Origin of the sequence: Paraburkholderia sediminicola (assembly GCF_046026895.1) — a bacterium.
Classification (GTDB): Bacteria; Pseudomonadota; Gammaproteobacteria; order Burkholderiales; family Burkholderiaceae; genus Paraburkholderia; species Paraburkholderia sediminicola_C.
This window is the reverse complement of the sequence record NZ_JAQQEU010000012.1, coordinates 1-56,190: the sequence shown is the minus strand read 5'-3', so window position 1 is coordinate 56,190 and position 56,190 is coordinate 1. Positions and strand designations below refer to the sequence as shown.

General features: G+C 64.5%; 50 protein-coding genes, 2 pseudogenes and 1 riboswitch (1 of these 53 only partly in view). Of the genes and pseudogenes, 31 read left to right on the top strand and 21 right to left on the bottom strand.

Going from position 1 to position 56,190, the window contains the following annotated elements:
* From tolR to ydfG, 4 genes are all read right to left on the bottom strand, one after another.
* Positions 1 to 361: the 5' portion of a protein TolR gene (gene tolR, locus PQR02_RS11255; RefSeq protein WP_149672952.1), read on the bottom strand. The gene continues 86 nt to the left of window position 1, outside the view; the window shows 361 of its 447 coding nt (coding positions 1–361); the start codon lies at positions 359 to 361; its stop codon lies beyond the left edge, outside the window.
* Between the two features lie 10 nt (positions 362 to 371).
* A complete protein-coding gene (gene tolQ, locus PQR02_RS11250; protein ID WP_012431821.1) occupies positions 372 to 1,049 on the bottom strand; it encodes a protein TolQ in 678 nt (225 codons plus the stop codon).
* A gap of 189 nt (positions 1,050 to 1,238) precedes the next feature.
* Positions 1,239 to 1,685, bottom strand: coding sequence for a tol-pal system-associated acyl-CoA thioesterase (gene ybgC / locus PQR02_RS11245; RefSeq protein ID WP_408230060.1), 447 nt, complete (start codon positions 1,683 to 1,685; stop codon positions 1,239 to 1,241).
* A 58-nt stretch (positions 1,686 to 1,743) separates the two neighbouring features.
* Entirely contained in the window at positions 1,744 to 2,490 is a 747-nt protein-coding gene (gene ydfG / locus PQR02_RS11240) for a bifunctional NADP-dependent 3-hydroxy acid dehydrogenase/3-hydroxypropionate dehydrogenase YdfG (protein ID WP_408229804.1), read from the bottom strand.
* Between the two features lie 247 nt (positions 2,491 to 2,737).
* A riboswitch (ZMP/ZTP riboswitch) is annotated at positions 2,738 to 2,846 on the top strand.
* 166 nt (positions 2,847 to 3,012) lie between these two features.
* On the opposite strand from ydfG, the gene glyA reads away from it, so the two are divergent.
* From glyA to PQR02_RS11205, 7 genes are all read left to right on the top strand, one after another.
* On the top strand, positions 3,013 to 4,260 hold the full coding sequence (gene glyA, locus PQR02_RS11235) for a serine hydroxymethyltransferase (RefSeq protein WP_408229801.1): 1,248 nt from the start codon (positions 3,013 to 3,015) through the stop codon (positions 4,258 to 4,260).
* A gap of 6 nt (positions 4,261 to 4,266) precedes the next feature.
* A complete protein-coding gene (nrdR, locus tag PQR02_RS11230; protein ID WP_091796645.1) occupies positions 4,267 to 4,749 on the top strand; it encodes a transcriptional regulator NrdR in 483 nt (160 codons plus the stop codon).
* Between the two features lie 197 nt (positions 4,750 to 4,946).
* Complete coding sequence (locus tag PQR02_RS11225; protein WP_408229798.1) at positions 4,947 to 5,513, top strand: GspH/FimT family pseudopilin; 567 nt, start codon at positions 4,947 to 4,949, stop codon at positions 5,511 to 5,513.
* Positions 5,510 to 5,956 (top strand): type IV pilus modification PilV family protein, encoded by a 447-nt coding sequence (locus PQR02_RS11220; RefSeq protein WP_408229795.1) that lies wholly within the window; start codon positions 5,510 to 5,512, stop codon positions 5,954 to 5,956. Before PQR02_RS11225 ends, PQR02_RS11220 begins: the two co-directional genes overlap by 4 nt.
* Entirely contained in the window at positions 5,956 to 6,762 is an 807-nt protein-coding gene (locus tag PQR02_RS11215; protein WP_408230057.1) for a PilW family protein, read from the top strand. The genes PQR02_RS11220 and PQR02_RS11215 overlap by 1 nt, the downstream gene beginning before the upstream one ends.
* Positions 6,762 to 7,307 carry a pilus assembly PilX family protein gene (locus tag PQR02_RS11210; RefSeq protein WP_408229792.1) on the top strand — a complete coding sequence of 182 codons (546 nt, stop codon included), beginning with the start codon at positions 6,762 to 6,764 and terminating at the stop codon, positions 7,305 to 7,307. The genes PQR02_RS11215 and PQR02_RS11210 overlap by 1 nt, the downstream gene beginning before the upstream one ends.
* Positions 7,308 to 7,317: 10 nt before the next feature.
* Positions 7,318 to 7,749, top strand: a complete 432-nt coding sequence (locus tag PQR02_RS11205) for a type IV pilin protein (protein WP_408229789.1) — start codon at positions 7,318 to 7,320, stop codon at positions 7,747 to 7,749.
* 91 nt (positions 7,750 to 7,840) lie between these two features.
* On the opposite strand, the gene PQR02_RS11200 is transcribed toward PQR02_RS11205, so the two are convergent.
* The 3 genes from PQR02_RS11200 to PQR02_RS11190 all read right to left on the bottom strand — a co-directional run bounded on the left by PQR02_RS11200 (position 7,841) and on the right by PQR02_RS11190 (position 9,313).
* Positions 7,841 to 8,314 carry a DUF3318 domain-containing protein gene (locus tag PQR02_RS11200; RefSeq protein ID WP_408229786.1) on the bottom strand — a complete coding sequence of 158 codons (474 nt, stop codon included), beginning with the start codon at positions 8,312 to 8,314 and terminating at the stop codon, positions 7,841 to 7,843.
* A 180-nt stretch (positions 8,315 to 8,494) separates the two neighbouring features.
* A complete protein-coding gene (locus tag PQR02_RS11195) occupies positions 8,495 to 8,881 on the bottom strand; it encodes a phage holin family protein (protein WP_408229783.1) in 387 nt (128 codons plus the stop codon).
* A gap of 129 nt (positions 8,882 to 9,010) precedes the next feature.
* Positions 9,011 to 9,313 (bottom strand): ElaB/YgaM/YqjD family protein, encoded by a 303-nt coding sequence (locus tag PQR02_RS11190; RefSeq protein WP_028198798.1) that lies wholly within the window; start codon positions 9,311 to 9,313, stop codon positions 9,011 to 9,013.
* Positions 9,314 to 9,639: 326 nt separating this feature from the next.
* On the opposite strand from PQR02_RS11190, the gene PQR02_RS11185 reads away from it, so the two are divergent.
* The gene (locus PQR02_RS11185) at positions 9,640 to 10,278 is read left to right on the top strand and encodes a peroxiredoxin (protein WP_408229779.1); all 639 of its coding nucleotides are present in this window, start codon (positions 9,640 to 9,642) and stop codon (positions 10,276 to 10,278) included.
* A gap of 172 nt (positions 10,279 to 10,450) precedes the next feature.
* Here PQR02_RS11185 and PQR02_RS11180 read toward each other — a convergent pair whose 3' ends face one another.
* Positions 10,451 to 11,641, bottom strand: a complete 1,191-nt coding sequence (locus PQR02_RS11180) for an acyl-CoA dehydrogenase (protein ID WP_408229776.1) — start codon at positions 11,639 to 11,641, stop codon at positions 10,451 to 10,453.
* Between the two features lie 93 nt (positions 11,642 to 11,734).
* On the opposite strand from PQR02_RS11180, the gene PQR02_RS11175 reads away from it, so the two are divergent.
* Positions 11,735 to 12,520 carry an IclR family transcriptional regulator gene (locus PQR02_RS11175; protein ID WP_408229773.1) on the top strand — a complete coding sequence of 262 codons (786 nt, stop codon included), beginning with the start codon at positions 11,735 to 11,737 and terminating at the stop codon, positions 12,518 to 12,520.
* Positions 12,521 to 12,538: 18 nt separating this feature from the next.
* Here the strand turns inward: PQR02_RS11175 and PQR02_RS11170 are convergent, their stop codons facing one another.
* Entirely contained in the window at positions 12,539 to 13,372 is an 834-nt protein-coding gene (locus tag PQR02_RS11170) for an EAL domain-containing protein (protein WP_408229770.1), read from the bottom strand.
* A 348-nt stretch (positions 13,373 to 13,720) separates the two neighbouring features.
* Between PQR02_RS11170 and hmgA the strand changes: the two genes are divergently transcribed.
* The gene (gene hmgA, locus PQR02_RS11165) at positions 13,721 to 15,067 is read left to right on the top strand and encodes a homogentisate 1,2-dioxygenase (protein ID WP_408229767.1); all 1,347 of its coding nucleotides are present in this window, start codon (positions 13,721 to 13,723) and stop codon (positions 15,065 to 15,067) included.
* Positions 15,064 to 16,365, top strand: coding sequence for a fumarylacetoacetase (gene fahA, locus PQR02_RS11160; RefSeq protein WP_408229764.1), 1,302 nt, complete (start codon positions 15,064 to 15,066; stop codon positions 16,363 to 16,365). The genes hmgA and fahA overlap by 4 nt, the downstream gene beginning before the upstream one ends.
* 187 nt (positions 16,366 to 16,552) lie before the next feature.
* Here the strand turns inward: fahA and PQR02_RS11155 are convergent, their stop codons facing one another.
* From PQR02_RS11155 to PQR02_RS11140, 4 genes are all read right to left on the bottom strand, one after another.
* The gene (locus PQR02_RS11155) at positions 16,553 to 18,358 is read right to left on the bottom strand and encodes a pyrrolo-quinoline quinone (protein ID WP_408229761.1); all 1,806 of its coding nucleotides are present in this window, start codon (positions 18,356 to 18,358) and stop codon (positions 16,553 to 16,555) included.
* Between the two features lie 122 nt (positions 18,359 to 18,480).
* A complete protein-coding gene (locus PQR02_RS11150) occupies positions 18,481 to 19,641 on the bottom strand; it encodes an MFS transporter (protein ID WP_408229758.1) in 1,161 nt (386 codons plus the stop codon).
* Between the two features lie 110 nt (positions 19,642 to 19,751).
* Positions 19,752 to 20,918 carry an MFS transporter gene (locus tag PQR02_RS11145; protein WP_408229755.1) on the bottom strand — a complete coding sequence of 389 codons (1,167 nt, stop codon included), beginning with the start codon at positions 20,916 to 20,918 and terminating at the stop codon, positions 19,752 to 19,754.
* Positions 20,919 to 21,157: 239 nt separating this feature from the next.
* Positions 21,158 to 21,988 (bottom strand): crotonase/enoyl-CoA hydratase family protein, encoded by an 831-nt coding sequence (locus tag PQR02_RS11140; RefSeq protein ID WP_408229752.1) that lies wholly within the window; start codon positions 21,986 to 21,988, stop codon positions 21,158 to 21,160.
* A gap of 115 nt (positions 21,989 to 22,103) precedes the next feature.
* Here PQR02_RS11140 and PQR02_RS11135 point away from each other — a divergent pair, with 115 nt between their 5' ends.
* Positions 22,104 to 22,748 carry a plasmid fertility inhibition factor family protein gene (locus tag PQR02_RS11135; RefSeq protein ID WP_408229749.1) on the top strand — a complete coding sequence of 215 codons (645 nt, stop codon included), beginning with the start codon at positions 22,104 to 22,106 and terminating at the stop codon, positions 22,746 to 22,748.
* Between the two features lie 33 nt (positions 22,749 to 22,781).
* Here the strand turns inward: PQR02_RS11135 and PQR02_RS11130 are convergent, their stop codons facing one another.
* A complete protein-coding gene (locus PQR02_RS11130) occupies positions 22,782 to 23,786 on the bottom strand; it encodes a 2-hydroxyacid dehydrogenase (RefSeq protein WP_408229746.1) in 1,005 nt (334 codons plus the stop codon).
* A 105-nt stretch (positions 23,787 to 23,891) separates the two neighbouring features.
* Between PQR02_RS11130 and PQR02_RS11125 the strand changes: the two are divergent.
* The 7 genes and pseudogenes from PQR02_RS11125 to PQR02_RS11095 form a co-directional block, all read left to right on the top strand.
* A pseudogene (locus PQR02_RS11125) lies at positions 23,892 to 24,890 on the top strand (aspartate-alanine antiporter-like transporter); the annotation flags it as partial.
* Positions 24,886 to 25,232, top strand: a pseudogene (locus PQR02_RS11120) (bifunctional aspartate transaminase/aspartate 4-decarboxylase); the annotation flags it as partial. The pseudogenes PQR02_RS11125 and PQR02_RS11120, both read left to right, overlap by 5 nt.
* A 227-nt stretch (positions 25,233 to 25,459) precedes the next feature.
* Positions 25,460 to 26,683, top strand: coding sequence for a pyridoxal-phosphate-dependent aminotransferase family protein (locus PQR02_RS11115; RefSeq protein ID WP_408229743.1), 1,224 nt, complete (start codon positions 25,460 to 25,462; stop codon positions 26,681 to 26,683).
* Positions 26,684 to 27,200: 517 nt separating this feature from the next.
* A complete protein-coding gene (locus PQR02_RS11110; RefSeq protein ID WP_408229740.1) occupies positions 27,201 to 28,391 on the top strand; it encodes a carboxylate--amine ligase in 1,191 nt (396 codons plus the stop codon).
* A gap of 93 nt (positions 28,392 to 28,484) precedes the next feature.
* A complete protein-coding gene (locus PQR02_RS11105) occupies positions 28,485 to 29,738 on the top strand; it encodes an NAD(P)-binding domain-containing protein (protein WP_408229737.1) in 1,254 nt (417 codons plus the stop codon).
* Positions 29,739 to 29,869: 131 nt separating this feature from the next.
* Complete coding sequence (locus PQR02_RS11100; protein ID WP_408229734.1) at positions 29,870 to 30,754, top strand: polysaccharide deacetylase family protein; 885 nt, start codon at positions 29,870 to 29,872, stop codon at positions 30,752 to 30,754.
* A 159-nt stretch (positions 30,755 to 30,913) separates the two neighbouring features.
* Positions 30,914 to 32,155 carry a glycosyltransferase gene (locus tag PQR02_RS11095; RefSeq protein WP_408229731.1) on the top strand — a complete coding sequence of 414 codons (1,242 nt, stop codon included), beginning with the start codon at positions 30,914 to 30,916 and terminating at the stop codon, positions 32,153 to 32,155.
* A gap of 431 nt (positions 32,156 to 32,586) precedes the next feature.
* Here PQR02_RS11095 and PQR02_RS11090 read toward each other — a convergent pair whose 3' ends face one another.
* Entirely contained in the window at positions 32,587 to 32,985 is a 399-nt protein-coding gene (locus PQR02_RS11090; RefSeq protein ID WP_408229728.1) for a hypothetical protein, read from the bottom strand.
* Positions 32,986 to 33,422: 437 nt separating this feature from the next.
* Between PQR02_RS11090 and PQR02_RS11085 the strand changes: the two genes are divergently transcribed.
* The 6 genes from PQR02_RS11085 (at position 33,423) to PQR02_RS11060 (ending at position 42,335) form a co-directional block, all read left to right on the top strand.
* Positions 33,423 to 35,639, top strand: a complete 2,217-nt coding sequence (locus PQR02_RS11085; protein WP_408229725.1) for a GNVR domain-containing protein — start codon at positions 33,423 to 33,425, stop codon at positions 35,637 to 35,639.
* Between the two features lie 132 nt (positions 35,640 to 35,771).
* Entirely contained in the window at positions 35,772 to 36,872 is a 1,101-nt protein-coding gene (locus PQR02_RS11080; protein ID WP_408229722.1) for a glycosyltransferase, read from the top strand.
* Positions 36,873 to 36,947: 75 nt separating this feature from the next.
* Positions 36,948 to 38,084, top strand: a complete 1,137-nt coding sequence (locus PQR02_RS11075; RefSeq protein WP_408229719.1) for an O-antigen ligase family protein — start codon at positions 36,948 to 36,950, stop codon at positions 38,082 to 38,084.
* A gap of 138 nt (positions 38,085 to 38,222) precedes the next feature.
* On the top strand, positions 38,223 to 39,119 hold the full coding sequence (locus PQR02_RS11070) for a glycosyltransferase family 2 protein (RefSeq protein ID WP_408229716.1): 897 nt from the start codon (positions 38,223 to 38,225) through the stop codon (positions 39,117 to 39,119).
* Between the two features lie 34 nt (positions 39,120 to 39,153).
* Positions 39,154 to 40,950: a hypothetical protein gene (locus PQR02_RS11065; RefSeq protein ID WP_408229713.1), complete on the top strand. Its 1,797-nt coding sequence runs from the start codon at positions 39,154 to 39,156 to the stop codon at positions 40,948 to 40,950.
* Positions 40,951 to 41,030: 80 nt separating this feature from the next.
* A complete protein-coding gene (locus PQR02_RS11060; RefSeq protein WP_408229710.1) occupies positions 41,031 to 42,335 on the top strand; it encodes an oligosaccharide flippase family protein in 1,305 nt (434 codons plus the stop codon).
* Between the two features lie 73 nt (positions 42,336 to 42,408).
* Here PQR02_RS11060 and PQR02_RS11055 read toward each other — a convergent pair whose 3' ends face one another.
* Positions 42,409 to 43,620 (bottom strand): MFS transporter, encoded by a 1,212-nt coding sequence (locus PQR02_RS11055; RefSeq protein ID WP_408229707.1) that lies wholly within the window; start codon positions 43,618 to 43,620, stop codon positions 42,409 to 42,411.
* A 388-nt stretch (positions 43,621 to 44,008) separates the two neighbouring features.
* On the opposite strand from PQR02_RS11055, the gene xdhA reads away from it, so the two are divergent.
* The 3 genes from xdhA (at position 44,009) to xdhC (ending at position 48,592) form a co-directional block, all read left to right on the top strand.
* Complete coding sequence (xdhA, locus tag PQR02_RS11050; protein ID WP_408229704.1) at positions 44,009 to 45,538, top strand: xanthine dehydrogenase small subunit; 1,530 nt, start codon at positions 44,009 to 44,011, stop codon at positions 45,536 to 45,538.
* Positions 45,539 to 45,576: 38 nt separating this feature from the next.
* A complete protein-coding gene (gene xdhB, locus PQR02_RS11045; RefSeq protein WP_408229701.1) occupies positions 45,577 to 47,943 on the top strand; it encodes a xanthine dehydrogenase molybdopterin binding subunit in 2,367 nt (788 codons plus the stop codon).
* 82 nt (positions 47,944 to 48,025) lie between these two features.
* Complete coding sequence (gene xdhC, locus PQR02_RS11040) at positions 48,026 to 48,592, top strand: xanthine dehydrogenase accessory protein XdhC (protein ID WP_408229698.1); 567 nt, start codon at positions 48,026 to 48,028, stop codon at positions 48,590 to 48,592.
* A 90-nt stretch (positions 48,593 to 48,682) separates the two neighbouring features.
* Here the strand turns inward: xdhC and PQR02_RS11035 are convergent, their stop codons facing one another.
* The 3 genes from PQR02_RS11035 to PQR02_RS11025 all read right to left on the bottom strand — a co-directional run bounded on the left by PQR02_RS11035 (position 48,683) and on the right by PQR02_RS11025 (position 52,262).
* Positions 48,683 to 49,663, bottom strand: a complete 981-nt coding sequence (locus PQR02_RS11035) for a LysR substrate-binding domain-containing protein (protein WP_408229695.1) — start codon at positions 49,661 to 49,663, stop codon at positions 48,683 to 48,685.
* 254 nt (positions 49,664 to 49,917) lie between these two features.
* Positions 49,918 to 50,574 (bottom strand): 2-hydroxychromene-2-carboxylate isomerase, encoded by a 657-nt coding sequence (locus tag PQR02_RS11030; RefSeq protein ID WP_408229692.1) that lies wholly within the window; start codon positions 50,572 to 50,574, stop codon positions 49,918 to 49,920.
* Positions 50,575 to 50,738: 164 nt separating this feature from the next.
* Positions 50,739 to 52,262 carry a TAXI family TRAP transporter solute-binding subunit gene (locus PQR02_RS11025; RefSeq protein WP_408229689.1) on the bottom strand — a complete coding sequence of 508 codons (1,524 nt, stop codon included), beginning with the start codon at positions 52,260 to 52,262 and terminating at the stop codon, positions 50,739 to 50,741.
* A gap of 642 nt (positions 52,263 to 52,904) precedes the next feature.
* Here PQR02_RS11025 and PQR02_RS11020 point away from each other — a divergent pair.
* Together PQR02_RS11020 and PQR02_RS11015 are read left to right on the top strand one after the other, a co-directional pair.
* Positions 52,905 to 53,255, top strand: a complete 351-nt coding sequence (locus PQR02_RS11020; RefSeq protein WP_408229686.1) for a BON domain-containing protein — start codon at positions 52,905 to 52,907, stop codon at positions 53,253 to 53,255.
* Between the two features lie 311 nt (positions 53,256 to 53,566).
* The gene (locus PQR02_RS11015; protein ID WP_408229683.1) at positions 53,567 to 53,815 is read left to right on the top strand and encodes a hypothetical protein; all 249 of its coding nucleotides are present in this window, start codon (positions 53,567 to 53,569) and stop codon (positions 53,813 to 53,815) included.
* A gap of 103 nt (positions 53,816 to 53,918) precedes the next feature.
* Here PQR02_RS11015 and PQR02_RS11010 read toward each other — a convergent pair whose 3' ends face one another.
* Together PQR02_RS11010 and PQR02_RS11005 are read right to left on the bottom strand one after the other, a co-directional pair.
* Positions 53,919 to 54,707, bottom strand: coding sequence for a sulfite exporter TauE/SafE family protein (locus tag PQR02_RS11010; RefSeq protein WP_408229680.1), 789 nt, complete (start codon positions 54,705 to 54,707; stop codon positions 53,919 to 53,921).
* Between the two features lie 217 nt (positions 54,708 to 54,924).
* Positions 54,925 to 55,566: a LysE family translocator gene (locus tag PQR02_RS11005; protein WP_408229677.1), complete on the bottom strand. Its 642-nt coding sequence runs from the start codon at positions 55,564 to 55,566 to the stop codon at positions 54,925 to 54,927.
* Between the two features lie 302 nt (positions 55,567 to 55,868).
* On the opposite strand from PQR02_RS11005, the gene PQR02_RS11000 reads away from it, so the two are divergent.
* Positions 55,869 to 56,063, top strand: coding sequence for a hypothetical protein (locus PQR02_RS11000; RefSeq protein WP_408229674.1), 195 nt, complete (start codon positions 55,869 to 55,871; stop codon positions 56,061 to 56,063).
* The last annotated feature ends 127 nt before the right edge of the window (positions 56,064 to 56,190 follow it).

Genomic DNA, 56,190 nt, shown 5'->3' with positions numbered 1-56,190 from the left:
CGGTTTTGTCGGCGGCGATCACGACGGGCTGGTCAGGATGCGATTGCGCCCGGTCGGCGATGAAACCGTTCAGGCCGGCCTTCGTCATGTTTTCCTGCTGCTGCGCGCCGGAATCGTCCTTGTACTTGACGCTCATGTTGCCGTCCGCGCGAATATTCACGATGACGGGCGGTGTTTGCTGCTGCGGCGCGGCGCCGCCGACGGTCGGCAGATTGACGATCGACGGAGCGACGAGCGGCGCGGTCACCATGAAGATCACGAGCAGCACGAGCATCACGTCGATGTACGGCACGACGTTGATGTCGGCCATCGCGCGGCGCGAGCGCGAGCCGCGCATACTGGAGGAGCGGGAGCCTGCCATCGTGGCCTCCTTACTGTGCCTGGCGCTGCAGGATGTTCGAAAACTCTTCGATGAAGGTTTCGAAGCGGATCGCCAGACGGTCGATGTCGTGCGCGTAGCGGTTGTAGGCGACCACCGCCGGAATCGCGGCGAACAGGCCGATCGCCGTGGCCGTCAGCGCTTCGGCGATGCCCGGCGCGACGTTCGCCAGCGTGGCCTGCTGGACGTTGGCGAGGCCGCGGAACGCGTTCATGATCCCCCACACCGTGCCGAACAGACCGATATACGGGCTGACCGAACCGACCGACGCGAGAAATGCCAGATTGGCTTCGAGCACATCCATTTCACGCTGGAATGCGGCTCGCATGGCGCGCCGCGCGCCGTCGAGAATCGCGCCCGAATCGTTCAGGCGTTTTTCCTTGCCCTTCAGGAATTCGCGCATGCCGGACTCGAAAATCCGCTCGAGAGCGCCGATCGTATGGCGGTTGTTCGCGGCGCTTTGATAGAGCGCCTGCAGGTCGCCGCCCGACCAGAAATCCCGTTCGAAGCGTTCAGTTTGCGCGCGCGCTCGGCGGATCGCAAACCACTTGCGGAAGATGAAAGTCCATGACAGCAGCGACAGCAACAGCAGGAGGGCCATGACGGCCTGTGCCAGCAGGCTCGCGTTGAGTACTAGTGAAACGATCGACAGATCTTGTGTAGTGTTCATAAAGATTCTTGTAACGTCCCGGGACGGGGGCGTCCGACTGCAAGGTCGTTCGAGGCTTTCCGTTGGCAAAACGGAAGCATCGGCGATTATCGCAAGCCGAACGATGCTTTGTGCTGCTTGATCGGTATGAGTTCACTGGCCCCCGTAACAACGGGGTTCAGACTTCGTTCGTTGACATGCCGTCGTGGTTTACCCCGGACCGCCCCGCAAAGCGGCCAGAACCGGCGGCGGAATCGCGGCCGGCCGCAGCGCAACGCGGTCGACGCAGCCAATCCGGATCGAACCGGTAGCAAGCAGCGTGCCTTCACGCCACGCTTCCTGGGCGAAGTCTACCGAAGCCCTGCCAAGACGCTCGATCCGGCTGACGATTTTGACGACGTCGTCAAGCCGGGCGGGTGCCCGATAGTCGAGTGCTGTGCTGCGCACGATGAAAATCACACCCGTTTCGTCCGCGAGACGGCGCTGATCGACGCCGCACGCGCGCAGCCATTCAGTGCGCGCCCGCTCGAAAAATTTCAGGTAGTTGGCGTAAAACACGATGCCCCCGGCATCGGTGTCTTCGTAGTACACGCGGATCGGCCACGTGTAGCCGATTTCCGTGGCAGGCCGGCTGGTCGACATATTCATGCGGCGCATTTTACCGGAACGCACACCCGGGGGTCTGTTTCAAAGTGTGCGCCTTGTCTGGCGGGCGTTAGCCGCGATGAATCGTCAATCCGGCGAACGATTGGGCGACCGGCATCAGCTCGATCGTGTTGATGTTGACGTGCGCCGGGCGGGTGGCGATCCAGTAGATCGAATCCGCGATGTCTTCGGCCGTCAGCGGCTGGACGTTTTCGTACACCTTGCCGGCTTTTTCATCGTCGCCGCGAAAGCGCACGTTCGAGAATTCGGTGCCGCCGCACAGGCCCGGCTCGATGTCGGTGACGCGCAGTGCGGTGCCGGCCAGGTCGGCCCGCAGATTCAGACTGAACTGGCGCACGAATGCCTTGGTCGCGCCGTACACGTTGCCGCCCGCGTACGGCCAGCGGCCGGCCACGGAGCCCAGATTGAAGATATGCCCGCGATTGCGCTCGACCATGCCGGGCAGCAGCGCGTGCGTGACCTGCACGAGACCCGTGCAGTTGGTCTCGATCATCGTGTTCCATTCGTCGAGGTTCGCCTTTTGCGCCGGCTCGACGCCGAGCGCGAGGCCCGCGTTGTTGACCAGCACGTCGATCGCGGCGAACTCGGCCGGCAGCGCGGCGGGCGCCGCTGCGACGGCGGCGCGGTCGCGCACGTCGAGTTCGTACGGCAGCAGCGCGTCGCCGAGTTCGTCGGCGAGTGCCTGCAGGCGGTCTTTACGGCGCGCGGTGGCGACGACGCGATGGCCGCCTTTGACGAAGGCGCGAGCGATAGCGGCGCCGAATCCCGCGGACGCTCCGGTGACGAACACAATCATTGCAGTTTCCTGGTCGGTAAGAGAGAAAGGCCCCAAGCCTACTTCCAATGCGGCGCTGCGGCAAGGATGGACCAGCCGTATCAGCGGCTGCGGCAGTGGCGCGCTGCGGATGCCCGGTGCATTGCCGGCGGGCGTTTCTACCACGCGCGGGGTGGCGTGGCGGCAGGTTGCACCAGTCTGGCCGGCGCGCGCCGGGGCGCCGGCAAGCCGGTTGCCTATTCGACCCTCTTCCAATAAACTAACGCGCTCGACCCTGCGTGACTGGCGATAGAACCGATTCTTCCCATCGGGTTCAAGGTGGAACAACCCACCGTGAAGCGCAGGGTGCCGTTTTGCCGTTCGCCTGGGCAGCCGTGATCCGCGCGCGTTTATCTGCGCTGACGGTGGCTGTCCTGCCTCGCGTGTGCGGCGACTCTCCGTTCGCCACGTCAGGGCTGGCTCAGCCGCCAGCAGCGCTGCGTACCCTCTACGCAAGATTTGGCGCAAGATCCGGTCAACCTGAACACACTCAACGGAATCCGTATGTTTGACAGAGCCCAAAGCACCATCGCCAACGTCGATCCTGAACTCTGGAAGGTCATCGAGCAGGAAAACCGCCGTCAGGAAGAGCACATCGAACTGATCGCGTCGGAAAACTACACGAGCCCGGCCGTGATGGCTGCGCAAGGCTCGCAACTCACCAACAAGTACGCCGAAGGGTATCCGGGCAAGCGCTACTACGGCGGTTGTGAATACGTCGACGTGGCCGAGCAGCTGGCGATCGACCGCGTGAAGCAACTGTTCGGCGCCGAAGCCGCCAACGTGCAGCCGAATTCCGGCTCGCAGGCGAACCAGGGCGTGTTCTTCGCGATGCTCAAGCCGGGCGACACGATCATGGGCATGAGCCTCGCGCACGGCGGCCACCTGACCCACGGCTCGCCGGTCAACATGTCCGGCAAGTGGTTCAACGTGGTGAGCTACGGCCTGAACGAAGCCGAAGACATCGACTATGACGCCGCTGAGAAGCTGGCTCAGGAACACAAGCCGAAGCTGATCGTGGCGGGTGCATCGGCATTCGCGCTGCGCATCGATTTCGAACGCATGTCGAAGATCGCCAAGTCGGTCGGCGCGTACTTCATGGTCGACATGGCGCACTACGCCGGCCTGATCGCCGCGGGCGTCTACCCGAACCCGGTGCCGCACGCCGACTTCGTCACCACCACCACCCACAAGAGCCTGCGCGGCCCGCGCGGCGGCGTGATCCTGATGAAGGCGGAGTTCGAAAAGCAGATCAACTCGGCCATCTTCCCGGGCATCCAGGGCGGTCCGCTGATGCACGTGATCGCCGGCAAGGCTGTCGCGTTCAAGGAAGCACTGTCGCCGGAATTCAAGGCATATCAGCAGCAAGTCGTCGAAAACGCGCGCGTGCTGGCCGAAACGCTGGTCAAGCGCGGTCTGCGTATCGTCTCGGGCCGCACGGAAAGCCACGTGATGCTGGTCGACCTGCGCGCGAAGAAGATCACCGGCAAGGCTGCGGAAGCGGCGCTCGGCGCGGCGCACATCACGGTCAACAAGAACGCGATTCCGAACGATCCGGAAAAGCCGTTCGTGACGAGCGGCGTGCGTCTGGGCTCGCCGGCCATGACCACGCGCGGCTTCGGTATCAAGGAAGCCGAGCTGGTGGGTAACCTGATTGCCGACGTGCTGGACAACCCGGAAGACACCGGCACGATCGACCGTGTGCGCGCGCAGGTCGCCGAGTTGACCCAACGCTTCCCGGTTTACCGCTAAGCCGTCATGCATTGCCCCTTCTGCCGCCACGCCGATACGCAGGTCGTCGACTCGCGCGTATCCGAAGACGGCGCGACGATTCGCCGGCGGCGCCGCTGCCCGGCCTGCGACAAACGTTTCACGACGTATGAGCGGGTCGAGCTGGCGTTGCCGTCGGTCGTCAAGAAGGATGGCAGCCGCACGGAATTCGACCGCCGCAAGATCGTCGCGAGCATGCAACTTGCGCTGCGCAAGCGCCCGGTGGCAGCGGACGCGATCGACGCGGCGGTTGCCCGCATCGAGTATCAGTTGCTCGGCAGCGGTGAGCGCGAGGTCCGCAGCGAGCGGCTCGGCGAACTCGTAATGAACGAGTTGCGTGCGCTCGACACCATTGCCTATGTTCGTTTCGCCTCCGTCTACCGGCGCTTCGAAGACGTCTCCGAATTTGAAGACGTGATCGAAGAATTTCGCCGCGCTTCTTCTCCGCCCAAGCCTCCACGTAAGCGCTGACCGCAGTGCCGCCGCGGGTTGCTTTTTTATCTCCGCTGCTCCCCACATTGTTTCTCGCATCAATATCTCCTGCTCGATGATGGTTCGTCGCGTGCATTCTTACGCGGGATAGCGTCCGGGTGCCACCTGGCCATCCGGCCGATTGTCGGGCCGTTTTCAAGCCGCTAGATTGACTGCATTCTTCGAAATGATCAGGGATGCAGATGAAATTCGATATGGTCTACCGGCCACCGGGCAGCGGCTTCACGCTTGTCGAAACGCTGGCCGTGGTCGCGCTGCTGGCGGTGATCGCGGTGCTGGCGACACCGTCGTTCGTGGCGTGGCGCGTGCGCGATCAGGTCGACGCGCGTGCGACGGCGCTGGTGTCGACGCTCGCCTATGCCCGCAGCGAGGCGCTGCGGCGTGGCGCACGCGTCACCGTGTGCCGCATCGATGCGGCGCGAGCGTGCCTTGCCGCGGGACAGCCGTGCGCCAAAGGCGTCGCCGACTGGTCCTGCGGCTGGGCCGTGCTGGCCGACCGTGGCGGTACGTTCTCGCTGCTTCGCGCGCAGCCGCTGCTGGCGGCGGTGAGCATCACCGGCGTGCAGACGAATCTCACGTTCACACCGCCGGCGGGGCAATTGATCGGTACGTTTCGCAGTTTCGATGTCGCGCCGCGTGCACCCACTCAGGCGACCCAAGGAAGCAAATGGCGACGCTGCATCCGTATTGCGGCGGGCGGACGTGCGCGGATTTCCGAGGGTGCGTGCGGAGCGGCGTCATGATGCGGAGTTCGTCGAAGCTGCCCAGGCCTCGCTGCGCACTGAAGTGTCGCGGCAGTTCGCTGATCGAAGTGATGCTTGCCGTCGCGTTGATGGCGGTGACAGCGCTCGGGTTGATTGCCGGTCAGCTGTGGATCGCGCGCGAAGCCCGCGCGATGTCGATGCGCGAACACGCGACGTGGATCGCCGACTCGGTGGCGGAAGCCACGTATGCGCCGGCCACCGTCGATGCCGCAACGAGGCAGTGGAACGCCCGTGCAAGCGTCCTCTTGCCGCAAGGCGAAGCTTCGGTGACAGGGAGCGCGGGCGTGGGCGCTGCGCTCGTGACATGGACTTCCGTGCGCGACATGCCGTCTGCCGATGATGTGATCGACAAGCCGAAGTCTTGTGGCACAGCGGAGGTTCCCGCCGGCTCCTCGTGCGTCGCGCTGGCGTTCGCCCCATGATGTGGCGCCGGCATTTTGCTCGTGCTCATACGCTGCTCGAGCTGGTGATCGCGATGGCGCTGGGACTGGTGGTGACGGTGGGCGCCGTGTCGCTCTATACGACCCAGCGACGCGCGTTCGAGTACGCGAGCAATGCGATGCGAATCCGCGACGCGGGTTTGACCGCGCTCACGCTGATCGGTCAGCAACTGCAAATGGCCGGCTTTACGCCCGCCGACATCGTGCACTACGACGGTCCGCCGCCACTGTTCGGCTGTTCGGGCGGCCGCCCGAAGGGCGCCGACGACAGCCTTGCGTGCACAAAGTTGTCGAGCGGCTCCGACGGCGTCGTGGTGCGCTACGTGGGAGATGGCGTGTCCACATGGCAATCAGCCAGTGGGCAGGCAACCGATTGCCTTGGACAAACCGTGACAGACACCGCCGCCGTGCCCGCCGACCAGGGCGTGCTGATCGTCAACCGGTATTTCGCCAGCGTCAGTGGATCGACCGGCGAGCCGGAGCTTTACTGCGAAGGCAATGGCCACGCGGGATCCGCGCAGCCGCTCGTCGAAGGTGTCGAGAGCGTGCGGATCAGATACTGGCTGGCCGGCGCTCCGGATGCGATACCAGCGTCGGCGGTGCCTGCCGGTCAGTGGGCGCAGATCGTCGCCGTCGATCTCTGCGTGCTCGTGCGCGGTGCGCCACAGGCACAGCATTCGCGCTATGTCGATTGCGACGGAATGAGCGTGCTCGGGGCAGACTTGCGGCCGCGGCAGGCGTTCTCGCGGCGAGTGGCGTTGCGCAATCAGGCGGAGGTTTCTTTGTGATGCCGCCATACTCACGGTGCCTCAGTCGCGCGGGTCATGCTTCACGTGCTCGCCATCGCGGCGTTGTTCTGCCGATCGTGCTGCTGATGTCGGCAATGATGCTGGCGACCTCGGCAGTCTGGTTCGAAACATCGCTTGCGGCGACGCGTGCGGCGGCCAACGTGCGCGACTATTTGCAGGCTTTCCACGCCGCGGATTCGGCGCTGACCTTGTGCGCGCGCAGTGTCGTCGCGGCCGGGGCTCACGCCGACGCTTCGGCAGCGACGCAGCCTGCGTCCGGCGAACCGGTTCAGTGGAAACTGGAAGCCGCCTTTGACGCAGGTGCGATCACGCCGGTCGCGCAATGGCCTGGATCGTTCCGCGCCCCGCAATGCCTGACCGAGGCCTGGCGTTTGGCGACCCGTGCCGATGCCCGGGCGTACTTGCTAACGTCACGCGGCTTCGGCCGGACGAGCGATTCCCAGGTATGGCTGCAGATGGAACTGGTGATCGACGGTGAGACGATCGAACATCATTGGCGGCGTGTCGTCGCCAAGCCATTTTGACGGGAGGCGCATGACGAGGCTGTACACATCCGCGTTCACGCTGCTCGAACTGATGATCGCGTTGGCGATAGCGGCCACGCTGGCCGCATTTGCGGTGCCGTCCTATCGCAACCACGTAGCGCGAACCCATCGTATCGACGCGGCATCCGCGCTGTATCGGGCGGCGCAATTCGTCGAGGGAGCGGCAAGCGACGGCGTGCCTGCGTTGCCGCCGGGGCTGGACCAGGCGCCGCAATTCGGCAGCGCGATATATCGCTTGCGCGTACTGCCGCCTGACGACGCGAACGGCGGCTATTCGATAGAGGCGACGCCGGGTGAGTCCGGCCCAATGCACTATGATCCGTGCGGCACATTTACACTCGATGCGACAGGGCAGCGGGGCAACAGAAGCGATGTGAATGGCGTGACGCCGGCAAGCAGCGAATGCTGGAATACGACTTAGCGACTTAGCGACTTAGACTTGGCGGCTTGGCGGCTTGGCACGATCCTGCGACCAGCCGACTCCACCGGCCCGCAGCCGCCCATGCAACCGCTCAATACCCGTTATTCGTCGATTCAGCCTGCGCGCGAGCAGCGGCATCGCGCTTCATTTGCTGCCAGATCCGATACGCTTCCCAGGCGGCAAGCCCAAGGCTGCCCCATTTGAGGGCTGGCTTTGCACCCGCTACGACGGTCGCGCGCAACGGCTCGGCGAGCAGCATGGACGCGATCGAACTGATGAACGGGTACTGTTTGAGCAGGGCGCCGATGGTCCCCGCATTGATGACGCTCGCCTTCGACCCTTTCCCTACGCGCATACCGCCGAAGCCCGGGAGGATGAATTTCAGCCAGCTGAAGTGCGTGACGGCCCGCCGCAATTCGAAAGTCGCCTGAACGAGTTCCATGCGTTCAACGTCTGCTCGTACCAGCAGCAATTCCTTGCGTAGCGCTCGCAAGTGCGGTGCGCTCAGATCTTTGCTCTGGTGGCGCTTGTTACGGAATGCGGTATCGGAGTGGCTCTGGCTCATGGCATGTCGGCGGCGGTTGAGGTGGGACGGCTAGTGAGACGCTGCAAACAGACGCTGTGAAAACGGACGCTACAAAAACGGACGCTGCGAAAAGGCCCTGCAAATCGCCTGAGACCTTCCCCCGACGAAGTCAACAAACCAGGCGCCGGCGCCGAACGCACGCCCCATGCATCCGCTGTCTCAAGGCTTGCGAAACGCGTCGCGGTCTTTTTCGAACTCGGCGATGGTGGCGTCGAACACCGCCGGCGCATTGCGCAACCCGCTGCGGGCCTTCAGCGCACAGGCGAGCCCGGCAATCGCATAGACCGTTGTAATGCCCGCGAGCGCCTGCCATCGGTAGGTGTCCCAGAACGCGATGGCAATCAACGCGGTGAGGGCGATCAGCGCCATGGTGGCAAGCATCATCGCGGCAAGGCCGAGGAACAGCACACCGAGCAGACGGTCTTTCTCTTCGGCGAGTTCAATGCCGACCAGTTCAAGCCGCGTCTGCAAAATGGCAAACACGGAACCGATAATGCGGCGCAAAGGACTATGTTCGCCGTGCTGCGAGTGTGTTTCGATCGTCATGGCTGTGGGCATTGCGCGTAGAGGCGCGTGCAAACATGCGCGCCAAGAGAAGCAGACCGGCCACGCATGCGCCGGTCAACTCGGTTCACTGATGCGCCGGACCTGATTCGTCCGGCCACCGCAGCAGCGTTACTTGCGGTTGATCAGCAGGCCCAGCAGCACGCCGGCGCCGGCAGCGATGCCGATGGACGCCCATGGATGCTCATGAACGTAATCATCGGTGGCGCGGGCAGCCTTCTTGCCTTTTTCGACCACCACGACCTGCACGTCGGCCGCCTTTTCCTTAGCCTGCTTCAGACGCGTAAGCGCCGTTTCGCGCAGTTCCGAAGCGCGCTCGCCGGTGGCGCTCGCGGCCTGTTTCAGCAGGTCTTCAGCGTCCGCGAGGACGGTTTTGATATCCGACATCAATCTCTCCTTGTTGACTTCCGACATTGACAGCTCCCCTTCGTCTCACGCCACGCGTGAATCGTAACCAAAGAAACGGCCGCTGGCGAGCGCAGTGCCCGGTTGAACCCAACAATCGCACGAACCGTTCCCGATTGCACCGGGCATGGAATCCTCCCTTCAGAGGCAATCCAGCCACAGTTTGCTTAAGATGGAGTTGATCTGTCCCGCAAAGTTTCCACCCAACAGGTGAAAATTACAAAAACTCATAAGGTAGTGATGCGATGTTCGTTCGGGAATGCGGCTGTTGCCGTATGCTTCGAATTTTTAAAGTTGTGGGCAAACGCTCGCGAAGACCATAAGGAGATGCACTGATGAGTTTACGTCTTGGCGATATCGCGCCGGATTTCGAGCAGGAGTCGAGTGTCGGCCGGATCAGGTTCCATGAATGGCTGGGCGACAGTTGGGGTGTGCTGTTCTCGCATCCCGCCGACTTCACGCCGGTGTGCACGACCGAGCTCGGCTTGACCGCCAGGCTCGCCGGCGAGTTCGACAAGCGCAATGTGAAGACGATCGCGTTGTCGGTCGACAGCGCGGAGTCGCACAAGGAGTGGATCAAGGACATTAACGAGACGCAGGCCGCCAATGTCGGCTTCCCGATTCTCGCGGACGGCGATCGCAAGGTGGCCGAGCTGTACGACATGATTCATCCGAACGCGAACGAGACGCTCACGGTCCGCTCGCTGTTCGTCATCGATCCGAAGAAGAAGGTGCGCCTGATCATTACGTACCCGGCCAGCACCGGCCGCAACTTCGACGAAGTGCTGCGCGTAATCGACTCGCTGCAACTGACCGACAACCACTCGGTCGCGACGCCGGGCAACTGGAAGCAGGGTGATGACGTGGTGATCGTCCCGTCGCTGAAGGACGAGGAAGTCATCAGGCAGAAATTCCCGAAAGGCTACAAGGCGCTGCGTCCGTACCTGCGCATGACGCCGCAGCCGAACAGGTAAGCGGCTGCCGGGCCGCGAAGCGGGTGGTTGATTGCAACGTGCATCGCGGCGGCTCGATGTGAGAAAGGCCGGTTCGGAATTGAACCGGCCTTTCTTTTCCATGCTGCGCTCGAGCGGCGAGCATGCGCCTCGTGCGCCGCAACCCGCGCATCAGCGATGCATCAGCCGGGCATCAGAAGAACGCCTGGATGCCCGTTTGCGCGCGCCCGAGAATCAGCGCATGAATATCGTGCGTGCCTTCATAGGTGTTCACCACTTCCAGGTTCACCAGATGACGGGCGACCCCGAACTCGTCGGAGATGCCGTTGCCGCCGAGCATGTCGCGCGCAAGCCGTGCAATGTCCAGCGCCTTGCCGCATGAATTGCGCTTCATGATCGACGTGATTTCGACGGCCGCCGTGCCTTCGTCCTTCATGCGGCCGAGGCGCAGCACGCCTTGCAGGCCCAGGGTGATTTCGGTCTGCATGTCGGCGAGCTTCTTCTGAATCAACTGGTTCGCGGCGAGCGGCCGGCCGAATTGCTTGCGATCCAGCACGTACTGACGCGCGGTGTGCCAGCACGCTTCGGCGGCGCCGAGCGCACCCCAGGCGATCCCATAGCGCGCCGAGTTCAGGCACGTGAACGGACCGCGCAGGCCGCCGACGTTCGGCAAGCGGTTCTCTTCCGGCACGAACACTTCGTCGAGCACGATCTCACCGGTGATCGAAGCGCGCAGACCGACCTTGCTATGGATGGTCGGCGCCGACAACCCCTTCCAGCCCTTCTCGAGAATGAAGCCGCGAATCGAATCCTTGCCGTCTTCTTCGAGCTTCGCCCACACGACGAACACGTCGGCGATCGGCGAATTGGTGATCCACATTTTCGAGCCCGACAGCGAATAGCCGCCGTCGACTTTCTTCGCCCGCGTGACCATGCTGCCCGGATCGGAACCGTGGTTCGGTTCGGTCAGGCCGAAGCAACCGATCCATTCGCCGGTGGCGAGCTTCGGCAGGTATTTCTGCTTCTGCGCGTCGGAGCCGAATTCGTTTATCGGCACCATCACCAGCGACGACTGCACCGACATCATCGACCGGTAGCCGGAATCGACGCGCTCCACTTCACGCGCGATCAGCCCGTACGCAACATAGTTCAGACCGGGACCGCCGTATTGCTCGGGAATCGTCGGGCCGAGCAGGCCGAGTTCGCCCATCTCGCGAAAAATCTCGATGTCGGTTTTCTCGTGACGGAACGCTTCGAGCACGCGCGGCTGCAGCTTGTCCTGCGCGTAGGCCGCAGCGGCGTCGCGCACCATGCGTTCGTCTTCGGTGAGCTGCTGATCCAGCAGCAACGGGTCTTCCCAGTGAAACTGCGCGGCCTCGGCCATGACTATCTCCTGATTTCTTGCTCGATCCAAGCTTGACTTAAGTTCCGCTGTGCGAAACAATGTTTTGCAAACGACACCCGAGTGTACCACCCGATGACGCATCCCTCCACTTTCTTGGAACCGCTCGACGAGCGCAAATTCGTCGCCGCTCTCGCGCGCGGGCTGGATTTGCTGCGCGCGTTCAAGCCTGGCGAAACCATGCTCGGCAATCGCGACTTCGTCGAGCGCACCGGCTTGCCGAAGGCGACCGTGAACCGTCTCGCCTACACGCTGACCGTGCTCGGTTATCTGCGGCTGGACGAATCGCTCGGCAAATATGCGCTCGACGCCGGCGTGCTGTCACTCGGTTTCGCGCTGCTGTCGGGCACCGACACGCTCGAACTCGCGCGTCCGCATCTGCGCGCGTTCGCGCGCGAGGTGGGTGCGGCGGTTTCGCTGGGTTGCCGCGACGGGCTCGACATGATCTATCTGGAGACGATTCGCAGCGAGACCGCGCTGACGCTCGGCCTCGCATCCGGTTCGAAACTGTCGATGCTGACGAGCTCGATGGGGCGCGCCTACCTGGCCGTGCAGCCGACTGATGCGCGCGCCGCGTTGCTGGCCGAACTCAGGAAGGCAGCGGGGAAAGCAGGCGCGGCGCTGGTGGCCGACGCCGAAGCGGAGATCGCCGCGTTCGCCACCGAGCGCTGCTGCTATTCGTTTCGCGCGTGGCACGACGACGTGAACGCGGTCGCGGTGCCGTTTCGCGAGCCGCGCGACGGGCGCTGGCTGGTGCTCAGTTGCAGCGGGCCGGCGTCGTCGATGGGAGAGGAGGTGTTTCGCGAGAACGTCGCGCCGCGTCTGAAGACACTCGCGCGGCGGCTGGGCGAACCGGGTTGAAGCGGGGCGCGTGCTCTGTCAAAGCGCCCGGTCGTGATAGTGCGCGTTGAATAGAGGCCCTTGCACGAAGCGCACGTCGTACTGTTGCAGCGCGACGAACTGCGGTTCATCCATCACGCGATTGAAAATCAGCGGAATCCGCAGCCGGCTCGCATAGCCGACGAGCGCCTTCACCATCGATTCGCGCAACGCCACGGCGGCATCCATCTTGATGAAGTCGAGCCGCGCCGTTTCCGACACCGACAGAATCTGCCCCGCGTTGGACAGGTTGCCCGCCACCTTGAATCCGTAGTGCTGATAGCTCTTGGTCAGATAGCCGAGGAAGGTCTTGTGGGCGACCGCCGCCGCCGGCAACTCGATCACCACTCGCGACGGGTTCAAGCCGAACGACATCAGCACGCTGGAGAAATGCCGGCCGTGGTCGTACTTCACGCTTTTGAGCAGACGCTCGTGCACGCGCAGAAACAGCAGCCCATGCCGCTGCGCGCCGAAGAAATTGATCGCGTGCAGCGCGCGCGACATGCGGTCCAGCGCGACCAGTTCCTGATCTGCGCCGCAGCGGTCGAACGGATCGAACACTTCGAAGGGCGCCGCGCCCAGTTGATGCGTGACGGCCTGAAACCCGAGTTCATCGCCGAAGCGGTCCACGCCCTCGGCCCCCGAAGACAACGACTGCGCCAGCGCATGCACGCTGATGTCGAAGATCGGCTCGTAGGCGCTCGCGAGTTCCATCCCGTCGAATTGCGCGAGCGCGATGTCGCTGTGCACGCCTTGTCCCATCACCAGATGTTCGCCTAGAAACGGATGGGCGGCGGCGCGGGCAATGAGGTCGGGGATGGTCGGCGGAATCATGAAGGCGAATGAATGGCGACAGGGAGGGCGCAGCCGGCACCCGGCAACGCGGCGGGATGCCGCATGCTTCGATGGTAGCAGTCCGCAATCCGCGCACATGAACAAAATGCTCATAACGTTATCGGACGAACGATGATGGGGCGGGGCGGCGGGCGGTTTACGGTCCGAGTCCGGGTATACGTTAATTTCACTATACGTAATTCGTTTTACTATACGTAAATTGCAATGCAGGTACGGGAGCGCCGTTGCGCCCGTGACGCTGCCCGCCGGCGCCACGCGGCCACGCATCGGTGCGGATGCGCGGCCCCGCGCGAATCGAAAGATCGAGTCCCAATGGAGAACCTTTGCATGGATATCCCAACCCGTACGCCGGCCCCCGCCAGCTCGCGGCTCGAAATCGAGCCGGGCTATCAATCGGGCTTCGCGAACGAATTCGCGACTGAGGCGCTGCCCGGCGCGCTGCCGGAAGGCCGCAACTCGCCGCAACGCGCGGCCTATGGTCTGTATGCCGAACAGTTGTCGGGCACCGCGTTCACCGCGCCGCGCGGCCACAATCGCCGCTCGTGGCTGTACCGGATTCGTCCGGCGGCCGTGCACAAGCCGTTCACGCCGCTGCCTTCCGGGCGGCTCGTCGCCAGTTTCGCCGAGGTGCCGCCCACCCCGCCGAACCAGTTGCGCTGGGACGCGCTGCCGATGCCGGGCGAGCCGACCGATTTCATCGACGGCTGGGTGACGATGGCCGGCAATGGCGCGGCCGAAGCGATGAACGGCTGCGCGATTCATCTGTACACGGCGAACCGCTCGATGCAGGACCGCTTCTTCTATAGTGCCGACGGCGAATTGCTGATCGTCCCGCAGGAAGGCCGCCTCGACATCGCGACCGAAATGGGCCGCCTCGAAATCGGGCCGTTCGAGATTGCGGTGATCCCGCGCGGCGTGCGCTTTGCAGTCAGCCTGCCGGACGGCGCGGCGCGCGGCTACATCTGCGAGAACTTCGGGGCGCTGCTGCGTTTGCCGGATCTCGGGCCGATCGGCTCGAATGGCCTCGCCAATCCGCGCGATTTCCTCACGCCGCATGCGGCCTATGAAGACCGTGAAGGCGACTTCGAACTCGTCGCGAAGCTGAACGGCAATCTGTGGCGCGCGGACATCGGCCATTCGCCGCTCGACGTGGTCGCATGGCATGGCAACTACGCGCCGTACAAGTACGACTTGCGGCGCTTCAACACGATCGGCTCGATCAGCTTCGACCATCCGGACCCGTCGATCTTTCTGGTGCTGCAATCGCAAAGCGACACGCCGGGCGTCGATTCGATCGACTTCGTGATCTTCCCGCCGCGCTGGCTCGCCGCCGAAGATACGTTCCGTCCGCCGTGGTTCCATCGCAACGTCGCGAGCGAGTTGATGGGCCTCGTGCACGGTGTGTACGACGCGAAGGCCGAGGGCTTCGTGCCGGGCGGCGCGAGTCTGCATAACTGCATGTCGGGTCACGGTCCGGACGCCGACACGTTCGAGAAAGCCTCGCACGGCGATACGTCGACGCCGAAGAAAGTCGGCGACACGATGGCCTTCATGTTCGAGACGCGCACGCTGATCAAGCCTACTCGTTTCGCGCTCGAAACCGCGCAATTGCAGGCGCATTACTACGAGTGCTGGCAAGGTCTCAAGAAACACTTCAACCCGGAGCAACGATGAGCGCATTGAGCGATCTCCAGGCGACGCTCGATCCGTCGCGCAAGAGCTGGGTCGAGTCGGCGAACGATTCGGCCAGCGATTTTTCGATCCAGAATCTGCCGTTCGGCATTTTCAGCGACCGGCATAACGACGCGCGCCGCGTGGGCGTGGCGATCGGCGACCAGATCGTCGACCTCGCCGCGTTGCAGGTGGCGGGTTTGCTGAAGGTGGCCGCGAAGACCGATGTTTTCGCGCGCGACACCCTGAACGATTTCATCGCGCTCGGCCGTGACGCCTGGCGCAGCGTGCGCATCCAGTTGAGCGAGCTGCTGGCACGCGACACCCCGACGTTGCGCGACGATGCCGCCTTGCGCGCCAGCACCCTGGTGCGCCAGGCCGACGCGCAATTGCATCTGCCGGTGCAGATTCCCGGCTATACCGACTTCTATTCGTCGAAGGAACACGCGACCAATGTCGGCGCGATGTTTCGTGATCCGAAGAATGCGCTCCTGCCGAACTGGCTGGAGATTCCGATCGGTTACAACGGACGCGCGTCGTCGGTGGTGGTGAGCGGCACGCCGGTGCGCCGTCCCAACGGTCAGTTGAAGCCGCCGGATCAGGAACGTCCGGTGTTCGGCGCGTGCCGCAAGCTGGATATCGAGCTGGAAACGGGCTTCGTGATCGGCGCGGGCAATGCGCTGGGCGAGCCGATTGCGTGTGCGCACGCCGAAGCGCACATCTTCGGCATGGTGCTGCTGAACGACTGGAGCGCGCGCGACATCCAGCAATGGGAGTACGTGCCGCTCGGCCCGTTCAACGCAAAGACCTTTGCGACCACGATCTCGCCGTGGATCGTCACGCTCGACGCACTCGAACCGTTTCGCGTCGCGCAGCCGGTGCAGGAGCCGCAGCCGCTCGCGTACCTGCGCCACGACGGCGCGCATGCGTTCGACATCCACCTCGAAGTGACGCTGCGCCCGCATGAGGCGAAGCAGGCGAGCACGATCTCGCGGACCAACTTCAAGCACATGTACTGGACGATGGCGCAGCAACTCGCGCATCACACGGTGTCGGGCTGCAATACGAGAGTGGGCGACCTGATGGGTTCCGGCACGATCAGCGGTCCCACCGACGATTCATACGGCAGCCTGCTGGAACTGACGTGGAACGGCAAGAAGCCGTTGGAATTGAGCGAAGGGGGCACCCGCACGTTCATCGAGGACGGCGACGAGCTCACGCTTGCGGGCTGGTGCCAGGGCGATGGGTATCGCGTGGGCTTCGGCGTGTGCGTGGGTGAGATTCTGCCGGCGCAGCGCTAGGCCGTGAATGAGGAGGACGACCGGCGCATGTGCCGGCCGTTTTCATTCAAGGCGGCCGGCGGCCAGTGCGTCGGGCGCTCGTGTTGTCCAATGGACCGAAGACCGCCGCCGCGCCCGATCGGCGGCACAGCCTTGCGCGCGTCGTCCATGGCTGCGCGTGCTGTACGGGCCAGGAGCGTCGGACCACTCACCCCTTCAGCAAGCCAAACACGGCCACCCCGTTCGTCGTCCCGACATACACCCTGCCGTTGGCGACCATTGGCGTGATGAACTTGTTGCCCGCGCCGAACTGATCGCGGGTTCCCATCTGATTGCTGTTGTACAGCTCGGCGAGACTGACCGGATCGAATGCGTGCAGCGCCGCCGTGCCGCCATTCTCCGCGGCCCACACGATGCCGTTTGTCGTGCCGTTGGCGGAGATGCTGGGTGTCGTGCCGGGATAGGCGAACGTCATCGTGGTCTGCGCGGTCGGCGTGGTCGACAGCATTGCGTTGGTCACCGTAAACGCCTTCAGATTGTCGCCCACCGAGCCGAAATAGACGCGCCCGTTGAAGTATGCGGGCATGCCGAACTCTCCGCCGCGCATCGTCTCCTGAATCTCCTGATAGATGTTGTTGCCCGTGGCATTGAATTTGCCCATCGAGTCGCGGTTCAGCACGTAGATGATGTCGTCCTTGCCCGTGCCGAGCGTGAGGTGCTGGACGACCCCGTTCGCATCGGTGAGATCGGGCAGCACGAGCGCGCCGCCGGAACCGAGGTCTTCGTCGGCATTGGACTCCTGAACGGTGTTCGACATCGCGAAGTAATCCGCGACGGCGAGTCCGCCTGTCGTGCCCAGCTTCACGAATGAATTGCCGAAGTTGCCTTGCGCGGGAAAGCTGTTGGAGTTCAACGTGGTGTCGAACGTGCCGTTGCCGCCCAGCAGATAGATCGACGTGCCGTCCGACGCGGGCCCGGCTCCGCTCATCCAGATTGCGCCGCCGGAACCGTTCGGCGTGAGGTTGAGCACGCTGGTCTGCTGCAAGGTGTCGGCGCTATAGGCCATCACCCAGCCCGTATAGGCGCCGGCGTCGCAATGCGAGGTCCAGGTCGTGTAGATCGTGCCGCCGAGCTGCAGCAAGCCGGCGCGTTCCGCATACGTCGCCGGTGCGAATACGACGCGGCCGTTGGAACTGTTCGCACCGGTGCCCGGATAGGACGCGCTCACTTCCGTCGGTCCGTGAAGCAGTTCCGCGCCGGTCGCGAGGTCGAGCGCGTGCACGCGCTGATGGTAGCCGCCGCTCGCGCCTTTCGACATCGCTACGACATAGATCGTGCCGTGCGCACCGCGCGTGCGGTCGATGACCGGCGTCGACGTGATGCCGATCTCCTTCGTGATCTGCCCGCAACCGAGGTCGTCGCTGGGCGTTTCGTTCGTGCCGAGCGTGCTGACCTGCCAGAGCTGCGCGCCGCTGTCGGCGTCGAGCGCGTACACGCTGTCGTGTTCGGTCACGACGTACAGCACGTTATGCGTGCCACCCGCGATCGCCAGCGATTCGACGAAGAGTGGTTGCGCATCGACCTTGCCGTCGGCGGCGAAAAAGCCGACCTTGCCGAATGTCGTCGAGTTGACGTTGGCGGGCGTGAGGATGGATTCGTTGAGACTCTGCCCGGTGCGGGCGATGTCGTTGTGATACGTGAGGACGTCGTGCGTGATGGCCATTGCCGTGCCGCCCGACGAGGTGCCCGTGCCGCTCGTGCCTGAGCTCGTTCCGCCGCTGCTGCCGGTGCTACCTGTGCTGCCGGGTGTGCCGGTCGTGCTGCCCGTCGAGCCGCTGCCGCCGGTCGTCGCGCCTGTTCCCGATGCGCCGCCGCTGCTCGCCGCGCCGCTCGATGCGCCGCTTCCGCCACCACCGCCTCCACCACCACCTCCGCAATCTGCGAACAACACGGCGGACAGCAGGATGAACGCACTCAGGAGGTACAGGCGGCGCGGGCTGTGCTGAGTTTGCATGGCGGACTCCCGATTGCGGACGGCGCCATCAAGCATGGTCCATGCAGCGAAGTGCCGTGCAATGTGGCGTCAAGATTAGCACCAGCCGCAGCGTTTGCGGAGCCCGTATTGAGCGCTTGGCCTCAGTCCGTTGCAGCCAGCGGCGCGCGGCGTTTTTCCCACCAGACGGCGGCGAGAAACGCCAGCGCGGCGAAGAGCAGCACCCCGACCATCGCGTCGTTACCGACGCCTTTCATCAGTGCACCGGCGACCAGCGGTCCGCCGAAACTCGCTGCGCTCCACGACGCGCCCACCAGCGAACTCGCCGACACCAGCGCGACGCCGCGAAAGCGCTCACCGCACGCGACCAGCGACAACGTGTAGATCGCACCCGCAGCCGCGCCGAGCACATACAGCAGCGGCCAGTACAACCACGGCGTGTTGATCACCCACGGCAGGAACGGCAGCAGTGCCACGACGACCACCCCGCAGCCGATATGCACGCGCTCGTGGCCGAGCCGGTCGGCGAGCCAGCCGATCGGAAACTGCATCGTCGTGTCGCCGCGCAGCAGCGCGGAGGCGAACAGCACCGCCGTCTCGCTCGCGATGCCGTGCGCCATCGCGAACAGCGGCAAGAGCGACAGTGCGATCGTGTCGAACAGCGCGAAGAAGCCCGTGCCGATCACGAGCGCGGGCATCTGCGGCAATACACGACGCCAGCTGCCATGCTCGGCGTGTTCATCTGCTGAAGCGTGCGGCGTGCCGCGGATGCTCGCGAGCATCGGCAACGCCAGCAGGAAAATCGCGCCGCAGAGCGGGAAGCGCCACTGCGTGAAGCCGGCGATCTGGCTCACCAGCGCCGGGCCCGACATCTGGAACAGCGTGAAGTGGGTCGCGTAGATTGCGATCACGCGGCCGCGCGACGCGTCATCGGCCAACTGGTTGACCCACGCTTCGCCGATCGTGAACAGCAGCATCAACGCCGCGCCGCACAGCACGCGCAACAGCGCCCACAGCCACAGGTTCAACGTGAGCTGCATCAGCGCGGTGGCGAACGCGACCACCAGCACCGCGCCGACGATCACCTGCCGGCCGCCGAAGCGCGTCGCGATCCAGCCGGCCAGCGGCACGACGACGAGACCGCCGCCCGCTTGCGCGGCGCTCAGCAGGCCGACCACGTCGGTGCCATAACCGGCTTGTGTCAGCGCGAGGGAAGTTAGGGGCAGCGTGGCGCCGCTGCCGAGTCCGACGACGGCGACGCTAAGGATCAGCGCGACGAAATCGCGGGTGAGGATGACTTTCATCGGCCGAGATGCTACTACGGCAGACGAGGCGTTGGCACTGCGCGGAGGCTGATTGACGCGCTAACGGGCGCCTCGCAAAGGGGCGCGGCGAGTTCCCGATGTGAGGGACTTCAGCCCGCCGCCACCATCCTCTGCGCGCGCCGATCGATCGATACCGACCACAGCGTCAGCATCAACGCGCCGAGCGAAGTCGCCACGCCGACCCACGGCAGCGTCGTGAGCGGCGCGCCCGCGCCGATCGCCATCCCGCCGAGCCACGCGCCGCTCGCATTGCCAAGATTGAACGCCCCCTGGTTCAACGTCGACGCCAGATTCGGCGCACGGCTCGCACGATCGACGATCAGCATCTGCAGCGGCGGCACGATCGCGAAGGCGAGGATGCCCCACGCGAAAATCGTGATCATCGCGGGAACCTCCGCGTGCATCGTGCCGGCGAAGATAGTCAGGATCACGACGATCGCCAGCAGGAACGCCACCAGCGACGGCATCAGGCGCCAGTCGGCGAGCTTGCCGCCGAGCGTGCTGCCCACTGTCAGCCCAAGGCCGAACAGCAGCAGCACCAGCGTCACCGCGTGCGGCGTAAAGCCGGTCACGTCTTCGAGAATCGGCGTGATGTAGGTGAAGGTGGAAAAGAGGCTGGCCGACGCGAGCACGCTGATGCCGAGCACCATCAACACTTGCGGGTTTTTCAGCACGCTGAATTCGTGCACGAGGCTCGCCTTCTGCATCTCGATCTTCGCGGGCAGGCACACGGCGAGCGCGGCCGCCGCGGCGATGCCGATGCCCGTCACAGCCCAGAAGGTCGCGCGCCAGCCCACCGCCTGGCCGAGCGCCGTGCCGAGCGGCACGCCCAGCACGTTGGCGAGCGTGAGGCCGGTGAACATCAGCGCGATGGCCTGCGCGCGCCGGTTCGGCGCGACGAGCCCCGCTGCCACCACCGAGCCGATCCCGAAGAACGCGCCGTGGCAGAAGGCCGTGACGATGCGCGCGGCCATCAGCACCGCATAGCCCGGCGCAATCGCGCACAGCAGATTGCCGACGATGAACACGCCGATCAGGCTCATCAACGCCTTCTTGCGCGGCAGGTTGGCGACCGCGATCGCGACGATCGGCGCGCCGATCGTGACGCCGAGCGCATAGGCCGACACCAGCATGCCCGCAGCCGGAATCGATACGGACAGATCGCGCGCGACATCGGGCAACAGCCCCATGATCACGAATTCGGTGGTACCGATTCCAAACGCGGCAATGGCAAGGGCGAGCAGGGGCAAAGGCATGGTGATGGAGCGTGATCCGGCGCGACGGGAAGCGTCGTGCGGCAGGCGCGCGTTTTCGGGGCGAAAACGCCGGCGCCATGCGAGGGCAAAACAGTAGGGGATTCTACCTAAGTCAAAACCATGCTGCTGGGCGCCGGGAAAGCTGTTGTTTTTTGCTGAAAGCGGCCGCTCGGGGCCGCCGCGGGTCGGGCGTGATCGAGCGCGCGGGTTAGCGGCTGCGCGGCTCGACGCGCAGCGAATCAGCCGGATGAAGCCGGATCGCGCGGTTTCAGCGTGTCGCCATGCCGGCCTGCGCCACCAGCAAACCGGGCAGCGCCCGCCATGCCTTCTTCGAACACCGCCCGATAACCGCCAGCACCTTCACGCTGCAACGCTTGGGCCAAGTCGTCCAGCGTGCTGTTTTCCAGTACCGAGCGGCGGTCGGCCAGCAGCGCCGCTTGAGGATACGCGGCGAGTTGCGCGGCCAGCTGTTCGGCTGCCGCGCGCGCCGTGCCCTTCGCGACGACGCGGTTCGCGAGTCCCATCGCGAGCGCTTCCTCGGCGTGCACCGCACGGCCGGTGAGGATCAGGTCCAACGCTCGCGACAGCCCGATCAAACGCGGCAGCCGGATCGTGCCGCCGTCGATCAGCGGAATCCCGACGCGCCGGCAGAACACGCCGAGCACCGCATCGTCCTCGACGACGCGCAGGTCGCACAGTGCCGCCAGTTCCAGACCACCCGCCACCGCGTAGCCGGCAATCGCCGCGATCACCGGCTTGCTGCACGCCATGCGCGTCGGTCCCATTGGGCCGGGGCCGCTGCCGTCGGCGTGCAGTTCGTTGCGGCGCGTGTCGTCGGCGAGCGCGCTGAGGTCCGCGCCGGCGCAGAAGGTGCCGCCCGCGCCGAACAGCACGGCCGCGCGCCATGCGGGTTCCGCCTCGAAGCGGCTGAACGCCGCGCGCAACGCATCCGCGACAGGCCGGTCAACGGCATTGCGGCGCTCCGGACGCTCCAGCACGATCGTGGCGACGCCGGTGTCCGCGTTGGCTTCGATGCGCACGTATTCATTGAAATTTTGGAGGACTATCATCGTCTGTATTCCAGAAAAAACTCGCCTGAAAAGTTCGCCGAAGTTCACGTCCGCGCGTTCGTGCCGGGCGATCATGCGGCTTGTTCATGCGGAAGAATTAAACCGGGGGCCTGTCATGCTTCTTTCACAATCGGCTCGTAGCGTTAGCGCTCTATTCACCCGCTGGCGTTTTTTCGTCAGCTTATCGAGCCTGCCTTTGCCCTTGTTCAATTCATCGTCAGCCGCCGGGCCGGCTTGCCCGCCAGACGGACTGCCTTCGGGCCGCGCCGAAACGGTCTGGATCGTGCCGCTGCACGATCATCCATGGTACGACCACGTGCGCGTGAAACGCGTCTTCGTCACCGACGGCACGCGCCATCAGGTCGTGCTGGTCGACCTGCGCAAGCTGCTCGCCTGCGCGGACCGCGACAATACCGACTATGTATTGAAACCGGTCGCCGAGTGGCACTCGGGCAAGGTGCGCGGCATCCGCGAGTTCCTCGACCCGGAAAGTCCGCGCGTTCCGCAGATGCCGTACGTGACGATCTCGACGCGTCGCGCGTCGGGTTTGCTGGGCTGGCTGGGTCTGGAGCGCGATGGCGTGGTGGCGTTTCGCAACGGCCAGCATCGCGCGCGCTATCTGGCCGACGCGGGGGCGCGCTGGTGTCCGGTGGAAGTGCACGAGCGCGAGGCGGCGCTGCTGCGCGAAATCTGCGGCGCGGCCGACGATGCCCGCACCGCGATCCGCGCGGTCCCGCTCGGTGGCGAGGGCGGCGCGTAGCAGTCTGCGGACTGCCGCTCCTGGCTTGCTGCCTCAGGCCTGCTCCGCGGCGCGCACCGCGTTGCGCGGTGTGCCGCCCTGCCATGCCGCGACGTTGCCGAGCGTGGTCTGCGCAATCTCGTTCATCGCCTCGCGCGTGAAGAACGCCTGGTGCGCGGTCACGATCACGTTCGGGAACATCAGCAGACGCGCGAGCACGTCGTCCTGCAACGGCAGATTCGAGTGATCCTCGAAGAAGATCCCGCCTTCTTCCTCGTACACGTCGAGTCCCAGATTGCCGAGCTGGCCGTCTTTCAACGCGCCGATCAGCGCATTCGCTTCGACGAGGCCGCCCCGGCCGGTATTGATCAGCATCGCGCCGCGCTTCATTTTCGCGAGCGCGGCGCCGTCGATCAGATGATAGGTGGACGGCAACAGCGGACAGTGCAGGCTGACCACGTCGGATTCGGCGAGCAGCGTCTCGAGCGGCACATAGCGCGCGCCGAGCGCGAGCAGGTCGTCGGCGGGCGTGCCCGGATCGTGCGCGAGCACCTGCATGCCGAAGCCCGCCATGATGCGCCCGAACACGCGGCCGATCATGCCGGTGCCGATCACGCCCACGGTCTTGCCGTGCAGATCGAAGCCGAGCAGTCCATGCAGCGAGAAGTCGCCCTCACGCGTGCGTCCGACCGCGCGCGGCAGCCGCCGGTTCAGCGCCAGAATCAGGCCGACCGCATGTTCGGCGACCGCGTGCGGCGAGTAGGCCGGCACTCGCACGACCGGCATGCCGAGGCGCTCGGCCGCCGCGAGGTCGACGTGATTGAAGCCCGCCGAACGCAGCGCGATCAGGCGCGTGCCGCCCGCATGGAGCCGTTCGAGCACGGTGGCGTCGACGTGGTCGTTGACGAACGGGCACACCACTTCGCAGCCTTTTGCGAGCACCGTGGTGTCGGCGTCGAGGTGCGATTCCTGAAAGTGAAGTTCGTAGCCGTGCGCGGCGTTGGCTTCGGTGAAGGTATCGTTGTCGTACTGGCGGCTGCTGAACAGGATCATGCGCATGTCGGACTCCGAAGAAGAGTGCCGCGCACGACGCGGACTCATCGCGCGGCCGGCGGGCGGATCAGTAAATCACGCATATATCGTAATCGCCGCGTGGCGCAATGCGTCGTGGTGTGCGCGAAGCTGTTCCATCTGAATAAAGGACTCGCGGCCGGCCTCGCCGGCGGCGCGCTGACGCAATCGGCGATCATCGGCACGGCGGGCGATGCGATCGCGCGCCTGGGTCTGCCGGCCGATCAGGTCAAGTCAATGCAATCGGACGTGGCGATCGCCTACGCGGTGACTTACGTGTTCGGCTCGCTGGGCGCGATCATCGTCTGCGTGAACATCCTGCCGAAGTTCATGGGACAAGGCTTGCGCGAAGCCGCGGTCGAAGCGGAGCGCGAACTGTCGGCCGGCGCGCCGTCACGCGGGCCAGGGCAGATCCTCGCATTGCCCGAGCTGGTGGGGCGCGCGTACAAGATCGACGTGAGCGCCGGTAAGACGATCAAGGCCGTGGAGACGCTGCACGAGGACTTTCTGACGATCGAGCGCGTCAAGCGCGACGGCAAGACGCTCGAACCGACACCCGATCTGGTTTTGCAGCCCGACGACGTGGTGCTGGTGGTGGGCCGCCGCGAGGCGGTGGTCGCGTTCGGCGCGAACGGCAACGAGGTCGCGGATGCGGGCGGCGACATGGGCGTCGTCATGCAGACGCGCGAAGGCGTGTTCACGCGCAAAGGCATGAACCACACGACGCTCGCCGCCGCCCGCGAACTCGTGGACCGCGATATGCGCCACGGCGTCTACATCCAGAACATCACGCGCGCGGGCCAGCCGCTGCCGATCCTGCCGGAAACCAAGGTCGAGCACGGCGACGTGATCACCTTCTACGGTTCGCCCAAGGACACCAAGCGCGCGGTCGACGCCGCCGGCTACGAACTGCCGTACAGCAACAAGACCGACTTCATCTACATGGGCGTCGGCCTCGTGCTGGGCCTGCTGATCGGGCTGATCGTGATCAACGTGGCAGGCATTCCGCTCACGCTCGGCTCGGGCGGCGGCTGTCTGCTGGCCGGGCTGCTGTTCGGCTGGATGCGCGGCAAGCATCCGATGTACGCTTTACGAAGAGGTGGGCATCTCGTTCGAGGACGACGATCCGAACCAGGTCGACTACTACACGATTCTCGACATCGAATTTCTCGGCGAGCGGGCGTATGGCCGCGAGTTCGTCGACTGGCTGTACAAGAACACCGAGCCTACCGAATTGCTGTTCCGGCTGGCGCGCGAAGCGCGCGTCGTGCTGCTGCCGGGGCGCAGCATCTGTCGGGGCGGGTGTCGCTCGCCAATCTCAACGAGGCCGACTACCGGAAAATCGGTCGGGCGCTGCGCAAGCTGATCGAAGAATACGTGGAGCGTTTCAATGCGGCCACCGGCAAGCAGCTCGACAAGACCCGGGTTAAGTGACGCCCAGGTTTCGCGGCGCAGGCCGGTGCCGCGGTTCACCCGGCTGCGTTCGTGCGGCTGCGCCGGTGCAACGGTGTTCTTGCCGCGGCGCGACCCGCGAGCCACCAGCACAGTCAAAAAACTTGCGCAATCGCACGGATCAGTGAATGATCGGACGAGTGGCCTCCCCGGCGTCATGGCCGGCGAGGCCACGCGTTCCTTGGTGACCTGACTTTCACGTACCGATCATGCCGACATCATCCATGCCTACCGTTGCATCCGCAGTGCCCTGTCCGGTTGTCGAATCGCTCGACGCCATCCTTCCCGAAGAGCCGCTTCTGATGATGGGCGCCGGCCCCGTGCCGATTCCCGCCGCCGTCGCCAAGGCCAACACGATCGTGATCAATCACCTGGGCGGCACGATGGTGAAGGTGATCGCGCAGGTGAAGACGATGGCGCGCTATGTGTTCCAGACTCAATCGAAGTGGGTGCTGGGCGTGGCGGGACCGGGTTCGGCAGCGATGGAAATGGCCATCTCCAATCTCGCCTGGGAAGGCACGCGGGTGCTGTGCATCAAGAACGGCTTTTTCAGCGACCGGATGGGCGAAATGGGCCGGCGCGTCGGCGCGCGGGTCAGCACGCTCGAAGTCGCCGACCGCACGGTGGCTAGCCTCGAACAGATCGCCGAGGCGCTGCGCCGCGAGCGGCCGGAAATCGTGACGGTGGTGCAGGGCGAGACGTCCAACACCGTATGGAATTACCACCTGAAGGACATCGCGGCGCTCGCGAAAGCGGCGGGCGCGCTGGTGATCGTCGACGCGGTGTGCACGTTGAGCACGATGCCGCTGGAAATGGACGCGTGGGGCATCGACGCCGTGATCACCGGCGGACAGAAGGGCTTGTCGTCGATTCCGGGCGTGTCGTTGATCGCGTTTTCCGACGCGGCCTGGACGCGCGTGAAGGGGCGCACGGCGCCGAACGCTCATTGGTGTCTGGATGCGTCGCTGGCGGAAAACTTCTGGCATAACGCCGGCTATCACTACACCGCGCCGGTGTCCGGCGTGCTGGCGTTGCACGAGGCGTTGCGCCTCGTGTGCGCCGAGACGCTGGAAAAGCGCTTCGCGCGGCATCTGAAATGTTCTCTGGCGTTGCAGGACGGGGTGACGGCGTTGGGCTTGCAGCTTTACGCGCCGGCGGCCTGCCGGTTGAATTCGGTGGTCGGCATCGAGGTGCCCGCCGGCCTGACTCCCGCGGACGTCTGCGCGCATATTTCGCGGCAGCACCAGGTGGAAATCTCCGGCTCGTTCGGATTGCCGATCGTTCGGATCGGTCAGATGGGCGAGCAGTGCCGCGACCACAATCTTTTCCGCATGGTGCACGCGCTCGGCAGGACGATGGTGGACCTCGGCGTGAAAGTCGATTTGCCGGCCGGCGTAGCGGCGCTCGAACGAGGGTTGTCCGAAGGCAGGTAGCGATTTTTTGCCCGGTCATTCGTCGCGCATCATCCATCGGATCCGCAGCCGCCGCTGGGTTCTTTCGAACGCGGAAAGCTCGTTGAAGGCCGTTCGGCAAGCCGCGTGCCAAGCGTTGGCACGCCCGCCTGGCGGGCTTTGGCGCGCTGCCGAGGTGGCCCTTGGCGGGGCGCGCGCGGGCGTCACTCTTTCCCTCATATCATTTTCTGTCGGGCACTGTGCGCCGCCGCACGTATAGCAATTCCCCGGGCCCTTAGAGTGATTCATGACGCGAGTTGCGCAAGACTCGCGCCGCGGTACCGCGAAATACACATCGTTCGAAACTCGGTGCGTGCCATGACGCGCCAACGTGCGCGCGCATGCGGCATTTCGGTTCCAACCAAACACATGAACACCGGAGCCTTCCCGATGAGGCGATATGGATGTCCTGTCCGGCTCGACGCGATCGCCGGTCGCGGGATTTTCCGCTATCGCTTCGAGGGCCCACGCACATACAAGGACAGAAGGATTCAATACTATGGCGAGCGCTTACGGTACTGATCAAATGGTAGGGGTGGTCGTCGGTGCGGAACTCAACGGACTTGGCGTGGCGCGGTCTCTTGCGCGCGCGCATGTGCCGGTCATAGCGGTGGATACAAAGACCGTCCGCGCGGGCATGTGGTGCCGCCACGTACGCGGACACTTCGTCAGGAGTTTTGTCGGCAAGGTATTTGCCGATGAAATGATCGAACTGGGCAAGAAGTTCAGCACGCCGCCGGTACTGATTCTCACCGACGAAGACGCAGTGCATGCGGTATCGGAAAACCGCGAAGTGTTGTCGGACTGGTATCGATTCCGTCTGCCGGAGGACGATACCGTGAAGATGCTGTCCAGCAAGGCGAGGTTTCACGAATTCGCGCAGTCGCACCAATTTCCGGTGCCGCGCTCGGTGGTGCTCGAAAGCCTGGCCGATGTGCAGCGTCTGGCGGAGCTGCGCTATCCGTGCGTGCTGAAACCGGACGACAAGCGCCAGGTGTTGCGCGGCGAGAAGGAGCGCGCGGTGCGGGTCAATACGCTCAGCGAGGCGCGCGAACGGGCGATCACGATGCTCGCATCGCCTGGCGGGATCATCGTGCAGGAATGGATCGAGGGGCCCGACAGCAACATCCATTTCACGCTGTTTTATCGCGGCGAGGGCGGCGACGTGGTCAGCATCTTCACCGGCCGCAAGGTGCTCAGTTCGCCGCCGGGCGTCGGCAACACGGCCATCTGCGTGGCCGCGCCCGAAGCGCGCGGCGTGCTCGAACCGCTGACCCGGGAGTTCGTCGAGCGGGCCGGCTTCGACGGGATGGGCAGCATCGAATACAAGTGGGACGACAACCACAAGCAGTTCATGATGGTCGAGCCGACGGTCGGCCGCACGGACTGGCAGGAAGAAATCGCCACGCTTTGCGGGGTCAACATTCCGCTGGCCGCTTTCCGGCACGAAGCCGGACTGCCGCCGATCCCCGATCGCGCGACGAAGGTGCCGGTCGCGTGGCGCGCGACGTTTTCGGACCGTGTGCCGCCCGATCTGCTGAACGGTCACACGAAGATCGTCGATGGCTATTTTCGCTGGACCGATCCGTTTCCGGCGCTGCAGTTCTACTGCGTGATGGGTCCGCTGCGACGCATGAAGCGCCGCTGGAAAGCGATGAAGGCCCCCACCTCGCGCCAGGCGAAAGCCTGAGATGGAAGAGTCCTGACAAAGTGCCGCGCAGCCCGGGCCTCGGGAGTGGGTGCTGCGCAGGCGTAAATGCCATCCCTGGAGGGAGATGACCTCATGTCCTTTACCGACACCGCAATCATTGGCGCAGGTCCGTACGGGTTGTCTCTGGCCGCCCATCTGAAAGCCACCGGTGTGAACCATCAGCTTCTCGGGCAGCCGATGCTGACCTGGAGAAACTATATGCCGCCCGGCATGCTGCTGCGCTCGGAGGCATTCGCGTCCAGTCTTCATGCGCCGCGAGCCGGCTTCACTGTCGAGGATTATTGCCGGCTCAAGGGCCTGCCTTATGAGCCGATGGGCATGGAGCTGCCGCTCGAAAGGTTCGTGGACTACGCGCTCTGGTTTCAGGCGAATCTGGTCGGCGAGATCCAGCCGGTCGACGTCGCCAGTCTGCGGCGTGTCGACGGACATTTTCAGCTGACGCTGAGCGACGGCCGCTCGCTGAGCGCGCGCAAGGTGGTGATCGCGCTGGGCCTGAAGGGCTTCGCGCAGACCCCGCCGGCGCTGCAAGGACTGCCGGAACGCTATGCGACCCATTCGGAGCGCTATGGCGACCTCACGTGGGCGCGCGGCATGGACATCGCGATCGTCGGGGGCGGACAGTCCGCGCTGGGGCTCTCCGCGCTGCTGCACGAACTGGGCGCGCGGCCTCACGTGCTGATGCGCGAATCGCACGTGGTCTGGCACGGCAGGCCGCAAGCGTCGCGCAGCCTCGTCTCGAAGCTGAAGGGGCCCGACGCGGGTCTCGGGCGCGGCTGGCGCTCGCTCTTCCTGTCCGAATGCCCGGGCATTTTTCACATGCTCGATGACGCGCGGCGCAAGCAGATCATGGAGAAGTCGTATGGCGCGTCCGGCGCGTGGTGGCTGCACGATCGCGTGGTCGACAAGGTGAAGCTCTCGTTTCGCACCGCGGTGCGCTCCGCGTCGGTCGACAACGGACGGGTCGTACTGCGTGTATTGACCGAAGGCAAGGACGCAGCCGTCGGCGCCGATCACGTGATCGCCGCGACGGGCTTCAGGACCGACATGAGACAGCACGCGTTTCTTTCGAAGGACATCGCGGACACGATTTCCGGCGGCACCGGGCTGCCCGAGCTGACCTCGAACTACGAAACCCTGGTGCGCGGCCTCTATGTGGTCGGGCCGGCGTCGGCTCACAGTTTCGGGCCGGTGATGCGGTTCGTCTACGGGACCAAGCACGCGTCGCCCTGCGTGGCGCGGCACATCACCGGTTCGTTGAAGGCGGGCGAGAGACAGGCCGGGTGGTCCGCCGGCGAGGCTCCGCTGTCCGGCAGAACGAATGAGTAACGCGGTGCGTTGGCCGGCGAGGCGGCGCGATTGAGCGGTTGCTGTTCCCATAACGCCTGGAAACACCAGGCTAGACCCAGGCGCCAGGCAACGCGACGCGAGTCGTTCAAAGCGCACTGAGGAGAGGCGATATGAAACGGGGTAAGGCAATCATCAAGGAATTGCTGGCGGCGCTCGTCGTTCTGACGGGCCTGGCGCGCGCGACGCGCGCGTTCTTGTGGCGCGACCGGGTGGCGGTCCTGCTCTATCACGACCCCGACCCGGCGACGCTCGACAGGCATTTGACGTATCTGCGCAAATTCTGCGATCTGGTGCCGCTGACCGATGTCGGCGCACCCGGCAACGGACGCGCGCGCGCGGCCATCACGCTCGACGACGGGCACGTCGGCAACGCCGCGCTGCTGCCCATCTTCATCAAGCACAACGTGCGGCCGACCATCTTCCTGTGCAGCCGCATCGTGGGCCGTCCACGCAGTCATTGGTGGTTGCATCCGGGTTCGCTGCGGGTCGGCCACGAGCGGCTGAAGCGCATGACCAACGACGAGCGCCTTGCCCAGCTCGCGGCCAACGGCTACCAGCAGGACGGTGACTACCGCCCGACCGGCCTGAGCGTCGAGCAGATGGAAGCGATGCGCGCGCACGTGGATTTTCAGGCGCATACGCGCTTTCACCCGATACTGACCCGTTGCAGCGATAGCGAATGCGCGACCGAAATCGGCGAGAGCAAGCACGAGATCGAAGCGCTGCTGAGCAACCCATGCGAGCACTTCGCGTATCCGAACGGCAACTACGGCGAGCGTGAGGTCGACTTCGTGAGAGCCGCTGGATTCAAGAGCGCGCGCACCTGCGATATCGGCTGGAACGACCAGCATACCGACCCGTACCGGCTGCGCACGATCATCATCGACGATGCGGCCTCGACGATCCGCTTTGCCTCGCAGTTGACCGGCATCCCGCACTTCCTGCGCTATCTCAAGGAAGGCGGCGGCTGGAATGGAAGATTTCCGCAGTTCTGACCATGCAAAAAGCCATTCCCCCTTACGTGTGCTGGCAGACATAGGCGCTGAAGGTGAATCGTTAAAATTATTACAGATTCTTACACGACATCAATTAACGCCGACGGCGGGGCCACGTTTCGCGCGGTTGCATTCGTGCATTCAAAAAGGGAGGGCAGCATGCAGCGCTGCAGGGTATTGGTGATTAACGATTTTGCGCAAAAGGGCGGCGCGGAAATTGTGTACCAGCAGTCCGCGGACCTGTTGGCGACACTGCCCGATGTCGATGTCGAGCGGTTTGACGATACGCAGTTTTCCGCACGCTCCACGATGTTGTCGAGGTCATGGAATGTGCCTGCGGCCCGCGCGCTCGAACAGGCGATGCGCAAGTTCCGGCCGCACCGGTTGATGGTGCATAACTATCACAACCTGCTTTCCCCATCGATCCTCAGCGTGATCGCGCGTCATCAGCGTCAGTACGGCTATCGCGCCTACCATACTTGCCACGACTACCATCTCGTCTACTACAACCCGTCGCTGCAATACTTCGAGAACGGCCGGCCGGAGATTCTGCCGCTCGACGCGCTGCGCACCGCCGCGGCGTTCAAGCTGCGCCCGACGCCCAAAGGCTTTGTGCACGACCTGATGACGAAGACCTACTGGCATGCGATACGTGCGGCTTATCGACCGTCGCGCGTGTTCGACCGGATTCTCTGCCCCAGTGATTTCATGCAGGAGGCACTGCGCCGCGCCGGCATCGACAACACGGTGATGCTGCACAATCCGTCGGCCGTGCCGACTGCGCAGCCGCCCATCACGGTGCGCGGCAAGGAGCGCTTGAACCTCGCGTTCGTGGGACGGATATCGCCGGAAAAGGGCCTCGCGCATTTCCTCGAACTCGCGCACGCGACCGGTCTCGAGCGCATCGGGTGCATCGGCGTGTATGGCGAAGGTCCGGACCGCGCGGCGATCGAGAAGCGCTTCGCGTCGCTCGTCGAAAGCCGCCGGCTGATCTTTTTCGGCAGCCGTCCGCAAGCGCAGCTATTCGAGGAAATGAGCCGCTTCGCGGATGCGGTCGTGGTGCCGTCGGTGGGTGCGGAAAACGCGCCGCTGGTGATCATCGAGGCCGCGATGCTCGGCATGCCCGCGCTCGTTCACGACGGCGGCAGCATGGCGACGACCGCGGATTCCGTCGGCAACAAGATCAAATTCCGTCCCGATCCGGACAGTCTGAAGCGGGCGCTCGGCGAGCTGGCCACGCACCTGTCGAATCCCGATCGACGCTACAACGTGGGCGAGTATTTGCCCGAGCATTACGCCGAGCGTCTCGCGGAAATCATGCGCATCCAGGAAAACCCGGCCCCCGCCACGCGACGTGAACTGGCCGCGCAGTTTGCCGACAATCCGCATCACGCACGCTAAAACGGCGGGATCGAGCGGAAAAATGAAGGCTTTCGTGCGACGGGAAATCGTCGTGCGGAAGCCTTGTTTTTTTGCGGGCCGGATGCGTTTGGATCGCGCGATTTTGCCCTCCGCTTTTATGTGTGCTGCCGTACGGTGCCCTGGTGGTCACCCTGAATACTATGGTGTCAAAGGAAAGCGCGAAGAACTGGACGGTGCGAGGCTGACGACGGCCGCTTATTGGCGTTGGGGCATGAATTGCGCGTCGTGGAACTTACAACAACTATGGTGTGCGCAGGTCGTGAGCGTTTGCGTGGAGCTACTGCAGACAGGACGCGGCTACTCGGGGAAGCATTGCCGCCATGCCGGAATACCCGGTGTCGGCGTGGCCGCAAGCGGCCACCTTTCAATGCAAAGGGCTGAATCCGAAACGCTCCGCGCTTATGCGACTGCTAACGCGCGCTGTACGGATCGGACGTCTGCGGAGACGCGTAGGTCTGGCCTGCATTCCATAGATCACTGCTGTACGCGTCGCTCGCGGCCGCCGAAGAGGTGGCGCGAGCCGACTGCGGAATGCGCGCGCGTTTGGTGTGGCTTTGCGTTCCGGTGTTGACGGGGGCCTGCAGACGAAGGCCGTCGGCACGGGGCTTCAAGGCGGAGTCGGCGCCATAGACGGTGGTGGCGCTGGCGGGACGCGGAGGATTCATCACGTCGAGCTGCGAGCGCTTGCTGACGTAGGGCTTCACGTAGCTGGGCGAGGTGGCCGACGGAATGTTTTGAGCGAATGCGCGTTGAGCAATTGGTGAGAGCGCCAGAACCGATACGACAGCAGTTGCGAAGAGCTTTTTCATTTTGGGTCTCCGTGACGAAAGCGTGTAGTGCGATGTTAAAAAATTGAAGCGCAGAAGCATAGGAGTTTTTAAACAAAAGCAAGTGAACTGGCGCAATTTGTCTATCTCGCTGTGATCAGGTTGGGCGCCTCGATCGAGATGGACACGCAGTGAGTTGCCGCGCGAACAGGCTGACGGGTGACAGCTGGACGCACAAGCGACGTTGCGCCTTTGGGGCTGATCGCCGCAGACGTGTTTCATATCGTTGGGGACGCGCGTATTTCCGAAGTTCGGATCCCAAACGATTTGCCGAAGACGTGACCCGACGCAGTCGATCGGGCAAGGGGCGTCGAGGGCAAACGCGCCGTCACCGGACGGCAACGTTCAGTGGCAGCGGCGGCGCGCTGGTCCCGGCGCCTGTGGCAAGTGGCAATCCGTCGACAATTGGAGAACGCGCAATGAACCGAAGCAGTGCACCGATAAATAACAGAGATGTTGACGAATATCCACCGGCACGGTTCGGCAATTATCTTGACGCGCTTTATGACAGCCGCAAGCTGATTGCCATTACGACGGCAGTCGCCTTGACAATCGGCGTCGGCTACGCGTTTCTGTCCCAGCCGGTCTACCGCGCCGACGTGCTCGTGCAGGTCGAGGAAAACACGCCCACCTCGAACAAGAATGTGCTGGGCGACGTGTCCGCGATGTTCGACGTCAAGGCGGCGGCGTCCGGCGAGGCTCAGGTCCTCGGCTCGCGCATGGTCGTGGGCCCGGCGGTGGACAAGCTGAACCTGTTCATCGAGGCGACGCCGCGCTATTTCCCGCTGATCGGCCGCGTGCTGAGCCGCTACGCGGAGCAGTGGTCGACGCCTGGTCCGCGCGGCTACGTGTGGGGCAACGAGCATATCGACGTGTCGAAATTCGACGTGCCGCCCGAGCTGTATGACCGCCCGTTTGTGCTGACGAAGGGCGAGGGGGCGGACTACCAGATCCGCCTCGGCAAGATCAAGCTGGAGGGCACGATCGGCGAGGTGCTGAACGCGACCACGCCTTATGGCCCGCTCACGCTGCTGGTCGACAAGGTCGACGCCAAGCCGGGCGCCACGTTCGAACTGCGCCGCTTCTCCGCGCTGGCGACCACCGAGAAAGTGCGCGGCGAACTGACGATTGCCGAAAAAGGCAAGGAGTCCGACATCATCGGCGTGTCGCTCGAAGGTCCCGATCCGAAGAAAGCCAGCGCGATTCTGGGCGCCATTGCCACCGAGTATGTGGACCAGAACACCAAGCGCAAATCGGAAGAGGCGGAGCGCTCGATCCGGTTCCTGGAAATGCAGCTGCCGGAGATGAGGCAGCAGCTCACCGATTCGGAAACGCGCTTTAACCAGTTCCGCGCGAAGCACGGCACGATCGATCTCGGCGAAGAAGCGACCAGCCTGCTGCAGCTCTCGGTCGCCGCTCAGACGCGGCGCGCCGAACTTGAACAGAAGCGCAAGGAATTGCTGTCGCGCTTCACCGAACAGCATCCGGCGGTGCAGTCGGTCGACGCGCAATTGGCGGCGTCGCAGCAGGAAACCAGGCAGCTCGCGACTCGCACGGAATTGCTGCCGCCGCTCGAACAGAACGTATTGCGCCTGCAACGCGATGTGCAGGTCGGCTCCGAGCTGGACACGATGCTGCGCAACACGCTCGAACAGCTGAAGCTGATCAAGGCCGGGAAGGTGGGCAATGTCCGCCTGGTCGACGTGGCTGCCGCGCCCGACACGCCGGTGCGGCCCAAGCGGTTTCTCGTGATTCTCGCGTCGCTGATGATGGGCCTGTTCGTCGGTGTGGTTTCGGCTCTCGCGCGCCAGCGTCTGTTCGATGCGATCGACGACCCGTACGAGATCGAGCTGCGCACGGACCTGCCGGTCTACGCGAGCGTGCCGTACAGCCGTCACGAAGAGAAGCTCGAACATAGCCGCCGCCGGCCGGAAGCGCAGGGCCTCGTGCTGGCAAGCGAAGCGGTGATCGATCCGGCGATCGAGAGCCTGCGCGGTTTCCACACCGCGCTCGAGTTCACGATGTCGGCGGCGCGCAATCGCGCGGTGCTCATCACCGGCCCGACGCCCGGTATCGGCAAATCGTTTGTCGCGCTGAACCTGGCAGCGGTGGTGGGCGCGGCGGGCAAGCGCGTGCTGCTGATCGACTCGGATTTGCGCAGAGGCTTCCTGCATCGCCACCTCGGCGGCGATCGCGGTCCTGGTCTCGCCGATCTGATTCAAGGCACGATGCCTCCCGAAGAAGTGATCCGCGCGACCCGCTTCCCCGGCGTCGACTTCATCGCCTGCGGCCGCGCGCCGGGAAACCCGAACGATCTGCTGTCGAACACGAAGATGGAAGCGCTGATGAGTCGTCTCGCTTCCGGGTACGACGTCGTGCTGCTCGACGGGCCGCCGGTTCTCTCGACAGCGGATGCATTGCGTCTGGCGAGCGTCGCGGGCACGACGTTCCTCGTCGCCCGGCAAGGTGTCACCGGGATCGGCGAGCTGCGCGAGTCGTCACGGCAGCTGGAGAAGATCGGCCTGCCGGTACGCGGGGTGATCGTCAACGCGCTGCGCCTGCGGCCCGGACGCTTCAGCTACGGCTACGGACGCTATCGGTACGCAAGCTACGTCTACAAACCGTACGAAAGATGAAGCAGCGCGTCTCTCGCATTATGTGACCGGCACGAAATCGCGAAGCAGGCGGACCGCCTGCTTCGAACGACCACGAAGGCATCTTTTGGCGGTAGCGCCGACTGTCCGCCAAAGAGTGAAGGGGTTACTCGGATGAAACAGCTATTTGTCACGTCTTTTCTGCCTCAGAAAAACGCGCCGCAAGCTGGCCACCGCCTGGCTTTCGACTATTTGACCAAATTGAGTGCGGAAAACGATGTCGACGTGGTGCTCATTTCACGTCTGCCGGTCGACGAGAAAGATATCGAATTCCGCGCGAGCGTCGGGCATGTCTACGTGAAGTATGTGAGCACGCTGGACCTGATTCCGTCGTTTCTCGCGGACCCGCTGCATTTCGCACCGCGCTTCTTCACGCGATACACGAAATCGATCAGCCGGTTCCTGTGCGACCTGGTCGAAAAAAATCGCTATGACACCGTGCGGCTGGAGTTCTCGCAGTGCTTTTCGTATGCGGTCGATCTGAAGCGCAGATTCGGCGACAGCATCGAGCTCGTGCTGGGCATGCACGACGTACAGATCCAGGTGGTGCTGCGGATCCAGAGCATGGAAGGGCGCCTGTTCGCGAAGCAGACGTTCGACTTCGAACAACGCGTGATCAAGCTCGCGGACAAGGTGCTCGTGCTGTCGAACAAGGATGCCCAGCTGGTCCAGGCGCTCTATCCCGGCGTCGGCTCGCTGCAGGTCGTGCCGATCTCGCTGCCGGCCTTCGTGAAAGACCTGCGCCGTTCGAAGGACACGGTGAAGAAGGGCAACATCCTGTTCTGGGGGGCGATGCAGCGCAGGGAAAACGAAGAGGCGCTGCTCAACTTCGTCGAGTCGACCTTCCTGCCGCTGCGCCGGCGCGGCCTCGGGCTGAAGCTGTTCGTGGTGGGCTCGGACCCGAGCGAGCGCGTCAAGCGCCTGAACAGCGACGACATCTGCGTGACCGGTTTCGTGGCCGACCCGAGCAAGTATTTCGAATCCGCCGACATCGGCGTGGTGCCGCTGCTTTCGGGTGCGGGCGTCAAGCTGAAGACACTGGAAATGCTGGCGGCCAGGCTGCCGGTCGTGTCGACGCCATTGGGCGCGGAAGGTGTGGATCACGACGGCGGTTTGCTCAACGTCTGCGAGATCGACCAGTTCGCGGCTGTCATCGAGCGTATCTACCTGGGAGGCGCGCGCAACGTCGATGCCTCCGAGGCATGCCAGGCGTAAAAGAAAATGATCGCGACGATCGCTTTTTTACTCGCTGCAGTGCTCTGCTCGACGCGCGGAGTGCTGGAGTCCGAAATGGGCAAGAGCGCGGCGTACCTGGTGCAGGTCGGCGGCATTGTCAGTCTGCTCATGTGGTATGTCTCGCCCGCGGCGTTGAGCTCCTATTTCCGGCGCGAGGGGCGCCGGTCTTTCCTGCTCACCGTGGGCGTGATGTTCACCGTCGCCTTGTCGATGGTGGTCACCCTGGCCCTAACAGGCCAGATCGAATTCTCTTATGTGTTCGTGTTCGTCTTCACGATCTTCATCTATTTCTATTCGATCTCGAACTACAAAAAGCGCTTCATCCGGCCGCGTTTCGCGTTCTGGGGGCTGGTGATGATCGGACTGATCGAGGCCGCCGTCGCCGTGGCCCAGCAGCAAGGCAGCTTTCCGATTGCGTTGCCGGGTGCGACCTATGGGTTCGACAACCTGCGCGTGCCGTCTCTGACGGGCAGCTATCTGCACTATCCGCTGTTCGTCGGGATCGTGGCGTCGCTGTGCGGGGCCGATTACCTGATGCGCAAGAAAGTGTCGTCGGGAATCGCCTGTGCGGTGCTGACGGTATGCATCTTTTCGTCGTTGTCGCGAAGCGGGATGCTGATCATCCTCGCCACGTTCGCGCTCGCGTTCCTCAGAGAGCCCATCCGGTTCCTGAGCAAAAACGCGAAATTGATCATCGCCGGGTTGGTGGCCTGCATGGCGATCATGGTGCTGGGCGGCGCGAGAGGCGGGGCGAGCGATAGCGTGATGAACGTGGGTACGGAACGCATGATAGGCGCGACCAGCCTGGAGTCGGACGGCAACGACGGCCGTACCGAAGCCTGGGACAAGGCCGCGGCGCTGGTCCTGCCGGTCAACGTGGTGGCGGGGTCGTACTTCGGGCTGGTGACGAACTCCGCGTCGGACTCCGTGAAGAACCAGTTCGGCATTGTCGAATCGAGCCTGCTTCAGCAGGTTCTGAATGTCGGCTTGATCGGGACGATCTTTTACTACGGCTTGCTGATCTCCGTGACGCGGCTGATGTGCCACGGCAGCGCGCTAAGGCTGTGCGTTTGGGCGGCGCTGTTTCAATCGCTTTTCTATCAGTCGATTGAAGTGATTCCTTTCGTATTCCTCTTGATGACGCTGCCGGTATTCGACATGTCGGAGGAGTCGGTGCAAACCCAGGGGTGATCAATGACGATTCTTTTGGCTTGAGAAGCCCGGCTGTATCGCGGCGAGGCCGCTGCCGCCTCGCGCGAAACAAAGAATATATCAGTCGGGCCTTTGGGGGTTTATCCGCGAATGCCTGATGCCTTGCAGGAGGTGGGGATGAGCTGGGTCGGAACGTTTAGTGTAGTCATCGTCAACTACAACACGCCGAAGCTGGTGCGAAACTGCGTGCAGTCCGTGCTCGACGAGTCGATTGCCGCGCACGAGGATATTGTCGTGGTGGACAACGCCTCGACGGACAATTCGTTCGCTTATCTGAAGGAGACGTTGCCGGCGGGCGTCCGGCTAGTAAGGACATCGATCAACCGCGGCTTTGCGGCCGGCGTGAATTTCGGCGTGGTCGGGTGCATGAAGGATCTGGTCCTCGTGCTCAATCCCGACACTTACTTCGTCGACGCGTCGCTGGAGAACGTCGTTACCCTGATGAAGAACGAACCCGATGTCGGACTTGTCGGTCTCGATCTGACCTATCCGGACGGCGAACGCCAGTTCTCCGCGCGGCGCTTCTATTCGCTGCTCGACATTCTCGGACGGCGCTCGCCGCTTGGCCGGCTGGAGACGTTCAGGCGGCGCATCGACAACCATCTGATGCGCGAAGCGTGGCGCGCGGGTACGCCGTTCGAGGCCGAGTGGGTGCTGGGCACGGGTTTCATCGTGCGTCGTTCGCTGTTCGGCGACTTGGGCGGAATGGATGAACATTTCTTCCTTTACATGGAAGACGTCGATTTCTGCGCGAGGATCTGGCAAGCGGGCTACCGCGTGCTCTGCGTGCCGGGCGCGCGGTTGACCCACGAGCATCAGCGGGCGTCCGCGTCGGGTTTTCTGAGCAAGGCGGGGCGGCGTCACATGAACAGCCTCTGGCGGTTCAGCCGCAAATACCGTTTGCCGATTTTCACGCCGCCCGGCGTCCAGGGACTGATGCGCGGGTCCAGGCCGCAGCCGATCCGGATCGACGCGCGCCCGGCTACCGGCAAGCAGCCGCAAACCGCTGAGTGAAGGCACGTGTCGCGCGAACAGGAGAACTAACTTTATGGTGGCCAAGACCCGGCGGCAGGCTCTCAAGACCTTCGTGCTCGGCGGCCTGGCCGGGGCCGGCGCAACGACAGCCGAAATTCGCCTCGCGGGCGCTGCGAGCAGCGCGCCGCGCGGGACGGACTCGCTCGCGGGCGGCGGTACGGCCGACCGCGTGTTGGGCAACGACGGCCTGATAATCGCCCGCGATGGTGTCGCGCACGACGTGAAGATCAGGCAGGTCGCCGCGTATGTGCAGAACCATCCGTTTCCCGACCCGGTTGCGCCCAGCTATCTGAAGACGCTCAGCGACATCGTGGCGGGGCAGGAAGTGAGCCTCGCGCGCTTCATCGATCCACGCAAGTTCGCCGCGATCCAGCGGGGCACGTCCAGTGACGATTGCGGCGCCGACTTGAGCGCGGCCTTCCAGAGCGGCGCGCGCGGCTTCTATATGCCGCGTGGCATCTGGCGCTTTACCGGGGACCTGAAGACGCCACCCGGCTCGAAATTGCGCGGCGACGGCGGCGGCGAATATACGGTGATCACCGAAGGCCAGTTGGCTGCGACGGTGCTGGAAAGACAGGATGCCGGAGGCCCGAAAGACAAGCAGCCGGCGGCGGTGCTGACGTTGGGGGAGGCATCGAATGTGGAGTATCTGCAGGTCCGGCCCGCGCATTTCGAAAAGGTGATTTATTACCTCGCCAATTATCCTGCGCACACGGGCAACACGCCGGTCGGCATCCGTTTCTCGCAAACGAGCGGCGCGCGCCGTTGCACGGCCATCGGATTTCCGGGCGCCGGCTTCGAGCTGGGCGTGACCTCGACGCTCGAGCGTTGCTACGCGTATATGTGCGATCGCGGCTTTCATACACCGGGGCTGACCGACGGCTCGCTGATCAATTGCATCGGCATGTTCTGCCATACGGCCGGCGCCGATCTGGTCGGCAACTTCTGGCAGGTGATCGGCGGCAGATGGGAGTGGAATGCGCGCTATGGAATCATCATGGGCGCGGAATCGCTGATCGTCGGCGCGGTGTTCGACCGCAACGGCTTCGCCGGCATTTATATGAAAAGCGGCAACTGGGGCAAGGTGGTGAACGGCAATTACTTCTCCAGGAACGGCTGCGGCGGCAACGGCTCGCTGGGCCGCTGGAAGTTTTCGACGCCGTCTCATCCGTCGTATCTGCAAGTGCCGCCCGGGCAGAGCTGTCATATCCAGATCGACTATCAGCAGGGCGCGACGATCGTCGGCAACCGCTTCCGCGCTGGCCGGGACGACGCCGACGACGGCTGTGACGGTCCGCAGTTCGTCTATGGCAGTTCGACCGCGTCCGGCAGCACGCCGCTCGACGGCATCACGATTCACGGCAATATGGGCGACCGGGCCGGCAATTCGATCGTCGGCTTCAACAAGGCGTATCCGGGCGGCGGCTCGTTTGCCGGCGGCAAGGATACTGATCTCGTCCGCAGCCTCGATCTCGGCGTCGGATTCCATCGCGGCGGGGTGGCCTCGCCACTGCATTGCGGCGACCAGGCGAGCTCGCCGAAAACGTTGCAGGCCACCGTGAACGTGCTGCGCGGTTCGTCGGGCCGCGTGGTCGTGCGCGCAACCACCGAGGCACATGCGCAGCTAGCCGAGATTCTGTTCGCCACCAATGCATCCGATGCCGGATATAAGACGGTCGTCAACAACCTGATTGGAAATGCGGTGAAGAGCGCTGTACTGGGCGCCAATTCCGCAGACAATCGCTATAACAAGATCGACATTGCTCTGACCGAGCCTTCATTCGTGTCGTATTCTGTTTTTTCAACTTGAGAGACGACACGCCGAGTGACGGTTGAGATGAAATCATTCGAGCGAATGCGCGTGATGAGCAATTGGAAACGGGACCCACTGTGTCGACGAGAAACGTAATCATTGCCCTGTATTCGGTTTACGCGCTCAATTACGTCCTCCCATTGGTGACGTTGCCGTATCTGTCACATGTGCTCGGGCCGGCGGGGTTGGGCGTGATCGGCTATGCACAGTCCATTGCGCAGATTCTACTGGTGGTGGTCGACTTCGGCTTCGGCATGAGCAGCGCGCGCAAGGTGGCCGTCAATATCGACCAGCCGGCAGTCATCAACCGCATCTACTGGTCCACGACGACCGGTAGGGCGCTGCTCGCGGTCCTGTGTACGCTGGTGCTGGTCGCATGGTCGTTCGCGGGCCACATGACGCAGGCCGAACGCGGCGCGACGCTGCTGGCCTCGCTGGTGATCTGGGGCTGCGTGATCACGCCTGCGTGCTTCTTCGAGGGAACGCAGCGGCTGCCGGTGCTGGCGGGTACGCTGCTGGTGTCACGAGTCGGCATGCTGATTCCGCTGTTCCTGTTCGTGAAGAGCCGCGACGACGTGATGCTGGCAGCCGCGTTGCAGTATGCGCCGACCTTCGTTTGCGGCGTGATCCTCACGGTCATGCTGGTCTGGAAGCGCGAGATTCTCTTCAACGTCAGGATCGGTTTTTCAGAGGTGCTGGCCGAGGCCAAGGACGCGTATCACATCTTCCTCAGCTCGGCGCTCACGTCCGTGTACATGTACGCCAACGTCATCATGTTGCGGATGATCAGCGGTCCGGGCGCCGTCGGTTATTACGTGGCGGCGGAGCGGCTCACCAATGCGCTGCGCGCGTGTACCGCGCCTGCGATTCAGGCGTTCTTTCCGAAGATCTGCATCGCTTACGAGAACGGCGATCGCGAGTACGTGCACAAGGTCAACCGCGGGTTCATGGTCGCGTTTGCCGCGTTGGCGATCCTGATTCTGATCGGCTTTTCCGTGCTCGGCGAGTGGTTCGTCAGGCGCTTTCTCGGCGAGGCTTTCGGCGAGACGTTCCGGATCCTGCGCGTGCTGGTGTTCGTGCCGGCGATCGTCGGCATGACGACGACGCAGGTGATGCTCACCGTCATCGCGTCAGGCAACCAGTCCGTGCTGAAGAGAATCTATCTTTACGGCGCGCTGTTTCATCTGGTGCAGGCGCCGGTGTCCATCTATCTGTGGGGCGGCGTCGGCACCGCATGCTCCGTTGCGGCCACGGAGCTGTTCATGCTGATCGGTGTGTACCGTGTCTCGAACCGGATCAATCACGGTCAGATCGCGGTGCGCTCGCAGAGCCAGCCGCAGGCACAGCCGGTCAAGCGGGAAATGGTCGTGGAACGAGATTGACCACGTTGGCTCAAACGGCCCGCGCGCACGGATCAACGCGTTGCGCGCGGCACAGGGCGCATCGCGAAGCGCTTCAAAGCGCCGCGGGCAAATTGGTCACCTTGGCATTGCGCAGATAGAGCACGGTGGAAAGTGCCACTGCTGCCGCGGCGGCAATTGCGGCGAACAGAAATACCGAGCCATACCCGAACTCCCCGGCGATATACCCGGCCAACGGCCCGGTAATGCCCAGCGAGAGATCGAGGAACACCGAATAGGCCGACAACGCCGCGCCCCGGCTCGCGGGCGGCACGAGCCCGACCGCCTCCACGCCGAGCGCCGGGAATACCAGCGCAAAGCCGAAGCCGGTCAGCGCCGCGCCGGCCAGCGCGATATGCGGCTCGGGCGCGAGCCACAGCATCAGCAAGCCGGCACACTCGAACGAGAACGACGCGATCGCGACGCGAAAGCCGCCGTAAGTCTTGATCGTGTTGGCGAACAACAGGCGCGCGCCGATGAACAGCGTGCCGAACACCGTCAGCGACAAAGCCGCATTCGGCCAGTTCTTCGCGGCATAAAACAGCGTGATGAAGGTGGCGATCGAGCCGAACCCGGCAGACCCCAGCGCAAGACCGAGCCCATGCGGCAGCACACGCGTGAACACGCTGCGGTACGACATCCGCTCGCCGTGGACGATCGGCACCGGCGCGATCAGGCGCGCCAGATAGTAGCCGAGCGCGGCCAGCGCGATCACCACGATCCCCAGCGTGGCAAAGCCGGTCCCGTGCGTGAGCGCGACGCCGAGCGGCGCGCCGATCGCGAGCGCGCCATACGTCGCGATGCCGTTCCAAGAAATCACCCGCGCGTTGTTGCTGGTGCCCACCCGGCCGATGCCCCACAGAATCGCGCCGGTGCCGCACAGGCTTTCGCCGAAGCCGAGCACCAGACGGCTGCACACCAGCAGCGTGAGGCTCAAGACCGGCCAGCGTCCGCACAGCACGGCCAGCAGCAGCAGCACACCGCTCGCGCCACACCCCAGCAGTCCGATCGACACCGTGCGCTTGGGCCCCAGCGTATCCGCGGAACGGCCGGCGAGCGGCCGCGAGGCCAGCGTCGCGAGGTATTGCACGCTGATCGCCGCGCCCGCCAGCACCGCGCTGTAGCCGAGATCGCCGTGGACGTAGCCGGGCAGCACCGCGAGCGGAATGCCGATCGTCAGGTAGCAAACAAAGGTGAAAAAGACGACCGGAATGATCTGCATGGTCGTCGCAAATTCGCTGCGAGGTGGCGCGGAGTCGGTGGACATGGGGAAAACGAGACTTGAAAACGGCGGGAAGGCGTGATTTTCCCATGGAACCGATTCTCTTGCAGAAGTTGCTTAATTATTTGTCCGACCAAATTGTGATCGCCGGCCCACATAGTGGGCGATCTGGCCTTTTCCGCGCCCGGAATTTTGACCAGCGCCGCGGCATGTCATGATTTTCGCTGACCATCTGGCCGCAAAAATCGGCGATACATGGCAGAAATTCCCGTCCGACATAAGCCGAGCGGCTCTGAAATCGGACTCTATATCGTTTTGTGAATATGTCCCCCATGCGAAGCGCGCTATGGGTTGGCTTTATTGACGGTGATAGTTTTCGAACCATCGCTGCAGCACGTCCCCACGGACACAGAACATTCGAGAGTAACGAGACATGACTGAGCCGATTCGCTTCTACCACCGCAACGCGATCCGCGAGATCAAGGACGCGCTCGTCACCCGCACCGTGCTGCAGTATCTGCGCGAGGACGCGCATTGCACCGGCACCAAGGAAGGCTGCGCCGAAGGCGACTGTGGCGCGTGCACGGTGGTGCTCGGCGAGCGCAACGCGGCGGGCGGTGTCGACTTCAAGGCGGTCAACGCGTGCATCCAGTTCATGCCGACGCTCGACGGCAAAGCGCTCTACACCGTCGAGGACCTGCGCCAGCCGGACGGCTCGCTGCATCCGGTGCAGGAAGCGATGGTCGAATGCCACGGCTCGCAATGCGGCTTCTGCACGCCGGGCTTCATCATGTCGATGTGGTCGCTGTACGAAAAACACGGTCACGAGCAGAGCTGCGCGAACCGCACGGTGCCCTCGCGCGAAGCGATCAGCAATGCGCTGACCGGCAACCTGTGCCGCTGCACCGGCTATCGGCCTATCGTCGATGCGGCCGTGCGCATGTTCGACGCGCCCGCGCCGAAAGCGCCGGTGAACGTCGCCGCGCTCGCCGCGACGCTCGCCACGCTCGAACGCGACGACACCTTCCACTACGAGCACGCCGGCCAGCAGTTCGACGCGCCGCGCACAGTCAGCGCGCTCGCGAACCTCAAGCAAGCCCGGCCGGCCACGCGCATTCTGGCCGGCAGCACCGACATCGGCCTGTGGGTGACCAAGCAGATGCGCGAGTTGGGCAACATCGTCTATGTCGGGCAGATCGCCGAATTGCAGAAGCTCGAAACCAACGGCGAGTGGATCGAGATCGGCGCCGGTGTGAGCGTCGAAAGGGGCTATGCGGAGATCGCGAAGCAGTATCCGGAGCTGACCGAAATGTGGCAACGCTTCGCGTCCCTGCCGATTCGCAATGCCGGCACGCTCGGCGGCAACATCGCTAACGGTTCGCCGATCGGCGATTCGATGCCCGGCCTGATCGCGCTCGGCGCACGGGTGATCGTGCGCGGCGGCGAGATCGAGCGCGAGCTGCCGCTCGAAGACCTGTACCTCGCGTATCAGAAGAAAGACATGGCGGAGCACGAATTCGTCGTCGGGCTGAAAGTGCCGACGCGCAGCGGCGCGCGCGCAAAACTTCAGTTCCGCACCTACAAGCTTTCCAAGCGCTTCGATTCGGATATCTCGGCCGTGTGCGCGGCGTTCGCGTTCATTGCCGACGGCAACGTGATCCGCGAGCCGCGCATCGCGTTCGGGGGGATGGCCGCCACCTCCAAACGCGCGACCCACGTCGAAGCCCTGCTGCGCGACGCCGAATGGCACGAAGCCACCGCCCAGGCCGCGATGCTCGCACTCGGCAACGACTATGCGCCGCTCTCCGACATGCGCGCGACGAGCAACTACCGGCTCGAAGCCGCGAAGAACACGCTGTACCGCTTCTGGCTCGAAACGCGTCCGCACAATCCGCTGCCGAAGAGCGCGCTCGATGTGCGCGCGGTCGCCGCGGCATGCGCGCCGGCCGGCGCCAGTGCCTGAAACGCGGCAAGCCTACGAAGGAAACGGAGAACACCACAATGAATCAGCAAGCCGAGCCGTTCCTGAAAGACCTTCAGGATCTCGACGACTTCACCCAGGTCCACGTGTCGCGTCCGCACGAGTCCGCGCATCTGCACGTGAGCGGCCGCGCCACCTACACCGACGACATCCCGACGCTCGCCGGCACGCTGCACGCCGCGCTCGGGCTGTCGTCGAAGGCGCATGCGAAGATCGTGTCGATCTCGCTCGACAAAGTGCGCGCCACGCCCGGCGTGGTCGCGATCTTCACCGCCGACGACATCCCCGGCGCCAACGACGTGGGCCCGATCATCCACGGCGACGATCCGATTCTCGCCGACGGCGTCGTGCAATACATCGGTCAGCCGATCTTCATCGTGGTCGCGACGTCGCACGAAACGGCGCGTCTGGCCGCGCGCCGCGCCGAAGTCGTCTACGCGGAATTGCCGGCGGTTCTGACCGCGCAGCAGGCGCGCGCCGCGAACCAGTACGTGGTGCCGCCGATGAAACTCGCGCGCGGCGAAGCCGCTACGAAGATCGCGCGCGCCGTGCGTCGCGAGGCCGGAGAAATGCTGCTTGGCGGCCAGGAACAGTTCTATCTGGAAGGGCAGATCTCGTACGCGGTGCCGAAGGACGACGACGGCTTGCACGTCTACTGTTCGACGCAGCACCCGACCGAAATGCAGCACCTGGTTGCGCATGCGCTGGGCGTCGCGTCGCACAACGTGCTGATCGAATGCCGGCGGATGGGCGGCGGCTTCGGCGGCAAGGAATCGCAATCGGCGCTGTTCGCATGCTGCGCGGCGCTCGCCGCATGGAAGCTGCTGTGCCCGGTGAAACTGCGTCCGGACCGCGACGACGACATGATGGTCACCGGCAAGCGCCACGATTTCCACTACACGTATGAAGTGGGCTATGACGAGCGCGGCGTGATCGACGGCGTGACGGTCGACATGACGTCGCGCTGCGGTTTCTCCGCCGACCTGTCCGGTCCGGTGATGACGCGCGCACTGTGCCACTTCGACAACGCGTACTGGTTGTCGGACGTGACGATCGACGGCTTCTGCGGCAAGACCAACACGCAGTCGAACACCGCGTTTCGCGGCTTCGGCGGCCCGCAGGGCGCGTTCGCGATCGAGTACATCCTGGACAACGTCGCCCGTTCGGTCGGCGCGGATTCGCTCGACGTGCGCCGCCGCAACCTGTACGGCAAGACCGAGCGCAACCAGACACCGTACGGCCAGATCGTCGAAGACAACGTGATGCACGAACTGATCGACGAACTCGAGGCGACAAGCGAGTACCGCGCGCGCCGCGCGGCGATCAACGAGTTCAACGCGCACAACGAAGTGCTGAAGAAAGGACTCGCGCTGACGCCGGTCAAGTTCGGCATCGCGTTCAACGTGACGCACTTCAACCAGGCCGGCGCGCTCGTGCACATCTACACCGACGGTTCGGTGCTGGTGAACCACGGCGGCACCGAAATGGGCCAGGGCTTGAACACGAAGGTCGCGCAGGTCGTCGCGCATGAACTGGGCGTCGGCTTCAACCGTATTCGCGTGACCGCCACCGATACCAGCAAGATCGCCAACACGTCGGCGACGGCGGCATCGACGGGCTCCGATCTGAACGGCAAGGCCGCGCAGGACGCCGCGCGCCAGTTGCGCGAACGCCTCGCGGCCTTCGCCGCCGAACGCTTCGGCGCGGGGCAGGTGAGCGCCGCGGACGTGCGCTTCGCGCACGACCGCGTGCTGGTCGGCGACGTGGCCGTGCCGTTCGAAGAGGTCGTCGCGAAGGCTTATCTCGCGCGTATCCAGCTGTGGTCGGACGGTTTCTATGCGACGCCCAAGCTCTACTGGGATCAGTCGAAGCTGCAAGGCCGGCCGTTCTACTACTACTCCTATGGCGCGGCGGTGTCGGAAGTCGTGATCGACACGCTGACCGGCGAGATGCGCGTGCTGCGCGCGGACGCGTTGCACGACGTAGGCGCCTCGCTGAATCCGGCGCTCGACGTCGGCCAGGTGGAAGGCGCGTTCATCCAGGGAATGGGCTGGCTCACGACCGAGGAGCTGTGGTGGAACGAGGGCGGCAAGCTGATGACGCACGCGCCGTCCACTTACAAGATTCCGACCGTCAACGATACGCCGCCGGTCTTTAATGTGCGCTTGTTCAGGAACCGCAACGCCGAGGACAGCATCCATCGCTCGAAGGCGACCGGCGAGCCGCCGCTGCTGCTGCCGTTCTCGGTGTTCTTCGCCGTGCGCGATGCCGTGTCGGCGGTGGGGAACCATAAGGTCAATCCGCCGCTGAACGCGCCCGCGACCAGCGAGGAGATTCTCAAGGCGGTCGGCGCGGTGCGGGCCGCCACTGCGGCCACCCGGCAATGAGCGCGGCGGCGCGCCGGACAAAAAACGGAGCACGACGCAAAGCAAATCGAGCGTGCACAATCTACCCACTGGAATGATCGCCATGAACGATTTCTCGTCCGTTCAGATCGGTCGGCGCAGCGCCGTGCCGATGCCGCGTCCGGCGCCGATGCACATCGTGCTGTTCGGCGCGGGGCATGTCGGGCATGCGCTCGTCAGGCTGCTCGGCAGCTTGCCGTGCGTGGTCCAGTGGGTCGACGAGCGCGACGAACTGTTCCCCGACGAAACGCCCGCCAACGTGCAGATCGAAGCGACCGACACGCCCGATGCGATCGTCGATACGGCGCCGCCCGGCGCTTACTTCCTCGTGATGACGCACAACCATGCGCTCGATTTTTCACTCGCCGCGCGCATCATGCGGCGGCGCGATTTCACGTACTTCGGCATGATCGGTTCGAAGACCAAGCGCGTGAAATTCGAGCGACGTCTGCTCGAACGCGGCGTGGACCTGGACCGGCTGGCGGAGATGACCTGCCCAATCGGGGTGGACGGCATCGTCGACAAGGCGCCGTCGGCGATCGCGGTCGCGGTGTGCGCGGAGTTGCTGCAGATCAGGACGCGCCAGGTGGTGGCGCAGGCCGCGACGCAAAAACTTTGCGCCACCGTTTGACGAGGGCGGCGCCGCTACAGGCATTCACGGGAACGCGGCAGAGTGCGGGCATCTGAAGCCAAACGCCCGCGCCGCAAAAAAGCTTCGCTTCTACTTGCCCGGCTCTGCGTTCTGCCGTGGCCGCTTCGCGCGCCGCACCTTCTGCGCGACCAATCCATCCGACACCTCGGCCATCAACGTGCGCAACCAGCCGACATCGCTCGGCCGATCCGGATGCGGATGCCATAGCTGATAGCACTTGATGCGCGGAAACGCGATCGGCACATCGACCACCGCGAGCGGCAGCATGTTGGCGTAGTGCGTCGCGAAGCGGCGGGTCGTCGTGAAGATCAGATCCGATTGCAGCAGCGTCTGCGGCACGAGCCCGAAGTAGGGCAGCGTGGCGACGATGCGCCTCGCCGCGTGGGCTCGCGCGAAACCCGTGTCGATCGCGCCGCCGCGCGCGCCGCTGTACGGCGTCGGCGCGAGATGAGGCGCGGCGAGATACGCTTCGCGAGTCAGCGGCTCCCGGGTCAGCGGATGATCGGCGCGCATCAGGCAGACGACCGTGTCCGAGAACAGATCGCTGCGTTCGAAACGCGGGTCGGGCCTCGGCCAGTTGCCGATCACCAGATCGAGTTCGCCGGCGTCGAGCGCGGCGCAATGGTCGAACAGCGGACCCAGCGATTCGATTTCGAGCCGCGCATGCGGCGCCGCTTCGCGAAACTGTGCGATCACGGTCGGCATGAAGAAGTCGTTCAGATAGTCCGGTGCGGCCACGCGGAACGTACGCCGCGAGCGGGCGGGATCGAAATCGCCGTGCGGCGTCGCGACGAAATCGACTTCGCGCAGCACGCGCTGCGCGGACGCCAGCAGCGATTCGCCGTACTCGGTCGGCACCATGCCCGATTTGCCGCGCACGAGAATCGGATCGTTCAGCGTCTCGCGCAGCTTGCGCAGCGCAGTGCTGATCGCGGGCTGGGTTTGATTCAGGCGCAGCGCTGTCTGCGTGACGCTGCGCTCGACCAGCAGCGTGCGCAGCACGCGCACGAGCCAGATGTCGAGTGAGGCGGCGGAGTCGTCGTCATCCATGATTTGAGCGTGGCCGTGCGGGTGCAGCGGGCCCGGATCAGGCGTCGGGCGCAACCGCTTCGCAACACGGCCCGCATGTGGGGCGCAAAAGGTTATAACCTTAGGCCCGTTTGCGGTGTAGCGGCATAGCGGGGGCGCTATGGCCGGCATCAGCGGCGCGCTTTCGACGCGATTTTGCCGGAGCAGATGCCAAAGCCGGACCGCAACGCCGCCTGCCCGTCTCGCGCGAAGCTCTCGCGTCGCTCATGCCTTTGCTACTCCAGCGCCGGCTTCTCCGCGACGCCCGAAGGCAGCGAACTGACCCGCTTCACTTCCTTCGATTCGAGCCAGTTCGGCGTGCGCGCGCAATAGAGCACCATCGGCAGCGCGTCCTCGCCCCAGAACAACTGATCGTTCAGACGAAACGTCGGTACACCGTACACGCCCAGGCCGATCGCATCCGCCGTATTGCGCTGCAATTGGGCCTTCACCGCGGCGTTCCTGATCAACTCCGGGCCGTCCGGCATGCCGACGCGGTCACACAGCTCGGCGAAGGCGGCGTCGCTCGACGGGTCGCGGCCTTCACGCCAGATGAAACGGAAAATCTCGCGCACGAAGTGGATGTCGCCGTTCGCGGCGGTGGCAAGCAGCAGCGGCTTCATCGAATCGAACGGATGGGCCGGCGGCATCTTGTACGGAATGCCGAGTTGCTCTGCGCGAAACAGCGCGTGCCGGTACATGAAGGTGCGCTTCGCGGGCACGCTGTAGGCCGGCCGCTGTCCCCAGTGGTCGTACAGGTCGTTCAGCACGACCGGCGTGAACACGAAGTCGAAGCCGGGCCATTTGTCGTGTTGCTCGAGCAACAGATAGGTGAACGGCGAGACAAAGTCGTAAAACCACAGCGGTTGCTTGGCGTCGATGCCAACGGTCATAAGTGTCTCCCGGATTGCCTGTTTCTGACGGTGCGTCTGCTGGAACGCCAAAATTGTAACGCTCTTACACGGTGCGGCCACGGCTTGCACCGGTCAATTAGGGTTTGGCGGCCGTGGGGCCGGCGTCGGCGGTGTTGCCGGGCGTGGCGCATGACTCGGTTGCTTCATGCGTGGGGGCCGGCGCTGGCCTCTGCGGGTTCGGTGCGCTCGTTCGACTGGCGATCCGGCTGGTGGTCCGGGCGCTTGCGCGGCTCGAGATCCGGCGCGTCGCCAGGGCGGCCGGCCGCTTTTTCATCAGCTTCGTGCGCTTCGTCATCCTCTGTCTGATCCGCGTCGCCGTGCTGCGCGTCGCGGCTTTGCGTGAGCCGCCGGCGCACGAAGCCGATATGCTCGCGCAGCACATAAAACTGATCCGCATACGCGAGCGGCATCTTCAGCCCGTTGACGGACTCCTCGATCGCATCGAGCCGTTCGATCAGCGACGCGCGCTCGGTCGCCGAGTGCTCGCTGAGCGCGCTGCGCTCGATACCGATCAGCGAGCCGTACCAGCGATAAATGCGCGACTTCACCCGCCATGCATATAGCCCCGGCACGATGCGCAAGGCCGGCACCAGCAGCACGACCAGCGGCACCACGACCACCAGCAGCCGGTCGGCGAGACTCGCGATCCAGAACGGCAGTGTCCGGTACAGGAAGCTCTTGCCCGACTTGTAGTAGCGCGCGGCGTCGTCGCTGATGGGGAAGTCGTGCGCGAGCGGCGCGGGGAATTCGCCGGCGCGCTGCATGATGGTCGCGCGGCCGTGCACCTCGCGCGCGGCTTCGATCAGCAGATCCGACAGCGCGGGATGCAGCGAATCGCGCGCCACCAGCTCGGCGGTCGGCGCGACCATATTGATCGACGCCGAGGGCAGATTCTTGCCGAGATCGAACGCGCCCATCGGCATCGTCAACTGGGTCAGGTACGGGAAGCGGCGCGTATAGGCATCGGCCTGCGAGAAATCGTAGAAACGCACGTTCGGCGTGCGATACAGCTTGCCCATCACCGCCGGCTGTGCCGAATCGCCGGCGAGGAAGGCCGCGTCGACCTTGCCGGCGATGAGCGCGTCGGCAGCGTCGTCGCCCGACAGCGGCAGCAGTTTGGTCGCGCCGCCCGGCGCGATGCCGTTGGCCTTGAGCAGCGCGAGCGCCAGTTCGCGCGTGCCGCTGCCTTCGGCGCCGACCGCCAGCCGCTGGCCCTTGAACTCGGAGAGCCACATCACGGGCGGCCCGTGATAGAAGACCGCCAGCGGCACATAGGCGATGCTGCCGAGCGACATCAGCCCATTGCTCGCCGCGTTGGGCGCGACGCCGTCCTGCACGAAGCCGACATCGACGTTGGTGTTCGGGTCCGAAAGCCGCTTGAGATTCTGCAGCGAACCTTCCGAGGTCAGCACGTTCAGCGTGATACGGTTGCGCGCCAGAATCGTCTTGTACTTCTGCGCGGCGTTCCAGAAGGTGCTGCCTTCGGGGCCGGCGATGATCGTCAGGGTGCTGGGCGGCGCGGGCTGGATCAGCCGCACGGCGGCCCAGATGGCGACAATGGCGAGCAGCAACAGCGGTCCGAATGAGACCGCAAGATCGCGCCAGGAGATCGCGACAAAGCGGGCGACGAGACGGGGAGGGCTTTTGCGGCCGGAGGCTGGCTTCATCGGATGACGTGACGGCGACGGTCGTAAATGGACAGGGCGGCGCTCTGCTGCGCACGAACCGGGGCGAAACACGCGAAACGCGCGTCGCGCCGATGGTACCTGAGATTCACCTGACGGCGGAACGCAGGGCGGCGCTGGCCGCCGACAAACCCGTAACAAAACGTGAGTGCGGACGTGAATCCGGTTTGAATGTCGCGTGATGCTACTGAGCGCTGCATGCACGCAGTACGAACCCGACACGGATGCGGCACGGACCCAGCGCGCATGCGGCGCGAATACCCCGCGTTCGCCCATTGGCGCGCGTGCCACGCCGATGACTAAACCCTTTGCGCTTCCGGCGTGGCTAGATTAAATTGAGCATCGCCGCCGCGAACTAACGTTTGCGCGGCGTGACCCGGCACGACAGACCAGAACCGGGCACGCCGGCTAATTTGCGGCTTGCCAGTTTCCGCGCCGCATTGCATGGCCCGTCATGGCATGCGGCAACGGCAGCCGGCCTCTCTCGCCTCTCGCACATCGTGTCGCAGCCATAGTCGGCCGGCGCGCAGGTGCATCTTGCCGCGTCTCGCGCATGGCCGCCGGTAGTCGTAACGCAACCGCTAGTACACGCGGTCCAAAGTGAAACCAAGGAGAAGAGAAGCTATGAAATCGGTCGGTTTTCTGAAAACGCTGGGTTCGGTTGTGGCAATGGTGATGGCGTGCAACGTCTACGCTCAGGCAAGCAAAGCGCCGAGCAGCTCGACTGAAGCGGCGGCCTCAAGCGTCAAGGCCGGCAAGCGCGCGAATCACGAGCTGGGCCGTAAGGTGCGCGGCGCGCTCACGAAGACGCAAGGGCTCGACGTGTCGAATATCTCCGTGCGCGCTCGGGGCGGCGCGGTGACCTTGACGGGCACGGTGCCTGACGAGGGCCAGATCGAGGCCGCCGGCGCAGCTGCGAAGGGCGTCGCGGGTGTGACGTCGGTGTCGAACAAGCTGACCGTTATGCAACAGTAATCGGTCTGAAATGAGCGCGCGGCACGAATCGGCCGGTGCCCAGCGCGTTTGACCGGCGCCCGCCGCGCAACGCCGGTGCAAGCGCTTCGACACTGCTAGCGCGGTCATGATGCAGATGTGCACCAAGGCTTCGGCGTGAGTAACGCCGAAGCCTTTTTTGCGTCCATTTTTTGGCGCGTGAACTAGCGATGAGGTTTGCCGCCGCTGCTCACCGCACGGCAGCGTTGCAACGGTGCTTGCTCCGTGCGCTCCGACACAGAGTTGACGTGTCGCGAAGCGTACCGTGAAGCATGGCAATCGGAGTCAATCCTATGGCAACCACGCTGTTTCGCTATATCGATCTGCCGATCGGCGATCGGGCGGCTTTCGAACTGGTGTGTGCGCGGCACGGTTTCGCGCCGGCGCATTTCGACATCAGCGCCAGCGCGCGGCCGGGCGAGCCCCCGCACGAGCGTCTCGTCACGGTGCGTCGCGCCGGCTGGGTGCAGTCCTATCAGGACCGCCATGGTCAGTGGATCAGGCAGTTCGAGGCCGATCTGACCTGCCGGTTTTTCAAATAGCGAGCTAGCCGCGGCCAGGGCGGCGCGGCGTGGGGCCGGTGGCGCGGCCGGCGCTCCAGCCGAGGCTTGAGTGGGAGTTCGAAGCGACGCTCGTGTCGAAGTCTCAGGCCAGCACGAGGCGCACGCCGACCAGCGTCAGCGTGGCGGCGAGCAGATTGCGCAGCAGCGCATCCGGTGCGCGCGACGACAGATAGCTGCCGATTGCGATGCCCGGCAGCGAGCCGATCAGCAGCGAGGCCAGCATCGACCAGTCGACCGAGCCGAGCAGCCAGTGGCCCGCGCCCGCCAGCAGCGTGAGCGGCACCGCATGCGCGATGTCCGAGCCGACGATGCGCGTGGTCGGCAGCAACGGATACAGCAGCAGCAACACGGTCACGCCGATCGCGCCCGCGCCCACCGAAGTCAGCGACACCAGCACGCCGAGTATCGCGCCGGTCAGCATGGTCAGCGCCAGCGTGCGCCCCTGCTTCGGCGTGCGCTGGCCGCGCGCGCCGAGCGCCGCGAGTTGCGGACGGAACACCAGCGCCACCGCCGTCACCAGCAGCGCCGCGCCAAGCACGATCTGGATCAGCCGGCTCGCGCCCGGCGTATCCATTCCGTAGCGATGCAGCAGGATCAGCGTGATCGTCGCGGCCGGCACGCTGCCGGCGGCGAGGCGCAGGGTGATCTGCCAGTCGACGGAACCTTTCAGGCCGTGCACCAGCGTGCCGGTCGCCTTGGTGGCGGCCGCATACAGCAGATCGGTGCCGACCGCGGTGGCGGGATGCACGTTGAACAGCAGAACCAGGATCGGCGTCATCAGCGAGCCGCCGCCGACGCCCGTCAGTCCGACCAGAAAGCCGACGAACAGGCCGGAGACGGAGTACAGCAGATCGATGTGGGGAAGAGCCATTGAGCGGACCGCTGACGGTCGGATGGGTGAAAAGGTTGAGCGGCAAGGCCGGCCCGTGCGTGCCGCCGTAGGCCGGCGCCGCGCGCCGCACGGGTTCCCGCAGGCGCGCCACGGGCCGCCGCGGCGCGGCAAAAGCCGCTATTGTCGCAAAACTGCCGCCTTTGCGTAGGGATCATGGTCGGCGCAGCGTGCGTGCCGCATCAGTGGCGTGCCGCGCTCAGAGCGCGCGCCGAATCTCGACGACGCCGAAGGCCGCCAGCGTCAAGCCGACCACCCGGTCGATGGCGACGCGCAGCTTGCTGCCGATCGCATGGCGCGCGAGCGACACCACGCTCACCAGAAAGCACCACCACGCGATCGAGCCGCAGAACACACCGCCCACCGTGGTCAGCGCGATAGTCGATGAAAACGCGCCGCGCGGCGCGAGCGTGGTGAACAGCGCGGCGAACATGATGACGGTCTGCGGGTTGGTGAGCGTGAGCAGCAACGAACTGGCGTATGCGCGCAGCGCGCCGGCGCGGCCTACTTGCGCGAGCCTGGCGTCGCCGTTGCCGTTTGAAGTGTCGGCGGCAGGCTTTTGCAGCAGCGTGCGCAAGCCGAGATAAAGCAGAAACAGCCCGGCTAGCAGATGCAACGGCCGGTCATACGCGAGCATGAACTGCGAGATGCCGACGAGGCCGAGCGCCGCGATCAGGCCGTAGACCGCGTCGCCGGTCGCGATGCCGAAGCCGATCGCGAGTCCCGCGCGCGGACCGCCGGTCAATGTGCGGCGGATGCACAGCATGCCCATCGGGCCGACCGGCGCGGCAATCGCGAGGCCGACGCCCGCGGCGGTGAAGAAGAGACTGGTGGTGGACAAGGGGATGCCTATGAGCGGTGTTGTGGTTCGTGGCGCTGGAAGCGGTTCGTGCGGCTTGCGTCCAGTGCATGTGTGCGATCGGGGCGCCGACGAGTCCGTCAGCATAGCCAGACCGGAAAGCGCGGGCAAGGCGCGTATGTACGGACCCAGTCTCAGCGGCCACGCAAGCCCGAAACTCGCCGCCGGGCGTGTGCGCCCAGCCGCAGCCATCCGCCGCCGCCGAGGATACGCTGGGATCGACGCCGCGCTCGCGTTCGTCGGAGATGATTTTGCCACTTCAAATTTCGGGCGCGCGCCGGCTCATGGGACAGATCGATCAGATGAGGCTGCGCTGGTTCATCGCCGTCTGCCACAAGGACATCCTTGCGCGCGGCGATGTTCCCGGCGTTCGTGACTGCGGGCTGGCTGAGCCGCTTCGGTATGAACGGGGTGTTATTCGTGTTTACTTCCGGCGCGAAGACGGTGGCGACGGTCGCGATCGGAACGCCCGGACCTGAAACGCGCGATGTCGCGCAGGACGGTATGTCCAGATAACCCGACGGTTGTGGGTGCTCGGCGGACGATGATGAGTGAAGAAGCGGCCCGTCTCGTCGAGACGGGGCCCCGGGTTTTTAGGGTGTTTTA

Excerpts from the sequence above, each read along its gene's own strand:
- PQR02_RS11185 (WP_408229779.1), top strand. The coding sequence starts at position 9,640 with ATGAGTTTACGTCTTGGCGATATCGCGCCGGATTTCGAGCAGGAGTCG.
- PQR02_RS11200 (WP_408229786.1), bottom strand. The coding sequence starts at position 8,314 with ATGAGCCAGAGCCACTCCGATACCGCATTCCGTAACAAGCGCCACCAG.
- PQR02_RS11010 (WP_408229680.1), bottom strand. The coding sequence starts at position 54,707 with ATGGCTCTTCCCCACATCGATCTGCTGTACTCCGTCTCCGGCCTGTTC.
- PQR02_RS11020 (WP_408229686.1), top strand. The coding sequence starts at position 52,905 with ATGAAATCGGTCGGTTTTCTGAAAACGCTGGGTTCGGTTGTGGCAATG.
- PQR02_RS11030 (WP_408229692.1), bottom strand. The coding sequence starts at position 50,574 with ATGACCGTTGGCATCGACGCCAAGCAACCGCTGTGGTTTTACGACTTT.
- hmgA (WP_408229767.1), top strand. The coding sequence starts at position 13,721 with ATGGATATCCCAACCCGTACGCCGGCCCCCGCCAGCTCGCGGCTCGAA.
- PQR02_RS11215 (WP_408230057.1), top strand. The coding sequence starts at position 5,956 with ATGTGGCGCCGGCATTTTGCTCGTGCTCATACGCTGCTCGAGCTGGTG.
- PQR02_RS11190 (WP_028198798.1), bottom strand. The coding sequence starts at position 9,313 with ATGTCGGAAGTCAACAAGGAGAGATTGATGTCGGATATCAAAACCGTC.
- PQR02_RS11130 (WP_408229746.1), bottom strand. The coding sequence starts at position 23,786 with ATGCGCATGATCCTGTTCAGCAGCCGCCAGTACGACAACGATACCTTC.
- PQR02_RS11225 (WP_408229798.1), top strand. The coding sequence starts at position 4,947 with ATGCAGATGAAATTCGATATGGTCTACCGGCCACCGGGCAGCGGCTTC.
- PQR02_RS11210 (WP_408229792.1), top strand. The coding sequence starts at position 6,762 with ATGCCGCCATACTCACGGTGCCTCAGTCGCGCGGGTCATGCTTCACGT.
- nrdR (WP_091796645.1), top strand. The coding sequence starts at position 4,267 with ATGCATTGCCCCTTCTGCCGCCACGCCGATACGCAGGTCGTCGACTCG.
- PQR02_RS11150 (WP_408229758.1), bottom strand. The coding sequence starts at position 19,641 with ATGAAAGTCATCCTCACCCGCGATTTCGTCGCGCTGATCCTTAGCGTC.
- PQR02_RS11180 (WP_408229776.1), bottom strand. The coding sequence starts at position 11,641 with ATGGCCGAGGCCGCGCAGTTTCACTGGGAAGACCCGTTGCTGCTGGAT.
- PQR02_RS11100 (WP_408229734.1), top strand. The coding sequence starts at position 29,870 with ATGAAACGGGGTAAGGCAATCATCAAGGAATTGCTGGCGGCGCTCGTC.
- fahA (WP_408229764.1), top strand. The coding sequence starts at position 15,064 with ATGAGCGCATTGAGCGATCTCCAGGCGACGCTCGATCCGTCGCGCAAG.
- PQR02_RS11140 (WP_408229752.1), bottom strand. The coding sequence starts at position 21,988 with ATGATAGTCCTCCAAAATTTCAATGAATACGTGCGCATCGAAGCCAAC.
- PQR02_RS11055 (WP_408229707.1), bottom strand. The coding sequence starts at position 43,620 with ATGTCCACCGACTCCGCGCCACCTCGCAGCGAATTTGCGACGACCATG.
- PQR02_RS11175 (WP_408229773.1), top strand. The coding sequence starts at position 11,735 with ATGACGCATCCCTCCACTTTCTTGGAACCGCTCGACGAGCGCAAATTC.
- PQR02_RS11025 (WP_408229689.1), bottom strand. The coding sequence starts at position 52,262 with ATGAAGCCAGCCTCCGGCCGCAAAAGCCCTCCCCGTCTCGTCGCCCGC.
- PQR02_RS11110 (WP_408229740.1), top strand. The coding sequence starts at position 27,201 with ATGGCGAGCGCTTACGGTACTGATCAAATGGTAGGGGTGGTCGTCGGT.
- PQR02_RS11135 (WP_408229749.1), top strand. The coding sequence starts at position 22,104 with ATGCTTCTTTCACAATCGGCTCGTAGCGTTAGCGCTCTATTCACCCGC.
- PQR02_RS11000 (WP_408229674.1), top strand. The coding sequence starts at position 55,869 with ATGGGACAGATCGATCAGATGAGGCTGCGCTGGTTCATCGCCGTCTGC.
- tolQ (WP_012431821.1), bottom strand. The coding sequence starts at position 1,049 with ATGAACACTACACAAGATCTGTCGATCGTTTCACTAGTACTCAACGCG.
- PQR02_RS11205 (WP_408229789.1), top strand. The coding sequence starts at position 7,318 with ATGACGAGGCTGTACACATCCGCGTTCACGCTGCTCGAACTGATGATC.
- xdhC (WP_408229698.1), top strand. The coding sequence starts at position 48,026 with ATGAACGATTTCTCGTCCGTTCAGATCGGTCGGCGCAGCGCCGTGCCG.
- PQR02_RS11090 (WP_408229728.1), bottom strand. The coding sequence starts at position 32,985 with ATGAAAAAGCTCTTCGCAACTGCTGTCGTATCGGTTCTGGCGCTCTCA.
- PQR02_RS11065 (WP_408229713.1), top strand. The coding sequence starts at position 39,154 with ATGGTGGCCAAGACCCGGCGGCAGGCTCTCAAGACCTTCGTGCTCGGC.
- xdhA (WP_408229704.1), top strand. The coding sequence starts at position 44,009 with ATGACTGAGCCGATTCGCTTCTACCACCGCAACGCGATCCGCGAGATC.
- PQR02_RS11015 (WP_408229683.1), top strand. The coding sequence starts at position 53,567 with ATGGCAACCACGCTGTTTCGCTATATCGATCTGCCGATCGGCGATCGG.
- PQR02_RS11070 (WP_408229716.1), top strand. The coding sequence starts at position 38,223 with ATGAGCTGGGTCGGAACGTTTAGTGTAGTCATCGTCAACTACAACACG.
- PQR02_RS11085 (WP_408229725.1), top strand. The coding sequence starts at position 33,423 with ATGAACCGAAGCAGTGCACCGATAAATAACAGAGATGTTGACGAATAT.
- PQR02_RS11095 (WP_408229731.1), top strand. The coding sequence starts at position 30,914 with ATGCAGCGCTGCAGGGTATTGGTGATTAACGATTTTGCGCAAAAGGGC.
- PQR02_RS11195 (WP_408229783.1), bottom strand. The coding sequence starts at position 8,881 with ATGACGATCGAAACACACTCGCAGCACGGCGAACATAGTCCTTTGCGC.
- PQR02_RS11035 (WP_408229695.1), bottom strand. The coding sequence starts at position 49,663 with ATGGATGACGACGACTCCGCCGCCTCACTCGACATCTGGCTCGTGCGC.
- glyA (WP_408229801.1), top strand. The coding sequence starts at position 3,013 with ATGTTTGACAGAGCCCAAAGCACCATCGCCAACGTCGATCCTGAACTC.
- PQR02_RS11075 (WP_408229719.1), top strand. The coding sequence starts at position 36,948 with ATGGGCAAGAGCGCGGCGTACCTGGTGCAGGTCGGCGGCATTGTCAGT.
- PQR02_RS11105 (WP_408229737.1), top strand. The coding sequence starts at position 28,485 with ATGTCCTTTACCGACACCGCAATCATTGGCGCAGGTCCGTACGGGTTG.
- PQR02_RS11145 (WP_408229755.1), bottom strand. The coding sequence starts at position 20,918 with ATGCCTTTGCCCCTGCTCGCCCTTGCCATTGCCGCGTTTGGAATCGGT.
- xdhB (WP_408229701.1), top strand. The coding sequence starts at position 45,577 with ATGAATCAGCAAGCCGAGCCGTTCCTGAAAGACCTTCAGGATCTCGAC.
- PQR02_RS11080 (WP_408229722.1), top strand. The coding sequence starts at position 35,772 with ATGAAACAGCTATTTGTCACGTCTTTTCTGCCTCAGAAAAACGCGCCG.
- PQR02_RS11155 (WP_408229761.1), bottom strand. The coding sequence starts at position 18,358 with ATGCAAACTCAGCACAGCCCGCGCCGCCTGTACCTCCTGAGTGCGTTC.
- PQR02_RS11220 (WP_408229795.1), top strand. The coding sequence starts at position 5,510 with ATGATGCGGAGTTCGTCGAAGCTGCCCAGGCCTCGCTGCGCACTGAAG.
- PQR02_RS11170 (WP_408229770.1), bottom strand. The coding sequence starts at position 13,372 with ATGATTCCGCCGACCATCCCCGACCTCATTGCCCGCGCCGCCGCCCAT.
- ybgC (WP_408230060.1), bottom strand. The coding sequence starts at position 1,685 with ATGCGCCGCATGAATATGTCGACCAGCCGGCCTGCCACGGAAATCGGC.
- ydfG (WP_408229804.1), bottom strand. The coding sequence starts at position 2,490 with ATGATTGTGTTCGTCACCGGAGCGTCCGCGGGATTCGGCGCCGCTATC.
- PQR02_RS11115 (WP_408229743.1), top strand. The coding sequence starts at position 25,460 with ATGCCGACATCATCCATGCCTACCGTTGCATCCGCAGTGCCCTGTCCG.